We start from the raw sequence: 57,207 nt of genomic DNA on the forward strand, positions 1-57,207 counted from the left end.
CCGACCCGGGCGGTCAGAAGAACACCGAGCGGCGTTGCACCAGCAGTTTGTACAGCGTGTGCTGAACGGTCTCGCGGACCTCGTCGGTGAGGTTGAAGAGCAGCATCGGGTCGTCCGCCGCCTCCGGCGGATAGCTGTCGGTCGGGATCGGCTCGCCGAACTGGATGGTCCACTTCGTCGGCAGCGGCACCGCGCCCAGCGGCCCCAGCCAGGGGAAGGTCGGCGTGATCGGCACATAGGGCAGGCCCAGCAGCCGGGCCAGCGTCCTGGCGTTGCCGATCATCGGGTAGATCTCCTCCGCGCCCACGATCGAGCAGGGCACGATCGGGACCCCGGCCCGCAGCGCCGAGGAGACGAAGCCGCCGCGGCCGAAGCGCTGCAGCTTGTAGCGGTCGGCGAAGGGCTTGCCGATGCCCTTGAAGCCCTCCGGCCAGACGCCGACGATCTCGCCCAGCTCCAGCAGCCGCTGTGCGTCCTCGTTGCAGGCCAGGGTGTGCCCGGCCTTGCGGGCCAGCTCATTGACGCCCGGGAGCACGAACACCAGGTCGGCGGCGAGCATCCGCAGGTGACGCTGGGTCGGGGTGTGGTCGTGGATGGCGACCTGGGTCATCAGCGCGTCCAGCGGCAGCACCCCGGAGTGGTTGGCGACGACCAGCGCACCGCCCTTCTCGGGCAGGTTCTCGGCGCCGCGCACCTCCAGCCGGAAGTACTTCTCCGCCAGCGGGCGCACCGCGGTGAGCAGCACCTTGTCGGTGAGCTCGGCGTCGAAACCGAACTCGTCGACCTCGTACTCCCCGGTGATCCTGCGGCGCAGGAAGCCCAGGCCGCCGGCGGCCCGCTCCTCCCAGCCCCGGCCGAGCAGCCGTTGGGCGACACCGCCGAGCGGCCCGGCCAGCGCGTGGCCGACCGCATCGGCCACCACGTCCGCGACCCCGCGTCCGTCGGGCTCGGCGGGCACGTCGGGTTCCGGCGCAGGCGCCGGCCCGGGTTCGGGCGCCGCCGCGAACTCCGGTGCCGCCACCGGCTCCGGGCCGCGCCGGGACTCCGGCCGAGACCCCGCGCGGGCCTCCGGCTGGTCCTCCGCGTGGGGCTCCGCCTCCGCCAGGACCGCCGGGTCCGGCAGCTCCTCGGTGCGCCGCTGCGCCGCGCGTCCGCCGCGGGCGGGGCGCCGGCTGCCGCGTCCGGTGCCGATGGGGATGACCTTGGCCCGCACCTCACCGTCGCCGTCGGTCCCGCGCACCGCGCCGGCCTGCTCCCTCGCCGAGCTCATCGCCTCTTCCCTCCGCCGTTCGGCAGCTCGGTGACCCGCAGCTGCGCGGCCACCTTGGACGTCCAACCGGCCACCTGCTCCGCGCGGAGCAGCCCCGGCCTGCCGCTCCGGGCCAGATCGGCCAGGGCCTGCTCGGTGGTGTACGCGGGGTGGTACCCGAAAGTCTCCCGGAGCTGGGTGGTGTCGACCACCCTTCCGTGGGTGAGCAGTCGCATCTGCTCGGGCGAGAAGTCCAGCAGCCGGGTCTGACGGGCCATCCCGGCCATCCAGCTGACGGCCGGCAGGAGCATCGGCACGGTGGGCCTGCCGAGCCTCCGGGCCGCCTGGGAGAGCACCATCACGCCCTCGCCGGCGACATTGAAGGTGCCCGCATTGGTGGTGCCGCGCCGGGGTTCCACCGAGGCCAGCCGCAGCACCTCCACCGCGTCGTCCTCGTGGACGAACTGCAGCCTGGGGTCGTAGCCGAGCACGGTCGGCAGTACCGGCAGCGAGAAGTAGTCGGCGAGCGGGGTGTCCGCGTGCGGGCCGACGATGTTGGCGAACCGGAGCACGCACACCGCGACGTCGGGGCGGCGCCGGGCGAAGCCGCGGACATAGCCCTCGACCTCGACGGCGTCCTTGGCGAAACCGCCGCTGGGCAGCACCTTGGGCTGCATCCGCTCGCTGAACACCGCGGGGTCGCGCGGCGCGGAGCCGTACACGCTGGTGGTCGACTTCACCACCAGCCGCTGCACCCCGGCCGCCTTCTGCGCGGCGGCGAGCAGCTGCATGGTGCCGATGACGTTGGTCTCCTTGACCGTCGACCTGCTGGTCGAACCCAGGGCGGTGGTGCTGACGTTGAGGTGCACCACGGTGTCCACGCCGTGCCTGGCGATCACCCCGGCCACGGCCGGGCGGCGGATGTCGGCGCGGACGAAGAGGTACTCGGCGAGGGCCGCGAGGCCGTCCGGGTCGCTGGTCCCGTCGAGGTCGTGCGCGGACGGCTGCAGATCGACGCCGACCACCAGGTCCACGTCCGGCTGTCGGCGGATCGCCTGGACGTACCGGCTACCCAGGTGCCGGGCCACTCCGGTGACGAGCACGACCTTTCCCAACGGACAGTCCCTTCCCGCCTCGGCGCGGAGGTCCCCCGACCTCTCCCTGTGGAGACTACCCGGCGCCTGTTACTGGGCAATGTCGACCTGCCGCCCCCGAACACACTGCTGCCCGCCCCGACGGAGTCGGAACGGGCAGCAGTGGAAGTCTCGGGGACTTACTTCTTGTTGCGACGCTGAACGCGAGTGCGCTTGAGAAGCTTGCGGTGCTTCTTCTTGGCCATACGCTTGCGACGCTTCTTGATGACGGAGCCCATAAAATCCCTCACTCACTGGACAAAACCCGCCGGGGCGGGCTGGACATGCCCGCGGAGCGGGACCTGGGTCCAAACGACTGACGTAAGCCACCAGCGTACCGAAACCTCGCCTCAGGACGTAATCCGGCACCCGGACAGCGGTCCGGCCAGGGGCAGGGGCCCCTGGCCGGACCGTCGTTGGCGCTGCGCTCTCGCTTCTGGCTGTGCCTCTGTGCTTCTGGTCCTTGCTTCTGGCTGTGCTCCGGCCCGACGACCGGCTCGCTCCTACGCGGTCTCCCGTCCCACGTAGGACTCGCGAAGGTAGTCGTGGACCGCCTGCTCCGGAACCCGGAAGGAGCGGCCTACGCGGATCGCAGGCAGCTCGCTGCTGTGCACCAGGCGGTACACGGTCATCTTCGACACTCGCATCACCGAGGCGACTTCCGCCACGGTGAGGAAGTTGACCTCGTTCAGAGGCCGCTCTCCAGACGCCATGACAACACCGACCCTTATCCGTGTGACGGGCACCGGCTTCCCCTCCGGTGACTCCAGCCAGCACACGCGTATACCCAGAGTAGGTGCGGGTGGTACCAGTGGGAAGAGGGGGGAGGGGCCCGAGATTACCGAGACATACCAGCCTGTTGCAGTACGTAGGCACTCAGCAGTTCGTAGCACTCGGGTCGTACCCCGTCGTCGAGCGGAACCGCGGCCGCGACCATCCCCTCGGCCTCGGCCACGAACACCCCCGGGTCGTTGGAGTCGGCGAGACCGATCGCGGTGACCCCGAGCCGGCCGGCTCCGCAGGCCCAGCCGTGGTCGCCGATGACCAGCTCAGGACGGGGGTGACCGGCCTCCGCCAGCGCGGCCAGGGCGATCCTGACCGGCTGCGGCGAGTGGGTGTGGACGGGGTCGGAGAGGCCGCCCCGGGCGGGGGCGCCGCCGGTGGCGGGCACTGCCGCGGAGGACGGCGCTCCACTCGGGGGTGCTCCTTCATACACCCTCACGACTCCCACGCGCTGCACGTAGTCGAGAGAGCAGGAGCGCGCGCCGTGGAGCGAATGCATCAAGAAGTCGCTTCCGTGCGCCGGAGTGACGACGGCGCATCCAGCGGCTTCCAGCGCGTCCCCGAGCGCCGAGTGGAATCCGACGAGCTGCCCGGGATGCCCGGTGCCCATCAGTACCGTGCCGCCGCGCCCGGCGGTGCGGGCCACCACTCCGGCGACGGCGTCCAGGGCGTCGATGGTCAGCTGCGGGTCGATGGTGTCCTGGCCCTGCCGGTGGTCCTGGTCGGGCGAGACCCCGGCCCGACGGGCCATCAGCGCCAGCACGTCGTCCTGGGTCCACTCGCCCTCGGGGTCGAGTCCCAGCAGTACCCCGGGATCACGGCGGGCGAACTGGGCGTACTTGCTGAGGTTGTTCTCGCGGGGCGTGGCGACCTGCCCGGCGATCCGGCTTTCCAGCAGATGGGCGTAGAGCTCCTCGGCTTTGATCACGGACCCAGTGTTCCAGCGGGGGCCGGTCGATGACAGACCCTCATGGCCTGGGCGGAGAGGTCATGGCCGGGGCGGAGAGGTCATGGCCGGGGCGGAGAGGTCAGGGCCGGGGCGGAGAGGTCAGGGCAGCAGGCCGTGGTGCGGGAAGACCGCCCTGCGGGTCGCCAGCACGGCCTGGTCCAGGCGGTCGGCCGGGTCGTAGCCGCCGTCGAAGTCCTTCCAGCCGGCCGGCATGCCGTCGGTCATCCGGAGCGGGGCGTGCTGCCGGGCGAGACGCATCACGTCGGCGCGCCAGTCCTCCGGGGTCTCCTGCTCCGGCGGGATGGGACGGCCGGCCGCGATGGCCACCAGATGGGTCCAGGTCCGCGGGACGACGTCGGCAACCGCGTACCCGCCGCCGCCCAGCGCCAGCCAGCGCCCCTCCGCGTACTCGTCGGCGTATCCGGCCAGGGCCTCCGCCACCACGCGCTGCGCGTCCAGGCTGACCGCCAGATGCGCCAGCGGGTCCTCCAGATGGGTGTCCGCGCCGTGCTGGCTGACCAGCACCTGCGGCCGGAAGGCGGCGAGCAGTTCCGGCACCACGGCGTGGAAGGCCCGCAGCCACCCGGCGTCCCCGGTCCCGGCCGGCAGCGGGAGGTTGACGGCGGTGCCCTCGGCTGCCGGGCCGCCGGTCTCCTCGGCCCAGCCGGTCTGCGGGAACAGCGTGCGCGGATGCTCGTGCAGCGAGATGGTCAGCACCCGCGGGTCGTTCCAGAACGCCTGCTGCACGCCGTCGCCGTGGTGCACGTCGACGTCCACATAGGCGACCCGCTCGGCGCCGAGCTCCAGCAGCCGGGCGACGGCGAGGGCGGCGTCGTTGTAGACGCAGAAGCCCCAGGCCTTGCCCGCCATCGCGTGGTGCAGTCCGCCCGCGAAGTTGACGGCCCGCCCGCCACCCGCCGCCGCCCTTGACCGAGGCGCTCCGCGCCGCACCTCCTGACTGCCACCCCAGGCGGCCTCGGCGCCCGCCACCGACTGGCCGGCGATCAGCGCGGAGGCCTCGTGCATGGCCGCGAAGGCCGGGTTGTCCTCGGTGCCGAGGCCCCGCTCCAGGTCCGGCAACCCGGTCTCGGCGACCCTGCGGACCGCGGCGATGTAGCCGGGGTCGTGCACCAGCGCGAGGGTCGAGTCCCCGGCGGCGGGGGCCGAGCGCACCGTGACGCCGGGCAGCCGGTCCAGGCCGAACGCCCGGACCAGCGACATCGTCAGCGCCAGCCGCACCGGGTCCATGGGGTGGCCGGGACCGAAGTCGTAGCGGGTGACGTCGTCGTCCCAGAACAGGGTCAGCGGGTGCGGAGGGCGGCTCATACCGCCACGCTATCGGCCTCCGCCGGCTGTACGGACGGTGCCCCGAACGACTTGGCGACCAGCAGGATGAGCAGCACCAGCACCATCGGCACCAGCATCGCCCAGCGGTAGTCCAGTGCGACCGCGATGCCGCCGACCAGCGGGGAGCCGACCAGGAAGCCCGCATAGTTGAAGATGTTGATCCGGGCCACGGCCGCGTCCGAGGCGCCCGGGAACAGCCGCCCGCCGGCCGCGAAGACCTGCGGCACCACCACGCTGACGCCCAGTCCGACCACGGCGAAGGCCACCACGGCGGTCCACTGCTCGGGGGCGACGGAGACCAGGCCGAAGCCCACCGCGCAGACGATCGCGCCGAGGCTCACCGTGCGGACGCTGCCCCAGCGCTGCACCCGGCCGTCGCCGAGCACCCGGCCGAGCAGCATCACCACCATGTAGGCGGCGTACGGGATCGCGTACATGTGCTTGGAGGTGTGCAGCAGGTCCTGCATGTACTTGGCGCTCCAGTTGGAGACCGTCGCGTCGGCGATGTAGGCCACGCACATGGCCAGGCAGAGCGGCAGCAGCGGCTTCCAGGGGATCGAGCGGGCAGCCGCCGCGGCGGCCTCCTCCACGGCGTGGCCGAGCTCCTGCGGCCCGGCGTACCAGACGCCGGCGACCAGTACGACCGGGATCGCCACGGCGGTGGTCGTCCCGAACAGCGAGAGCTGGGTGAAGCCGGTGGCGGCGAGCAGGGCGCCGATGATGCCGCCCAGGCTGAAGGAGGCGTAGAAGCCCTGCATGATGCTGCGCCCGTAGCGGTGCTGCAGCGCCACCGCGGACATCGCCTGGCTGGCGTCCAGGCCGCCGACCATCAGCCCGAACGCCGCCAGGGCGACGGCCGCCTCGGCCATGCTGTCGCCCGCGCCGACGCCCAGCAGGGTCAGGCACAGCAGCGGCTGGACGATCCGCAGCACCGCCCGCGGGGAGGTCCGCTTGACCACCCACTCCATGGAGATGGAGCCCACCCCGGCCAGGACCGGCACCGCCGCGAGGAACACCGGCAGCAGGCCGTCGCTGATCCCGTACTGCGTCTGGATCGAGGGGATGCGGGTGACCAGCAGCGCGAACACGGTTCCCTGGACCAGATAACTCGCCAGCAGGGCGACCCGGGCACGGCTCAGCCCCGTATGCACCTCCGTTGTCCCAGCTGACGACATGTGTCGCACCCCTACTACTCGCGAGTACTCGAACGATTGGCGCGAGCGTACGGACTCCCTTCCGGTTCCGGAACCCCTTCCCGTCAAAAGATCGCAAGCCGCAACCAGGCGTCGCTCCCGCTCCGTGCCCCGATCGTTACCTACGGTGATAGCACGACCGTAGAAAGAGGATCACTTGAGCACCCGCGACCGGCTCCTCTCCCCGCTGCTGGCCCAGCTGCGCGGCACCACCGCCGTGGACCCGGTGCCGCAGGCCCTGGTCACGGCCTTCACTGCGGACCGTCTCGACCCGGAGCTGTTCAGTCCCGAACTGCTCCGGCGGGTGCCGCTGGAGCGGCTGCAGGCAACGGTCGACGCCCTCCGGGAGCGCCACGGCGAGGTGCGCACCGTGCGGCGGCAGCGCGAGCTCTACCTGGTCCAGTTCGCCCGCGGCGCGGAACCGGTCTGGGCCCAGAGCACCCCGTCCGGCCGGCTGACCTCCCTGGTGACCGGCCCCGGCGCCGTCGCCGCGCGGCGCGTGCCCGCGCAAACCCGCGTTGCGGCAACCATGGGCATCCAGGGTCTTCGGGTGCGGCTTGTAGATGGCTTGTCGCGCAGTTCTGCGCGGCCCTATGGGGCTGCGACTGAGCCAGTTGCAATTGCTGGGGGCGCGGGGAACTGCGCGACAAGCCAGGCAGGCGCCGCACCCGCAACCCCACAGCCTCCCCCCGCCCGGACCGGCGCCACCGCCGTAGGTGGTTCCCCCGCGGCGCAGGCGACCGCAAAGCTGGTCGCGGCGTACTTCGCGGCAGTCCTCGCCGCCGCCGTCCTGCCGTTCGTGAGCGCCACCGCCACCGGCTGGCTGCTGCTCACCGCGGCCACCCCCGCCCTGGCCTGGTACGCCCTGCGTACCGGCCCCACCCACGCGCTCCCGCCGTGGTTCCGCGCGCTCCCCGTCGCCGCCGTGGGCCTCGCGGTCCTCGCCGGACTCCGCGCGCTCCCCGCCCTCGGGCCCGGCCTCCCCTGGGGCGTCCCCGGCCTGCCCGAGCTGCTGGTCTTCGCGGCGGTGCTGGCCCTGGCGGGCTGGACCCGCTACCGCAGCCGTCCGATCCACCCCTCCCCCAGCGCGCACCCGCTGACCCTCGGGTCCCCGCTGCGCGGCGGCTGCTTCGCCGTGGTCGAGGGCGGCGGCCCCGCGGTCAACCGCTACGCCCAGGAGTCGCTGGCCACCGGCGCGGGGCGGCACCGCCGCCACGCCGTCGACCTGGTCCAGCTCGGCGACGGACCGCAGTGGCGCGGCCGCCGCGCCCTCGGCCTGGCCCCGGCCGGCAACGAGCGGTACGCGATCTTCGGCCACCCGGTGCTCAGCCCCTGCGCCGGCGTGGTGGTCACCGCGGTGGACGGGCTGCCGGACCACGCGCCGCAGGTCCTGGCCATGGACCATCCCGAGGGCAACCACATCGCCATCGACACCGGACGCGCCCTGGTCGTGCTCTCCCGGCTGCGCCAGGACAGCATCCGGGTCCGCCGCGGCCAGCACGTCACCGCGGGCGCACCGGTCGCCGCCGTCGGCAACTCCGGCGACGGCGCCGAACCGTCCCTGCAGCTGCGCGCGGAGACCCGCACCTCGCACCCCACCCCGGGCAGCGGCGCGGGACTGCCGTTCCGGTTCAACGAGCTGCGGGGCCTCCCGCTCCGGGGCCGCCGCTTCCGGCTCCCGGACTGATCGGCGCTACGCGAGCCCGATCAGCTCCGCGACCTCGCCCGTGTCCGCGTACAGCCCGGTCGCGTCCGCCAGCCGGGCCGCAGGCGTCAGCGCGGTGTGGCCGTAGACGTCCATGCCCGCGGCCCGCGCCGCGGCGACGCCGAGCGGGCTGTCCTCCAGCACCACGCAGCGCTCCGGGGCGACCCCCATGGTCGCGGCGGCATGCAGGAAGAGGTCGGGGGCGGGCTTGCCCCGGCCCACGTCCTGGGCGCTGAACAGCTGCTCCTCGGCGAAGAACCCGGACAGGCCGGTCTTCGTCAGCGCCGTCCGGATCCAGGAGTGGTGCGCCGAGGAGGCCACGCAGTAGCGCACCCCGGACTCCTGCACCCGCTTCAGCAGCTCGGCCGCGCCCGGCACCGGCGTCAGCCGCTGCTGGAACGCCGCGAAGACCCGGGCGTGGAAGTCCTCGTCGAAGCCGTCGGGCAGCCGCGCGCCGTCGTACCGCTCGGCGATCACGTCATGGACGGTGTGGGCCGCCGCGCCCATGAAGTCCCGGTAGGAGTCCTCGACCGTGGTCGGGAAGCCCAGCTCGGTGAGGTGGTCGGCGAGCAGCCGGTTGGAGATCGGCTCGCTGTCCACCAGCACACCGTCGTTGTCGAAGATCACCAGGTCGTAGCGCATCCGCCCAGCCTAGGGCCTGGCCCCGACGGGCCCGGCGGGCCTCACTTCCCGCCGGAGGCCAGCTCCCGCGAGCGGTCCCGGGCCGCCTCCAGGGCGGCCAGCAGCGCCGCCCTGACCCCGTGCTTCTCCAGCTCGCGGATGGCGGAGATGGTGGTGCCGGCCGGGGAGGTGACCGCCTCGCGGAGCTTCACCGGGTGCTCGCCGGAGTCCCGCAGCATCACCGAGGCGCCCACCGCGGCCTGCACGATCATGTCGGCGGCCACCGCCCGCGGCAGCCCCAGCAGGATTCCGGCGTCCGTCATCGCCTCGACCAGGAAGTAGAAGTACGCGGGCCCGGAGCCGGAGAGCGCGGTGGCCGCGTCCTGCTGGGACTCGGGCACCCGCAGGGTCTTGCCGACCGGCTTGAAGATCTCCTCGGTACGGAGCAGGTGTTCCTCCCCCGCGTGCGACCCCGCCGAGATCACGCTCATCGCCTCGTCGACCAGCACCGGCGTGTTGGTCATCACCCGCACCACCGGCGTGCCCGGCGCCAGCCGCTGCTCGAACCAGGCGGTCGGCACTCCGGCCGCGCCGGAGATCACCAGCCGGTCGGCGCCGACGTGGGGGGCCAGCTCCTCCAGCAGCGTGCCCATGTCCTGCGGCTTCACGGTGAGGATCAGCGTGTCGGCGGCCTTGGCCGCCTCCTCGTTGGTGACCGCCTCCACCCCGTAGCGCTCGCGCAGCTCCGCGGCGCGCTCCGGACGACGGGCGGTGACCAGCACGTCCGCCGCGGGCTTGCCGGCCCGCAGCAGCCCGGAGACCAGGGCCTCGCCGATCTTTCCGGTGCCGAGGACGGCGACTCGCTGCGACATGGGGGACCTCCTGCGGAACGTGCCGACGGTGCTGCGCACATCCTCGCACCGGTGACCCGGACCGGGCCGGACCGTCCGTCAGGCGGTCAGCGGTGGCGGCGCTGTCAGCGGTGCCCCAGCGAACGCAGGAAGAAGGCCAGGTTGGCCGGCCGCTCCGCCAGCCGCCGCATGAAGTAGCCGTACCAGTCGTCCCCGTACGGGACGTACACCCGCACCGTCTCGCCGGCCGCCGCGAGCCTGCGCTGCTCCTCGGAGCGGATCCCGTAGAGCATCTGGAACTCGTAGCTCCGCTGCGGCCGTCCGGCCCGTACCGCCAGCGCGCCGGCCACGGCGATCAGCCGGGGGTCGTGGGTGGCGACCATGGGGTAGCCGTGACCCTCCATCAGCAGCCGCAGGCAGCGCACATAGCAGCGGTCCACCTCGGCCTTGTCCTGGAAGGCGATCCCGGGCGGCTCGGCATAGGCGCCCTTGACCAGCCGGACCCTGGAGCCCTCGCGGAGCAGCTCCCGGCAGTCGGCCTCGGTGCGGCGCAGGCACGACTGCAGCACCACCCCGGTCGCCGGGAAGTCGACGCGCAGCGCGGCCGCGGCGGCGAGGGTGTCGTCGGTGGTGCCGTGGCCCTCCATGTCCAGGGTCACCGCGGTACCGGCGGCAGCGGCCGCCTCGCAGACCGCCCTGGCCCGCCCCAGCGCGGCCCGCGGGCCGCCGGTCCCGAGGCCCGAACCGAGCGCCGAGAGCTTCACCGAGACCTCGGCCCGGCCCGCCGTCCCGGCCGCGTCCAGCCGGGCCAGCAGCGCGCAGTACTCGTCCCGCACGGCGTCCGCCCTGGCCTCGTCCGCGGTGTCCTCGCCGAGGTGGTCGACGCTGGCGTGCAGCCCGCGCACGATCAGCTGGTCGACGACGCGCAGGGCGTCCTCTCGGTCCTCCCCGGCGATGAAGCGCCGCACCAGGGGCCAGCCCAGCGGGGCGGCCACCACGGCCCTGCGGGCGGCCGGACTGCGGGCCGCGGCCAGCAGCAACTGACGGGTACTCCAATGCCCCGGGAGGCGACCCTCCGTACCCCCGCGTGAGCCCGCGGCCGGTGACGTCCGACGCGCGGGCAGCGCGAGGAGAAGCCGTGTGAACATCCCCTCACAGTAGGTCACGTCCCCGTTCCGAGCAGGGGAGCCATCCGGGGAAACTCAGGGTCGACCCCTATGGCTTTCGGACCCGCGGAAGCGCACCGTTGAGGCATGAGTAGCAGTGATGTCACATCCCGCGAATCGAGCCAGCTCGCCGTCGCCTCGGCCACGCACGGGCCCTGGCGCACCGCGGGCGTCGTCGGCGTGGTCGGCGGCGCCGCGACCTTCGGCCTGGAGCTCATCAGCCTGCACTGGTCCCTGGGCATGCTCGCCTGGCCGGCCAGCGTCACCCTGTTCCTGTTCTTCCTGGTCGGCGGCGGCGGATCGATGCTGAGCAGCAAGGGCGACCGCCGCCTGCGCCGCTGGGCGGCGGAGCACCCCTGGCAGACCGCCGCGGTCCCGGCCGTCGGCCTCTTCGTCACCAACACGATCACCCAGTACGTGCTGAGCAGCGACGGCGTCTTCTTCAGCATCTTCACCGCCCTGTGGCACGCGGCGATCCTGGGCGCGATCGTCGGCGTCGTCGGCGCGGTCGCCGGCGCCCGTCGCAGCAGCGGCGGCAGCAGCAGCTACTGATCCACCGCCCACTGATCCGCGGTCAGCGCTGCTTGCGCCGCCCGCCCCCGCCGCCCGCCGCGGCGGGGGTGCGGCGGCGGGCGTGGGCGGCGACGGCGAGCTCGTAGCGGGAGCGCTTCTCGGCCTCGCCCGGGGCCTCCAGCAGGCTGCGCAGGAAGTACGCGGCCAGCATGCCGACGAAGCCGATCAGCAGCATCGGGCCGACCGACTTCTCGTCCGCCATCCAGCCGCTGAGCGACGCGCGGCCCTTGCTGAGCAGGGCCCAGGTGCGGATCGCGGACACGCAGGTGCAGATCGCCACGGCGACCACCAGCAGCGCGTTTACCAGCGACCCGGCCTCGGAGACGAACACGCCCTGCACCGCCAGGCGCAGCAGCAGCGCGCCCGCGCAGGCGGCGACCAGCGCGCCGAGACTCACCCCGACCCGGCGCAGCCAGTAGCCGGTGTCATGGGTGACCCACCCGGTGCCGAAGAACCGGATCGGGTCGGGCTGGGGTGCTGGGCGCTCTGCTTTCTCGGACACAGCACCGATTATGCGCCGCCCTGCTGCCGGGAAGGTTCAGCCCAGCCGGGAGACGTCCCGCACCGCGCCCTTGTCGGCGCTGGTCGCCATCGCCGCGTAGGCGCGCAGCGCAGCCGAGACCTTGCGCACGCGGGTCTTCGGCCGGTAGCCGGTGCCGGCCTCCAGCGCGGTACGGCGCGCGGCCAGGTCCTGGTCCGACACCTCCAGCCGGATCGTGCGGGCCGGGATGTCGATGGTGATCAGGTCGCCGTCCTCGACCAGCGCGATGGTGCCGCCGGAGGCCGCCTCGGGCGAGACATGGCCGATGGACAGGCCGGAGGTGCCGCCGGAGAAGCGTCCGTCGGTGACCAGCGCGCAGGCCTTGCCCAGGCCCCGGCCCTTCAGGAACGAGGTCGGGTAGAGCATCTCCTGCATGCCGGGTCCGCCCTTGGGGCCCTCGTAGCGGATGACGACGACGTCGCCCTCCTTGACCCGCTTGGTGAGGATCGCGTCCACCGCGTCCTCCTGGGACTCGACCACCACGGCCGGGCCGGAGAAGCGCCAGATCGACTCGTCGACACCGGCGGTCTTCACCACGCAGCCGTCCACGGCCAGGTTGCCGTAGAGGATGGCCAGGCCGCCCTCGGTGGAGTAGGCGTGCTCGACGTCGCGGATGCAGCCACCGGCCGCGTCGGTGTCCAGCGTGTCCCAGCGCTCGGACTGCGAGAAGGCGCTCGCCGAGCGCACGCACCCGGGCGCGGCGTGGAACAGCTCCACCGCCTTCGGCGACGGCGAGCCGCCGCGGATGTCCCACTGCTTCAGCCAGTCCGCCATCGAGGCGCTGTGCACGGTGTGCACGTCCTCGTTCAGCAGACCGCCCCGGTACAGCTCGCCGAGGATCGCCGGGATGCCGCCGGCCCGGTGCACGTCCTCCATGTAGTACGAGCCGTTGGGCGCGACCTTGGACAGGCAGGGCAGCCGGCGCGACAGCGCGTCGATGTCCGCCATGTCGAAGTCCAGGCCGGCCTCCTGCGCGGCGGCCAGCAGGTGCAGGATCGTGTTGGTGGACCCGCCCATGGCGATGTCCAGCGCGACGGCGTTCTCGAACGCGGCCCGGGAGGCCACGCTGCGCGGCAGCACCGACTCGTCGTTCTGGTGGTAGTAGCGGTTGGTGATCTCCACGACGGTCCGGCCGGCGTCCTCGTAGAGGGCCTTGCGGGCGGTGTGGGTGGCCAGCACCGAGCCGTTGCCGGGCAGCGACAGGCCGATCGCCTCGGTCAGGCAGTTCATCGAGTTGGCGGTGAACATGCCCGAGCACGACCCGCAGGTCGGACAGGCGTTCTCCTCGATCCGGGCGATGTCCTCGTCCGAGACGTTCTCGTTGACCGCGTCCGAGATGGCGTTGACCAGGTCCAGCTTGCGGACGGTGCCGTCGACCAGGGTCGCCTTGCCGGCCTCCATCGGGCCGCCGGAGACAAACACCACCGGGATGTTCAGCCGCAGCGCGGCCATCAGCATCCCCGGGGTGATCTTGTCGCAGTTGGAGATGCAGATCAGCGCGTCCGCGCAGTGCGCCTCGACCATGTACTCGACCGAGTCGGCGATCAGGTCGCGGGAGGGCAGCGAGTACAGCATCCCGGCGTGGCCCATCGCGATGCCGTCGTCCACGGCGATGGTGTTGAACTCCCGCGGGATGCCGCCGGCCTGCTTGATCGCCTCGGAGACGATCCGCCCGACCGGCTGGAGGTGGGTGTGCCCGGGCACGAACTCGGTGAAGCTGTTCGCCACCGCGATGATCGGCTTGCCGAAGTCCTCGCGGGCCACACCGGCGGCCCGGAGGAGCGCTCGGGCGCCGGCCATGTTGCGCCCGTGGGTGACCGTACGAGACCTCAGCTCCGGCACTGTGCTCATCTCCTGCGTCGATCGTCTGTGACAGACGAGCCTACGCTTGCTGCCCGCCCCTCGGACACTCTGTCCGGAATGCGGTACGCCACAGCACTACCTGACGACCACCCCGACCGTCAGGTCCAGCTGGAAGTCCTCCACCACCTCGCCGTCCGGGAAGACCCGCAGCAGCTCCTCGCGTTCCGCCGCCATCAGCTCGGCCCGCCGGGCCGGCTCCAGCACCGCGACGTAGGAGCGCGAGCCGAGGTCGGCGAGGGACTGGTCCAGCGGGATGCGGCGGCTCCAGTGCAGCAGGGCCCGGCGGGGGTCCAGGCCGTGCCGCCCCAGCTCCGGGGCGCTCTCGTCGACGGCGCTGTAGCCGTGGTACTGCGGGCAGGCTGCGATCATGCGCCGCTCCTGCTCCAGCGGCCAGACGGCGGAGCGGTCCTTGATGTTCCAGAACAGCGCGATCGCGCCGCCGGGCCGCAGCACCCGGGCGGCCTCCGGCACCGACCGCTCCGGCGTGGTCCAGTGGAAGGCCTGGCCGTAGGTGACGAAGTCGGCGCAGTCGGCCGCGAAGGGCAGGTGGTCGCCGTCGCCGCGGACCAGCGGGACGTCCGGGGTAGTGGCGCGGAGCTGCTCGGCCATGCCCGGGGTGGGTTCGACCGCGACCACCTCGGCGCCGCGTTCGCGCAGCCGGCGGGTGGCCTTGCCGGTGCCCGCGCCGACGTCCAGGACCCTGGCCCCGCGCAGCGGGCGGCCGGCCAGTTCCTCGATCGCGTCGAACAGGGCGTCCGGGTAGCCGGGGCGGGCCGCGTCGTACTGGGCGGCGACCGCGCCGAAGGACGAGGCCAGGGCGGTTCCGTGGAGCGAGGTCATCGGGGGCTTCCTCCTGGTCTTGCTGCGGTGGCAGGCCGTGCTGCGGTGGCAGGCCGTGCTGCGGCGTCAGGTCCTGCCGCCGTGGCCGCGGCCAGGTGGAGCCTGGTGAAGGCCAGTGCCTCCGCCAGGTCGGCCTCGCGTTCGACGGGGCCGGGCGAGCGGCGGGTGTTGACCTCCAACACCACGTGGCCGTCGAAGCCGCTGCGGGCCAGCCCCTCCAGGAGTTCGGCGCAGGGCTGGGTGCCGCGGCCCGGGATCAGGTGCTCGTCCTTGGCGGAACCGGAGCCGTCGGCGAGGTGGACATGGGCCAGCCGGTCGCCCATCCGCCCGACCATGGCCAGGGCGTCGGTGCGGGAGGTGGCCACATGGGAGAGGTCGACGGTGAAGTGGCGGTAGTCCTCGGTGGTGGGGTCCCAGTCCGGCGCGTAGGCGGCGACCTCGCGGTCCCGGTAGCGCCAGGGGTACATGTTCTCCACCGCGAAGCGGACGTCCGTCTCCCCCGCCATCTGCCAGACACCCTGGACGAAGTCCCTGGCGTACTGCCGCTGCCAGCGGAACGGCGGGTGCACCACGACGGTGGAGGCCCCGAGCTTCTCGGCCGCCGCGCGGGCCCGGACCAGTTTGGTCCACGGGTCGGTGCCCCAGACCCGCTGGGTGATCAGCAGGCAGGGGGCGTGCACGGCCAGGATCGGCACCGCGTGGTAGTCGGAGAGCCGGCGCAGCGCCTCGATGTCCTGGCTGACCGGGTCGGTCCACACCATCACCTCGACGCCGTCGTAGCCGAGCCGGCCGGCGATCTCGAAGGCGGCCGCGGTGTTCTCGGGGTAGACGGAGGCGGTGGACAGCGCGACCTTGGCGTCCGGGACCACTACCGGGGCGCTGAGGGCGCGGGCGGACGGGGGCACGGCCAGGGCGCGCGGGGTGACCGAGAGCGCCGGCGCGGGCCGCGGGGGCTGCTGGGCGGCCGCCCTGCCGGGGCTGACCGCCTTCTTCGGGGCGGCCGACTTCTTGGCGGCGACCTTCTTGGCCACCGCCTTCTTGCCGGTGCCCGCGGCCTTCTTCACCACCGCCTTCTTGACCGCCACGGCCTTCTTGACGGCACCGGTCTTCTTCGCCCGGGTGGCCCTGGCCGCCGCGGGCTGGTCCGGCGTCGAAGTGTCGTCCGTTGGTTCCGCCACGGGAGACAGCGTATGCGGCTCCGCAACCCCAGGGGACGGTGCCTCACCACCGGCGACCTCATCCGGACAGGTGTACGAAGTATCGGACTGCCGGGCTCCCGCTACTGCTCGCCGGACATCTGGTCCAGCCTCCGCAGGATCAGCCCCTCCCGGAGCGCCCAGGGGCAGATGTCCAGTTCGTCCACCCCGAAAAGGTCCATCGCGCCGTCCGCCACCAGCGCCCCGGCCAGCAGCTGCCGCGCCCGGCCCTCCGAAACGCCCGGGAGCAGCGCCCGCTGACCCGCCGTCATGGCCGCCAGCCGGGGCACCCAGGCCGAGAGCGAGCCCCGGGTGAGCTTGCGCGGCAGATAGGGGCCGTCGGCCTCGCGGGCCGCGCCGGTACTCCAACTCTTCGGGGGGCGACCCCCCGTACCCCCGCGTGACCCCCCGGCGGCGGGTGCCGAGCCGACCGGCCCCGCATCGCGCAACGAGGTGATCCTGGCCAGTTGCTTGAAGGTCTTGGACGTCCCCACGAAGCGGTCCGGCGCGCCCAGCCGGACCACCTCGGCCACGGTCCTGGCGATCTCCGCGCGCACATGGCGGCGCAGCGACCGCACGTCCTCGGCCTCCGGCGGGTCGCCGGGCAGCCACCCCACGGTGAGCCGGCCCGCGCCCAGCGGCAGCGAGACCGCCGCGTCGGGCTGCTGGTCCATCCCGCAGGCGATCTCCAGCGAGCCGCCGCCGATGTCCAGCAGCAGCAGCCGTCCCGCCGACCAGCCGTACCAGCGGCGGGCGGCCAGGAAGGTCAGCCGGGCCTCGTCGCCGCCGGAGAGCACCTGCAGCTCGACCCCGGTCTCCCGCTGGACCCGCTTGAGCACCTCCTCGCCGTTGACGGCCTCGCGGACGGCGGAGGTGGCGAAGGGCAGGACCTCCTCGACGCCCTTGTCCTCGGCGACCCGCATGGAGGAGGCGACCATCCCGACCAGGCGCTCCACACCCTCGTCACCGATGGCGCCGCCGTCGTCCAGCAGTTCGGCCAGCCGCAGCTCGATCTTGTGCGAGTAGGCGGGCACCGGTGCAGCACCGGGGTGCGCGTCCACCACCAGGAAGTGGACGGTGTTGGATCCCACATCGAGTACGCCGAGTCGCATAATGCGCCACGGTACGCGACCCCGGGAGGGCCATCATCCCAGGGCCGGGAGTGCGCCCCCGCCCGTCCGTGCGCTCCCCCGCCGCCGGAACCGCCGGCCCTGCCCGGTACGTTCACCGGTGGACCGATCCGTCCCCCGAGGAGATCCGCCGTGGCCCTGCAACTCCAGATCGTCGGCAACGCCATGCAGATGGCCGTCGTCCAGCTCCAACCCGGACAGACGGTCTACTGCGAGGCCGGAAAGTTCCTGTTCAAGACGGTGAACGTGAGCATGGACACCCGGATCTCCGCCCCCAACGGCAACCAGCAGGGCGGCGGCGGCCAGGGCGGCGGTGGGGGCATGGGCGGCATGCTGCGCCAGGCCATGGGCACCGCGATGCAGGCCGGCCAGCGGATGCTGGCGGGCGAGAGCATCGCGTTCCAGTACTTCACCGCCCAGGGCGGCGAGGGCACGCTGGGCTTCGCGGGGACGCTCCCCGGTGAGATGCGGGCACTGGAGATCACCCCGGGGCGGGCCTGGATGGCCGAGAAGGACGCCTTCGTGGCCGCCGAGTCGGGGGTGAACTTCGGCATCGCCTTCTCCGGGTTGCGCACCGGGATGTCCGGTGGCGAGGGCTTCATCCTGGAGAAGTTCACCGGCCAGGGCACCGTGGTCATCGCCGGCGCCGGCAACTTCATCGACCTGGACCTCGCCGACTTCGGCGGCAGGCTCCAGGTCGACACCGGCTGCATCGTCGCCTTCGAGGAGGGCGTGCGGTACGGGGTCGAGCGGGTGGGCCGGATGAACCGCCAGGGTGTGATGAACGCGATGTTCGGCGGCGAGGGCCTGTCGCTGGCCACGCTGGAGGGCAACGGCAAGGTGATCCTGCAGTCGATGACGCTGGAGGGCCTGGCCAACGCGCTGCGGAAGGCCCAGGGCGGGGACAAGCAGGGCGCGACCGGCGGACTGTTCTCCACCAACGTGCAGTAGCGGCGCACGGGCCGCGGGCGACGTCCGGAGCGGCTCCGCCCACCGGCCGGGCGCAGGCGCCGGAGCAGCGCCGACGCCGTAGGGTTGGCAGGGTGCCAGCCGTAGACGTGACAATCACCGATCGCAAGGCAGTCGAGAAGGCTGCGAAGAAGGCCGCGGCCGCCGCGCGCAAGCGCGAGGTGCCGCTGGACTTCGCCCGGGCCTGGGTCGAGTTCGCCGACCCGGACGACGCGGAGCAGGTCTTCCGCTGCGACCTGACCTGGCTGACCTCCCGTTGGACCTGCGTCTTCGGCCGCGGCTGCCACGGCATCCGGCCCGGCCGCGCCAGCGACGGCTGCTGCACCCTGGGGGCGCACTGGTCGGACGAGGACGACCAGCAGCGGGTGCTCGGCCACGCGGCCCGGCTCACCCCCGAGACCTGGCAGTTCCACAGCAAGGGCACCGGCGCCAAGGGCATCAGCGAGCCCGACGAGGACGGCGACCTGCGCACCCGCCGGGTGGACGGCGCCTGCATCTTCCTCAACCGCCCCGGATTCCCCGGCGGCGAGGGGTGCGCCCTGCACACCCTGGCTCTGAGCGAGGGCAGGGAGCCGCTGGAGACCAAGCCCGACGTCTGCTGGCAGCTTCCGGTGCGCCGCACCTACGACTGGATCGACCGGCCGGACGAAACCCGCTACCTCCAGGTCACCATCGGCGAGTACGACCGCAGGGGGTGGGGCCCCGGCGGCCACGACCTCCAGTGGTGGTGCACCGGCAGCCCGGACGCCCATGTCGGCCCGGACCCGGTCTATGTCAGCTACCGGCCCGAACTGGTCGAGCTGATGGGCCCGGGCGGCTACGCCGTCCTGGTCGAACTGTGCGAACGTCGACTGGCCGCCCCGGGCGAGCCGGTGGCACCGCACCCGGCGGACCAGGGGCTCTCCACCGGGGCCTGACCCGGGGTCAGCCGCGGGGTGCCGGCGAGGCGCTGCCCGACGGGGGCGCCGACGACGGCGCGCTCCCGGACGGGGATCCGGAGGCCGAGGACGAGCCGGACGGCGGCGGAGTGCTGGGAGGCGCGGAGCTCGTGGGCGGTGCGGTGGTGGGGGCGCCGGTCGGGGGTGCGCTGCTCGGCGGGGCGGTGGTGGGCGGGGCCGTGGTCGGCGGGGGGCTCGTGGTCGGACCGCCGCTGCCGTTACCTGTGCCGCTGCCGTTGCCTGTGCCGCTGCCGGAGGACGTCGGGGGCGGCGTCGGCTTGCCCCGGAGGCCGCCGCCCACCCCCGTGCCCGGGCCGTGCAGGGTCACCACGGAGCCCGAGGGCGTGATCGCGACGAAGGCCGTCCACGGGCCCTCCGGCAGCGCCGCGCGGTCCACGGTGACCACCAGGGTGAGCCGCTCCCCCGGCTGGAGCGTCCCGGCGTCCCGACTCAGCCGCAGCCAGGCCGCCGCCGTGGCGGCCTGCCAGGCCACCGGCGTACCACCGCTGTTGACCAGGGTGACCACGGTACGGCCGTTGAGCTCGCCGGCGCTGACGTCCAGCCGGGTCGGCGCCGGCGCCAGCAGCGCGGGGGCCACCGGCGGGGCGACCGCGGGGAACCCGGACCGATCGGACGAGCCGGGCAGCGGGCTGCCGGACACCGCGACGGTCAGGTCGGCCGTCCGCGCCCGCTCCGGCACCGCGGCGCCGGACCAGGCGCCGCCGGACGCCGACGGCGCTCCTGACGGACCGTCGGTCGCCACCGGCGCCGGGTCCACCTGCACCGAGGAGACCGGGTCCTCCGGCAGCGCGGTGCTCTGGTGCGAGGTCCACAGCGCCACCACCGGGGCGGCGACCACCAGGGCGATGACCGAACCGGCCACCGCACGCTGCCGCAGCATCCCGGCCCGCTCGGCCGCGGCGGTGCGGTGGATCGGGAAGCCGCGCCGGTCGAAGCGCAGCTCGCGCTCGGCGCTCGGGGCACCGCCACGCGCCGATGCGGCGCCCGCGGCCGGGCCCACGCCCAGCGAGGCGAAGAAGCGGTCCCCCGCTGACGCCTTGCGGGCCTCCCGCGGCGCCTCCACCAGCACCAGCGCACCCGGCGCGCGGAACGTCCCGGGCCAGGGCCCGGCCGCCGCGGCGCGCTCGGCCGTGCCCCGGCAGGTCGGGCAGTCGTCCACATGGTGGACCAACTCGCCGCGCAGCGCGGCGCTCAGCACCGGACCGCGCCCCCGGCCCAGCACGGACAGCTCCGGGCAGTCCGCCGCGGCCAGCACCGCCAGCGCCGCCGCGGTCCGCTCCAGCTCGCAGACCGCCTGCGCCAGCAGCACCCCGGCCTGGTCGGCGCGCAGGTCCAGCACCGCCGCCAGCTCGGTGGTGGCCAGGCCGTGCCGGCCGACCAGCTCCAGCGCCTCCCGCTGGGCCGGGGCCACCCCGGCCGCCTCCGGCCAGGCCAACTGCTCCAGCCGGGCGTGCTCGGCGCTGTGCCGGCCCATCGGACGACGCGTCAGCGCACGCACCGGCTCGGCCTCCATCCGCACCAGGCAGACATGCCGGGCCAGCGCGTACAGCCAGGCCCGCAGCTGCTCCGGGCGGCGCAGCCGACGCCGGTGCCGCGCGGACAGCTGCCGCAGCTCGCGCACCGCGGCGACGGCCTCCTCCTGGTCGCAGAGCACGGACAGGCAGTAGGTGAACAGGGCGTCGCCGAGCTGCTCCCACTCCTCTTCCAGGGCGCGGGCGCCGGGTGCCCGCGCTCCCGGCTCCGCTGATCGGCCGGCTGATCGGACCGGGGGCCGGGGTACGGCTCTGGCCTGCGCGTCGGTGGTCACTCCACCGACGGTAGGCCGCACCCGCACGGTCGGTGGGCGGATGGCCCGGCTATAGCTCTTTCGAGTGACCAGCGCTCCTTCGGGGCGGCCTGCTGTGATCCCGGGGGCCTCCCGTGGTTGTCGGTGCCGGGCTGTAGCGTTCGGGGCATGGCAGCCCGAACCACCTCCACGAAGGCCCCGCGCTCCTCGTACCGCTGTACGGAGTGCGGCAACACCCCGCCCAAATGGACCGGCCGCTGCACCGAGTGCAACGCCTGGGGAACCATCGAGGAGTACGGCGCCCCCGCCGTCCGCACCACCGCCGCCGGGCCGGTCAGCACGGCCGCGCGGCCGATCGGGCAGGTGGACGCCACGGTGGCCGCCTCCCGGCCCACCGGCATCGGCGAGTTGGACCGGGTGCTCGGCGGCGGCCTGGTCCCCGGCGCGGTCGCGCTGCTGGCCGGCGAGCCCGGCGTGGGCAAGTCCACGCTGCTGCTGGACGTGGCCGCCAAGGCGGCCAGTGACGCGCACCGCACCCTCTACATCACCGCCGAGGAGTCGACCAGCCAGGTCCGGCTGCGGGCCGACCGGATCGGCGCGCTCTCCCCGCACCTGTACCTCGCCGCCGAGACCGATCTGGCGGCCGTCCTCGGCCACATCGAGCAGGTGCAGCCCTCGCTGCTGATCCTGGACTCGGTGCAGACCGTCGCCTCCGCCCAGCTGGAGAGCGCGCCGGGCGGTCCCGCGCAGATCCGCGAGGTGACCGCGGCGCTGATCCGGGTCTCCAAGTCGCGCGCCATGTCGACCCTGCTGGTCGGCCATGTCACCAAGGACGGCTCGATCGCCGGCCCCCGGCTGCTGGAGCACCTGGTGGACGTGGTGCTGCACTTCGAGGGCGACCGGCATGCGCGGCTGCGGATCATCCGCGGCGTCAAGAACCGCTACGGGGCCACCGACGAGGTCGGCTGCTTCGAGCTGCACGACGCCGGGATCTCCGGCGTCGCCGACCCGTCCGGACTCTTCCTGACCAAGCGGGACAGACCCGTGCCCGGGACCTGTCTGACCGTCACCCTGGAGGGGCGGCGCCCGCTGGTCGCCGAGGTGCAGGCGCTGATGGTCGACTCCCAGATCCCCTCGCCCCGGCGGACCACCTCGGGGCTGGAGTCGCCCCGGATCGCGATGGTGCTGGCCGTGGTCGAGCGGCACGGGGGCGTGCGCCTGGGCAAGCTCGACATCTACACCGCGACGGTGGGCGGGGTGAAGCTGACCGAGCCGGCGGCGGACCTGGCCATCGCCCTCTCGGTGGCCAGCTCGGCGGCGGACACGCCGCTGCCGGCCAACCTGGTCGCGATCGGCGAGGTCGGGCTGGCGGGGGAGGTCCGCCGGGTGACCGGCGTGGAACGCAGGCTCGCCGAGGCGGCCCGCCTCGGATTCACGCACGCGCTGGTTCCGCCGGATCCCGGGAAGGTGCCCAAGGGGATGCGGGTCACCGAGGTCGCGACCATCGGTGAAGCGTTGGTGGCGATTCCCGGGCGGCGTCGTGCTGCACGTCCAGCGGAGGGTGTTACGCAGTAACCGGTTGCTGTTCGCGCAGTTCCCCGCGCCCCTGGCCGCTTGCAACCGGGCGGGTTGCAGACCCATGGGGGCCGGGGAACTGCGCGACAAGCCATCGCTGACGGTGACTCCTCCGCCGACGGCAGCCATGGCTCCGGGGGGCTCGGCCCGATAACCAGACACGACGCGCCGTGGCCGACGGTAAACTCATGAGCGCACACCGCACCCCACCGGAGGAGTCGTCCCGTGGCAGCCAACGACCGGGCGGATCGCTCCTCCCGCGAGGAGGCCCTTCTGCGGGCCTCACTGAGCGCCGTAGCACCAGGCACGCCCCTGCGCGACGGCCTGGAACGCGTGCTGCGCGGCCGTACGGGCGGGTTGATCGTCCTCGGCTTCGACAAGACCGTCGAGGCCCTCAGCACCGGCGGTTTCGTCCTCGACGTGGAGTTCTCCGCGACGCGCCTGCGCGAGCTCTGCAAGCTCGACGGCGCGGTGGTGCTGGACAAGGACATCACCAGGATCGTCCGCGCCGGGGTCCAACTCGTACCCGACGCCGACATCCCCACCGAGGAGACCGGCACCCGGCACCGCACCGCCGAGCGGGTCAACAAGCAGACCGGCTACCCGGTCGTCTCGGTCAGCCAGTCGATGCGCCTGATCGCCCTGTATGTGAACGGCGCGCGCCGGGTCATCGAGGACTCCGCCGCGATCCTCTCCCGCGCCAACCAGGCGCTGGCCACCCTGGAGCGCTACAAGCTGCGCCTGGACGAGGTGGCCGGGACGCTCTCCGCGCTGGAGATCGAGGACCTGGTGACGGTCCGTGATGTGACCGCGGTCGCCCAGCGGCTGGAGATGGTCCGTCTGATCAACCGTGAGATCGCCGGCTATGTGATCGAGCTGGGCACCGACGGCCGGCTGCTGTCGCTCCAGCTGGACGAGTTGATCGCGGGGGTCGAGCCGGAGCGCGAGCTGGTCGCCCGGGACTACTTCCCGGAGCGCGCCGCCAAGCGCGGCCGCTCCGTCCAGGACGTGCTCACCGATCTGGAGGGGCTGACCCACAGCGATCTGCTGGACCTGCAGACGGTCGCCAAGGCGCTCGGCTACCCGGGCACCCCGGAGGCGCTGGACGCCGCCGTGAGCCCGCGCGGCTACCGGCTGCTGGCGAAGGTGCCGCGGCTGCCCAACACCGTCATCGAGCGGCTGGTCGAGCACTTCGGCGGACTGCAGAAGCTGCTCGCCGCCAGCATCGACGACCTGCAGACCGTCGAGGGGGTCGGCGAGTCGCGGGCCCGCTCGGTGCGTGAGGGGCTGTCGCGACTGGCCGAGTCCTCGATCCTGGAGCGCTACGTCTGACCGGGGAGCCCGCCGGACGTGGAACGCGGGTCAGCTGCCGAACGGGGCGAGCTTGAACTGGTGCGAGGGCTGGACCGTCACTCCGGCGATGCCGACCCTGGCCACATAGGTCCCGGCGCCCACCGCGCCGCCGCCGGCGCCCGGGGTGCAGCCCGGGGTCGAGGTGATCCTGGACCACTGGAACTGCGCGTCCAGCGGGGTGCCGGAGGCCGGCACGGCGTACCACTGGGCCGAGGTGTCCCGGGGGCAGTCGCCGGAGGACCAGACGTGGTTGTCGCCGTCGCTGCTGATGGTGAGCACGGCCGACTTGGCGCCGAGGTCGACCCGGCAGGCCGCGCCGCTGGTGTCGGTGATGGCCAGCTGGAAGGTCGGCCACTGCGAGGAGCTGTAGGACTGCTCGGTGCTGGTCAGCGAGAGTTCCACGTCGGCCGCCGCGCACACCGGCAGGTTCATGGTGCCGCCCGCGTTCGGCGGGGTGCTGGTTCCTCCGCTGCCGCCGCTGCCTCCCCCGGAACCGCTGCCGCCGCCGGTGCTGCCGGACGAGCCGCCGGAGCTGCTGCTCCCGCCGGTGGTGCCGGAGCCGCCGGTGGTGCCGGAGCCGCCGCCCGAGGCGCCGCCGGTGACCGTCACCACGGTGCCGCCGTTGGTCCCGGCCGGGGCGCTGGACGAGGCGCCGCCCGACGGGCTGGGGCTCTTGCTGCCGCTGCCGGAGCTGGTGCCGCCGCCGGTGGAGGTCGTGCCGTCGTTGGACCCGCCGGAGCCGGTCGGCCCGGGTGTGATCGACGTCACCGGGTGCGAGGAGGAGGCGCCCGACGTCCCGGGTTTCTTCCCGCCCCCGCCGGGCAGCAACAGCCAGAGCAGCAGCACCAGTACGGCGAGGGCGACAATGAGCACGACCAGGCGCCGACGCCAGTAGATGGAGGACGGCAGCGGTCCGACGGGATTGCGCAGAGAAGGCACGAGCAAACCTTACGAGAGATCAACCCCCGCTCAGAGCAACACCGCCGTACCTGGGGCCCCTTCTTTCACATCATCGTCCTGATGGTCCGTTCGGATGGTTTCGCACGTCCGTTCCGGTTACCTCACCGTGACCGGGTGTGTGCGAGGATCGACGGCGCTATGCACGCCGATACCGAGACCCTCCGCCTGCACCGGGCCGTCCTCGCCTGGTACGCCGCCCACGCCCGTGAACTCCCCTGGCGGGAGCCGTCCGCGGGGCCCTGGGCGGTGATGGTCAGTGAGTTCATGCTGCAGCAGACCCCGGTGAAGCGGGTACTGCCCATGTACGAGGCCTGGATGGAGCGTTGGCCGACCCCGGCCGACCTCGCCGCGGCACCGTCCGGCGAGGCGGTACGGGCCTGGGGCCGCCTCGGCTATCCGCGGCGGGCGCTGCGGCTGCACGCGGCGGCGACGGCGGTCACCGAGCAGCACGGCGGGAAGGTGCCGGTCGACCACGCGGCGCTGCTGGCGCTGCCCGGCGTCGGCGAGTACACCGCTGCCGCGGTGGCCTCGTTCGCCCACCGGCAGCGGCACGCGGTGCTGGACACCAATGTCCGCCGGGTGTTCGCGCGGCTGGTCGACGGACGCGAGTACCCTCCGACCGCGACCACCGCGGCGGAGCGGCGCACCGCGACCGAGCTGCTGCCGGACGACCCGGAGACGGCGGCGGTCTGGGCGGTGGCGGTGATGGAGCTGGGCGCGCTGGTGTGCACGGCACGGGCCCCCGACTGCGGGGGGTGCCCGGTGGCGCGGGAGTGCGCGTGGCGGGCGGCGGGGTACCCGGCCCATGACGGGCCGGCCCGGAAGGGGCAGACCTACGCGGGAACGGACCGGCAGGCGCGGGGCAAGCTGCTCGCAGTGCTGCGGGAGGCCCATGAGGCGGTCCCGCAGAGCGCTTTGGACGCCGTCTGGGGGGATTCCGTCCAGCGGGGGCGGGCGTTGGACGGGTTGGTGGCGGACGGGCTGGTGGAGCCGGTCGCCCCGGGGGTCTACCGACTCCCCGGCTGAGCGGCTCTGCGTCGGCGGATGGCCTGTCGCGCAGTTCCCCGCGCCCCTATGGGTCTGCAACCGGCCCAGTTGCAACCAGCCAGGGGCGCGGGGAACTGCGTGAACAACCATGGACCTTGCCGCAGTCGGCCTCAGACCTCCACGGCCACCTGGGATTCCGCTTCCGAGGGCTTGGGAGTGGCGCGGAGCGGAACCTCCTGCAGGAAGACGGCGACAGCGATCCCAAGCACGCTGATGACCGCGCCCCAGAGGAAAATGCTGTGCACGCCGTTGGAGACCGCCTGGTCATAGGCCTCCCGGACCGGGGTCGGCAGACGGCTGAGCATGCCCGGGGTGAGTTGCGCGTGGCCCGCGATCGCCTGGCTGCCGTCGGGGCCGAGCCTGGAGGTCATGGTGTCGGTGACCCGGGAGCTGAACAGGGCGCCGAAGAGGGAGACGCCGAAGGAGCCGCCGATGGTGCGGAAGAAGGTGGAGCTGCTGGAGGCCACGCCGATGTCCCGGAGGGCCACGCTGTTCTGCGCGACCAGCATGGTGATCTGCATCAGGAAGCCCATCCCGGCGCCCAGCACGACCATGAACAACCCGGAGGTGAACCGGGTGGTGTGGGCGTCCAGCCGGGACAGCAGCAGCATGCCGGCCGTCATCACCAGGGTCCCGATGACGGGGTAGATCTTGTAGCGGCCGGTGCGGGTGACGGCCTGTCCGACGACCAGGGAGACGACCAGCATGCCGAGCATCATCGGCATCAGCAGCAGTCCGGAGTTGGTCGCCGAGGCCCCCTGCACGCTCTGCTGGTACAGCGGCAGGAAGGTGATCGCGCCGAACATGACGAAGCCGACCACGAAGCCCAGCGCGCAGATCAGGCTGAAGTTGCGGCTGCGGAAGACGTGCAGCGGCAGCACCGGCTCCTCGCCGCGGGCCGCCACCCGCTGCTCCACCCGGAGGAACCCGGCCAGCGAGACCGCCGCCAGCACCAGCATCCCGGCGACCTGCCAGGAGCCCCAGGCGTAGCTCTGGCCGCCCCAGGTGGTGACCAGGACCAGCGCCACGATGCCGACCGTGAGCAGCCCCGCGCCCAGGTAGTCGATGCGGGCGGTGGAGCGGATCTTCGGCAGGTGCAGGGTGATCGCGATGACGATCAGCGCCAGTGCGCCCAGCGGCAGGTTGATGTAGAAGATCCAGTGCCAGCTGAGGTGGTCGGTGATGGTGCCGCCGACCAGCGGTCCGCCGATCATCGCCACGGCCATCACGGCCGCGAACATGCCCTGGTACTTGCCGCGTTCGCGCGGCGGCACCAGTGCACCCATGATCGACATCACGCCGACGATCAGGCCGCCGGCGCCCAGCCCCTGCACGGCGCGGAAGACGATCAGTTCGTTCATGTTCTGCGAGAGCCCGGACAGCGCCGAGCCGACCAGGAAGATCACGATCGAGGCCATGAAGATGCCCTTGCGGCCGTAGAGGTCGCCGAGCTTGCCCCAGATCGGGGTGGAGGCCGTGGTCGCCAGGATGTAGGAGGTGACCACCCAGGAGAGGTGGTTGACGCCGCCCAGGTCGCCGACGATGGTGGGCATCGCGGTGCCCACGATCATGTTGTCCAGCATCGCAAGCAGCATCGCGATCAGCAGTCCGCTGAGCACGATCCGGATCTCCCGCGGGGTGCGGACGACCTGCGCGTCCGGATCGGGGGTGGGCTCCGGGTTCGGGTCGGCGTCGGCCTGGTCCCCCTGCTGTGGAATCTGGTCCTGAGCCATCCTTCTGCCTCCCGGTGCACGGACTTACCTGCCGACCGGCTAGTACCCTCGACAGCCGCACGGTAAGCTCACTTGGTGGAGGCCGTCAACCCACTTTTCGCCACCCCTGGCGGGACCTGCGCGAACGGCCGCTAACCTACGCGCAGAAGCACGGCACCCCTCCCTCACCGGACAGGCAATCAGGCGGAGCGATGACCACCCAGACACCTCGCGGGGACACCCGGGCGCGAATCCTCGACGTCGCCCTGGAGCTGTTCGCCGAGCACGGGTACGAGAAGACCTCACTGCGCGAGATCGCCGACCGCCTGGGCGTCACCAAGGCGGCGCTGTACTACCACTTCCGGACCAAGGAGGACATCCTCTCCGGGATCGTGGACACCATGAGCGCCCCCATCGAGGCCACCATCGCGTGGGGCCGGGACCAGCCGTACAGCCCCGCGCTGCGGGAGGAGATCATCCGCCGCTTCACCGAGGGCATGCAGTCGCGGCAGCCGCTGCTGCGGTTCTTCCACGAGAACCAGCCGACCATCCGCGAGCTGAAGGTCGGCAACCGCTTCAAGGACCTGATGTTCGCGCTCACCCAGCTGATGCTGGGCCCCGAGCCGACCTTCGAGGACCGGCTGCGCGCCTCGATCTCGCTGATGTCCGTCAATGTCGCCCAGTTCGTCGGCGAGGCCTGCGCCCAGGATCCGGAGGCGTCCGTCGGACTGCCGGACGCGGAGGGGCGCCGCGAGATCGCGCTGCGGGTGGCACTGGACGTCGCCGACCGGATCGGCCGACCGGGAGCGGCCTGAGCACCGGTCAGAAGTCGCCGACGCCCTTCGCCCGCAGGTACGCCAGCGGGTCGACGTCCGCGCCGTAGACGTCGCTGGTGCGGATCTCGAAGTGCAGATGCGGTCCGGTGGAGTTGCCGGTACTGCCGGACAGCCCGAGCCTGTCGCCGGCCCGGACCTGCTGACCGGCCGTCACCTCGAAGGCCGACAGGTGCGCGTAGAGCGCGTAGCGGCCGTCGGAGAGCCGCACCACCACGGTGTTGCCGTAGCTGGTCCGCCGGCCGGCCGAGACCACGGTGCCGTCGCCGACCGCGACCACGGCGGTGCCGCTGTCGACGGCGAAGTCGGTGCCGGTGTGGTACCCGGCTGCGTACTGGCTGTCGGCGACGCCGTAGGCCTCGCTCAACGACGCGCCGGGAACAGGAGCCGACCACTGCGCCCGCCCTGGAGCGGCGACTGCCGCGGCCTGCTTCACCGTGGCGGCGTACTTCCTGGCGGCGGCCCGGTCGCTGGAGACCCGCCCGGCCGACGTCTTCGCGCCGCTCTGCGCCGTCCGGGTCGCGGCCGCGGCGGCCGTCTGCCGGCCGGCACCCGACGCCACGGTCGCCATGGCGGGCCCCCCGATCGCCGCCAGGGCCAGCGCGCCGGTCGTGGCCAGCGCCATCAGGGCCGCACGGCCGCGCGCATGCCGACGGTGGTGGGCATGCCGACGGCCGTGCGCATGCCGACGGTGGTGGGCGTGCCGACCGCTGCGGGCGTGCCTAGCATGGGCGCTGTGCATCAGGGGTTCGACCTCGTCCTGTCTCGGACCGTCTCAGCGGCAGTTCCGGGCGCCGGCCGGGGAGGGCTCCCTTATTCCGGACCAGTAGGAGATTAGGGGACTTCTGCCTCGATACGCTGAATTGCCACTGATGCCGCTTGTGTCCGGTTACGTCGTTGACCACTACTCCGGCCGGGATCACCGGGCCGCCACCGTGAGAAGGGCCACAGACCCCCGGGGCCGCGTTCCACCGGCATCCCGGCTGTGCCAGTCTCGGAGCCCTTATCCGGCACCGTGCACCTGCTCCCTCCCCTCAGACAGGAGCGCCACCGTGACCCTCCAGCTCAAGCCCGGGACTTCCTGGGACGACACCTACGCCCGCTGCCTGGCCGCCGCGCCCGAGGCGTTCACCCCCGACCGGCTGCTGAACCTGGTCCGCGGCGACTGGCACGCCGTCGGCACCCCCGGCGAGCACACCACCCCGTTGGACGGCACCCCGATCCCCGGACCGCCGCGGGTCGGCGTCGAGGAGGCGGCGGCCGCCGTCGACTTCGCCGTCGCCGAGCACCGCGGCTGGTCGGCGACCCCGCTGGACGAGCGCAGGGCCAGGGTGCTGGCCGCCGTCGAGGCGCTGGCCGGGCAGCGCGACCTGCTGGCCATGCTGCTGGTCTGGGAGATCGGCAAGCCCTGGCGGCCGGCCTGCGCCGATGTGGACCGTGCGCTGGACGGGGTGCGCTGGTACCTGGAGCACATCGAGCGTCAGCTCGGTGCGCGGGCCGCGTTGCCGGGTCCGGTCTCCAACATCGCCAGCTGGAACTACCCGATGAGCGTCCAGGTGCACGCCGAGCTGGTGCAGCTGCTGGCCGGGAACGCGGTGATCGCCAAGACGCCGTCCCAGGGCGGCTTCCACTGCCTCACGCTGGCGCACGCGCTGATGCGCCGCGCCGGTCTGCCGGTCACCCTGCTCTCCGGCACGGGTGCGAAGATCGCCGACTCGCTGATCCGCTCCCCCGGCCTGGGCGCGCTCGCCTTCGTCGGCGGCCGGGCCAACGGCCGCCGCGCCGCCACCTCCCTGGCAGACCTGAACCGGCGCCACTTCCTGGAGCAGGAGGGCCTCAACACCTGGGGTGTCTGGGACTACAGCGACTGGCCGGCCCTGGCCGCACATCTGCGCAAGGGCTTCGAGTACGCCAAGCAGCGCTGCACCGCCTATCCGCGCTACGTGGTGCAGCGCAGGCTCTTCCCGGGGTTCCTGGAGACCTATCTGACCGTCCTCGGCAATCTGCGCTTCGGCCACCCGCTGGCCGTCGCCGACCCCGGGGCGGCGCTGCCCGAGCTGGACTTCGGCCCGGTGATCCACGCCGCCAAGGCCGCCGAGCTGACCCGGCACTTCGACGACGCGGTGGTCGCCCGCGCCGTCCCGCTGCACCGGGGGTCGCTGGCCGACGGCAGCTTCCTGCCCGGCCAGGACCTGGGCGCCTACATCGCCCCGGCGAGCGTGCTCGACCCGCCGCCCAACTGGGCGCTGCACCACTCCGAGCCGTTCGGGCCGCTGGACTCGGTGGTGCTGGTGGACACCGAGTCGGAGCTGCTGGCCGCGATGAACGCCGGCAACGGATCGCTGGTCGCCAGCATCGCCACCGACGACGCCGACTTCGCCGCCAGGATCGCCCCGGACCTGCTGGCCTTCAAGGTCGGCATCAACAAGCCGCGCTCACGCGGGGACCGCGAGGAGGTCTTCGGCGGCCTGGGCGCCTCGTGGAAGGGCGCGTTCGTCGGCGGCGACCTGCTGGTCCAGGCGGTCAGCCACGGCCCCGAGGGCGACGAGGAGAAGCTCTACGGCAACTTCCCCGACTACTCGCTCTACCCGGCCAGATGATCAGCCTGCTTTCTGTCCCATCCGCCTGTTGACCCGTCAGTAACTTCGTGTGACGCTCCTCAATGTGCCCTGCACCACCCGGCAACGCACAGGACGAGGAGCGCCTCGATGTCGACCCACCCCCTCTACACCGTCCCGGTCGCCGAAGGAACCTGGACCGTCCCCGCGTCCGGCGCGGCCCGGTTCAACTGGGAGTACGACGACGGCCGGGACCGCTTGCTCGCCCTGTACCAGAAGGGCAAGGACAAGCAGTGGGACGCGGTCAAGCGGATCGACTGGTCCCTGGAGGTCGACCCCTACGACCCGCTGGGGCTGCCGGACGAGGCCATGGCCATCCACGGCACCAAGTACTGGGACAGGTTCAGCTCCAAGGAGCGGGCCGACCTGCGCCGGCACTACGCCTCCTGGCAGTTCAGCCAGTTCCTGCACGGTGAGCAGGGCGCGATGGTCTGCGCGGCCCGGATCGTCGAGTCGGTCCCCGACCTGGACGCCAAGTTCTACTCGGCGACGCAGACCATGGACGAGGCCCGGCACGCCGAGCTCTACTCCCGCTTCCTGCACGAGAAGATGGGGATGCTCTACCCGATCAACGACAACCTCCAGGCGCTGCTCGGCGACACCCTGCGCGACTCCCGCTGGGACATGCCCTACCTCGGCATGCAGGTGCTGATCGAGGGCCTGGCGCTGGCCGCCTTCGGGCTGCTCCGGGACACGACCACCAAGCCGCTGCCCAAGCAGCTGCTGGCGTACGTGATGCAGGACGAGGCCCGGCATGTGGCGTTCGGGCGGATGGCGCTGCGCGACTACTACGCCGGCCTGTCCGCGGCGGAGCTGGCCGAGCGCGAGGAGTTCGTGATCGAGGGCTGCTACCTGATGCGGGACCGGCTGCGGGGGGTCGAGGTGCTGACCAACTTCGGCATCCCGCTGAAGGACGCCGAGGACATCAGCGAGCAGAGCGAGTACCTGCAGTTCTTCCGCAAACTGCTGTTCTCCCGGATCGTGCCCTGCGTCAAGGACATCGGGCTGTGGGGGCCGCGGCTGCAGCAGGCCTACGTCGACATGGGCGTGCTGGAGCTGGGCGACTCCAACCTGGACCTGCTGATGCGGCAGGACGAGGAGATCGCCGAGAAGCTGGACGCCGAGCGCTTCGCCGCCGAGGAGGCGGCCCGGGTGTCGGAGGTCGAGGAGGCGATAGCCGAGGGCGCGGTCGAGGCCGCCGGCAACAGCTCCTGACCGATCATCAGACCGGCACCAAGTTATCCACAGGGCGGATGTGCGGATCACCGCCGCACCCGGCACGCTCGACCCATGACTCATTCCGCAGCGGTGCAGGCGCACCGCACCCTCGATGTCGTCGCCCGCCGCCAGGGAGGCGTGGTGCTGGCCCGGCAGGCCCTGGAGGCAGGGCTGCCCAGGGACCAGATCCGCTCCCTGGTCCGGCAGGGCCGCTGGGCGGCGATGCACCACGGGGTGTACCTGACCACCCCGCCCACGGCGCGCGGCCCCGGCGGCCGGCCGCCGCTGCTGGCCCGGGCCTGGGCGGCCCATCTGCGCTGCGGGCCCACCAGCGTGGTCGGCCTCGGGGCGGCGGCCCGGCTGCTGCGGCTGCGCGGGCTGGCGTCCGAGCCGCCGCATGTCGACGTCTATCTCCCACGCGGCCGCCATCCCCGTCCCGACCTGCGGTTACGGCTGCACCTGGCGGCACTGGGCCCGGGTGAGGTGGTGCAGCGCCGCGGGCTGCCGCTGACCTCAGTGCCGCGCACCCTGGCCGACCTGCTGCTGCGGCTGCCCGAGGAGCAGGGGCTCGGCCTGCTGGACTCGGCGCTGCACCAGGGCCTGCTCACCGACCTCGGCGCGGTCGACCGGGCGCTGCGCTACCGGCCGCGGGCCGATCCGGCCCGCACGCTGCTGCCGCTGGCGGACGGAAGGGCCGCGGCCCCGCTGGAGTCCGCCGTACGGCTGGACTGCGTCCGCGGTGGGGTCGCCCCGGACCAGCTCCAGGTGGCCCGGTCGGCGTTCTGCTGGCACCGCGGGCTGCGCCGCCCGCTGCTCGGCGAGGTCTGCGGCCGACGTGACGGGCCGGCCCGCTCGCACCGCGACGGCCGACCGCTGCTCCGCTTCACCTGGGCGGACGTCGCCGAACCCGGGGGCGCGGCCGCGCTGGTGCGCGCGGCGCTGGACGAGCTGCGGGTCAGCCGGGGTCCCGGTCCCCCGGGTCCCCCTGCGCAGGCGGCACCGGATCCGCGCCCGGACCAACGCGCGGATCCACCTCCGGCGCCGGGGCCGGCTTCCGCCGACCGAACCAGCCCGCCACCGCGGCTGCGACCAGATCGGCCACCATCGTCAGCACCCTGGAGACCAGGGCCAGCGCCGTGGCCCGACCCACGTCCATGACCGGGGAGAGCATCGCGACCAGGATCACCTCGCGCACCCCGGCCCCGGCCGGGGCGAAGATGACCAGGAAGCCCGCGCTCCAGGCGAAGGCGAATCCGCCGACGGCGGGTGCCAGCGACTTCACCATGGGCGCGCCCATGCCCACCGCCAGGATCCAGATCTGCAGCCCGGTCAGCGCCCAGTACAACAGCGACCAGCACAGCGACAGGGCGACGGTCCGGCCGGAGACCCGGTGCTCCAGGGCCGGGCGGCGGGCCAGCCTGAGCAGCCGGTCCAGCAGCGGGTTGAGCAGCCGGGGGTGCAGCGCGGCCAGGATCACCGGGACGGCCAGGAACGCCCAGCCGTAGCCGCCGGTCGATCCGCCCTGCAGGAAGGGCAGCGCGCAGGCCGTGCAGAGCAGCCCGCTGGCGAGGGAGACCAGCATCGCGAGCGCGGCCGAACTCGCCGAGCGGCGCGGCGGGATCCGGTACGCCCGGCCGAGGTCCATCTGCGCCACCACGGACCACACCGAACCCGGGAGGTACTTGCCGAGCTGGCCCACGAAGAACACCTGCGACGCCCCGCGCAGCGGCGGCCGGGAGCCGAAGCCCGCCAGCAGCGTCCGCCAGGCCTGCATGCTCGTCAGCGACGCCAGCAGCAGGGCGGCGAGCGCTCCGGCCAGAGCCGCCCAGCCGAGTTGCGACAGCCCGGACTTGACCTCGCCCCAGCGCGAGGCCAGCGCGTAGCCGCCGAGCCCGACCGCCGCCAGCACGAAGACCACCCGGACGACCCGGCCCATCGGACCCTTGTTCATGACGCCCCGCAGCCGTCCGACCCAGCCCGTCCGAACCCCGCTGTCCGGAGTGCGGGTGCGCTGGGACAGGTCGCGCTCAGCTTCGTTGACTGCGGGGTCGGGCATGCGGGGAGCATAACCGTCGGAGCTGTGGCCGGGCCCGACCGCCGGCCCACGCGCTCCCGTGCCCGGGGACCGGGGTGGACGCGGGTGCGGATGCGGCACCGGTTCGGCTCCGTCCCGGCGACGGTCAGGCCTGTGCGGTCGCGGTGGCGCTGCGGCGGGCGCGGACGACCAGTCCGGTGCCCTTCTCCGGGAACGCCCGCTGGAGCAGTCGGAACGGGTCGGTGCCCAGCCGGATGGCCGCGCCGCGCAGCCGGCCGCTCGGCTGGAACAGCCGGCCGGAGCCTGCGGTGCGCTCCTCGATCGAGGTGTCCGCGGCGCGGGCCAGCCGGCGCCTGCCGATGGCGTTGCGGATGCCCTCGAGGACGAAGCCCAGCCCCGCGCCGCAGTGCAGCACCTCGACGTCCTCGAACCCGGCGCTGTGCAGCAGCCCGGTCAGGCCGGCCGGGTCGTAGCGGCGGAAGTGCCCCACCAGCTCGTCCCAGGCGCCGAACCGGTCCTGGTAGGCCGGCACCGACAGCAGCAGCCACCCGCCGGGCTTCACCTTCTCGGCGAACTCCGCCAGCGCCGCCTTGTCGTCCTCCAGGTGCTCCAGCACCTCGAAGGCGCACACCATGCCGAACTGCTGGTCGCCCAGCTCCTTGGCCATCAGGTTCTTCACCCGGCCCCGGCCGACCGCGGCCACCCGCCCGCTGGCCACGCTGTACGAGGTCTCGTCCGGCTCGATCCCCAGGTAGTCGTCGTAGCGCAGCGCGAGCCGCGCTCCCACGGCGCCCTGCCCGCAACCGATCTCCAGGACGTCGGTCACCCCGTCGGGCAGCAGCCGGGAGATCGCGTCGTACCTGAGCCAGGTGTTCGGCATCAGCGGTGCGACCGCGTCCATGACCGGCGCCGATCCCGGACGGTCTCCCGTCGTCCTGGCGTCCATAGCAACCCCTCAAGCGCTGACATCAAGTCGACCGCGGTCACTCTAGCCCGTTCGGAACGGCCGCTGCGAGTGTCGAATTGCCATACGGAGGCTGAACTTCCGGTCCCGCCTCGGCCGTGCCGCCGGGTGCCCTACTGTTCGTCCCATGCGCGTTCTGGTCTTCGGCACCTATGACACGTCCTCGCACCCCCGGGTCGGCATCATCGCCGACGGGCTGCGCTCCCACGGCATGGACGTGCAGGAGTGCAACGTCCCGCTGGGCCTGGACACCGCGGGCCGGGTGGCCATGCTGGCCCAGCCCTGGCGGGTGCCGCTGCTGCTGCTCCGGCTGGCCTCGCGCTGGTGGCGGCTGGCCCGGACGGCGCGGCGGATGCCGCGGCCGGACGTGGTGCTGGTCGGCTACCTCGGCCACTTCGACGTGCGGCTGGCCCGGCTGCTGTTCCGGCGCACCCCGATCGTGCTGGACCACCTGATCAGCGCCGGCGACACGGCCCGGGACCGCAGGCTGTCCGGCGGCGGCCTCAAGCAGGTGCTGCTGCAGGCCATCGACTCGGGCGCGCTGAAGGCCGCCACGGTGGTCGTGGTGGACACCGAGGAGCACCGGCAGGCGCTGCCCGAGGCCGACCGGGAGCGCGCCCTGGTGGTCCCGGTCGGCGCGCCCGACTACTGGTTCGAGGCGGGCGCCGCGGCCGCCGCGGCCCGCGACGCGGAGAACGCCCGGAACGCCCGGAACGCCGGAACGGTCGCAGACGCCGCCCCCGCCCCGCTGAGCGCGGTCTTCTACGGCCTGTTCACCCCGCTGCAGGGCGCCGCGGTCATCACCGCGGCCCTGGCCGACCTGGACGGCGTGCCGGTCGAGCTGACGATGATCGGGCACGGCCAGGACTCCGAGGCGGCCCGCGGCGCCGCACCGGCCGACGCCTCTGTCCGCTGGCTGGACTGGGTGCCAGCCGCCGAACTGCCCGCCGTGGTGGCCGCCCACGACGTCTGCCTGGGCATCTTCGGCACCGGCCCCAAGGCGCTGCGGGTGGTCCCCAACAAGGTCTTCCAGGGTGCCGCGGCCGGCTGCGCGCTGATCACCTCCGACACCGAGCCGCAGCGGCGCGAGCTGGGCGCCGCTGCGCTGCTGGTGCCGCCGGGCGACCCGGAGGCGCTGGCCGCGGCGCTGCGCGGGCTCGCCGAGGACCGGGCGGAGCTGGACCGGATGAAGCAGGCGGCCCGCTCCGCGGCCGAGGACCGCTTCGGCCCGGCGGAAGTGGTCCAGCCCTTGGTGGACCTGCTCACCAAGGGCTGAACCAGCGGGCTGAACGCGAGAGCTGAACCCCGGTCAGTCCTGCCTGGACCGCACGATCAGGTCGGCCAGCAGCGCCAGCGAGGCGATCAGCAGGCCGGTGATGAAGATCAGCACCGTGTTGACGGCGAACCGCACCGGGTGCTCGACCATGTCGTACACCCCCTTGGCGAGGCCGATGCCGATCAGCCACAGGGCGAGCGGCATCAGCACCTTGAGCGGGTTGAAGTACATCACCATGCGCAGGACTTGGAGGATGTACCGGTAGGCGTCCTTGACGAACCTGAACTTGGACTTGCCCGCCCTTTTGGCGTAGTCGATCGGCAGGTAGCTGATGTCGTGCTGATTCGAAAGGAATGCCAGGGTGATCGTTGTGACGCAGGAGAAACCGGGCGGCAGCAGTCGAAGATACGGAAGCGCAATCTCCCGTCGCATTGCTCGCAACCCGGAGTTAAGGTCCGGGATACGTTGGCCGGCCAGTTTTTCGGCGATCTTCCTGACAACCCATTTGGCGGGTACGCGGAGAATCTTGTGCGAGCCCTCCTCGGAGGTGCGGGCGCCGACGACCTGGTCGATACTGCCGTCCTCGTCGAGCATCCGGACCAGCTCCGGGATGCGCTCGTTGGGGTAGGTCATGTCCGCGTCGGTCCAGACCACGATCTCGCCCCGGGCCATCTGCGAGCCGATCCGGCGCACGGTCCCGGCCCCGCCGTTGCGGCGGAACGCGATCGCCCGCACGTTCGGAAACTCCAGCTCTGCCTGCTGGATCACCTTGAGGGTGCCGTCCGTGGAGCAGTCGTCGACGGCCAGCAGCTCGTAGGTGTAGCCCGACTCGTCCATCGCCTGGCTGATCCGCGTCAGCTCCAGCAGGAGGTGGGGTTCCTCGTTGTAGCAGGGCAGGACGATAGAGACGTGCGGCCGGTCGGAGGCGTCCGCCTGGTCGGCGTGGTCGGCCTCGGCGGCCTTGACGGCCTCCGGCTCGGCCTCCTCGAAGGAGCGGCCGGGATCGGTGAGCATCACGCTGGGTATTCCTCTCGGGGGCCCCCGGCCCGAATACGCTCGGAGGCGAAGATTAAGGAGTGCCATGCATCCCCCCGGACAGCAGCCCATACGCTATCCAGCGGCGGTGGGGTTTGGCTATCCTCTCATTTTTCCGTGGTGATCGACTTCACGGCCATTCCTGTGAATCAATTGTGGGGACCCCTCACGGGACTCCGGCAGACGTCTCCCCTAAGCTCACCCCTATCCTCTGGAAGCCAGTGCCGCCGGCACCCTCCCGACCGCGACGTACCTGCCTGGGACAACGATGCTTCGACGCCGTAATCCGCCACGCCCGCTGAGCGTGCTGGCAGTGCTCGCCGCTGTGCTCTTCGCCCTCTGGGGCATCGGGGGTCAGCTGGCCGGCAACTCGACGCTGACCGCGACCGACGAGATGGTCGCCTCCAGTCCCTGGTCCGACGCCGGGCTCACCGGGCCGCCCACGCACAACTGGCTGCTGGACGACACCTACACCTCCGAGCTGCCCTCGACCATCCTGTTCAAGCAGGAGCTGGCCAACGGCGAGGGCACCGGCTGGAACCCCTACGAGGCCGGTGGCACCAACCTCGGCAATGTCCCCAACCAGGCCCTGCTGTCGCCGCTGACCATCCCGTACTACCTGCTGCCGACCTGGATCGCCCCCGCCTACGGGCGGCTGTTGGAGATCGTCTGCGCCGTCGCGGGAAGTTTCCTGTTCCTGCGCAGGCTCCGGGTCTCCCCCGCCGCCGCGGTCACCGGCGGCCTGGTGTTCGCCGGCAGCGCCTTCATGGTGTCCTGGGTGGGCTTCCCGCAGACCAGGGTGGCGGCCTTCATCCCGGTGCTCTTCTGGACCCTGGAACGGCTGATCCAGGAGCGCAGGGTGCGCGATGCGGCCCTGGTCGCGGTGCCCGTCGCCTCACTGCTGCTGGGCGGCTTCCCCTCGGTGACGTCCTACGCGCTGCTGACCGCCGGCGTGTACACCCTGGTCCGGCTGCTCGCCGAGTACAGGTCCACGCCGCGGCGGCTGCTCCTCACCGCGCTCGGCGCGCTGGGCGGGACGGCGGCCGGCGCCGGCCTGGCGATGTTCCAGATGGTGGGCTTCCTCTACTTCTACCCGACCTGGCTGGTCGAGGGGCGTGAGCAGACGCCGCAGATGCACCTGGCCGCCGTCAACCTGCTGGAGTCGTTCAGCCCCTGGGTCTTCGGCACCGCCAACGCCACCCAGCTGCCGATGTTCATCCTGCAGCCCAACCTCGTCGAGGCCATGTCGTACATCAGCGCCGCCGCGGTGGTGCTGGTCCTCGTCGCCTTCGCCATGCCGCGCCGGGGCCGGGCGCTGCTGCCGCGCGGCACCTGGGCGCTGCTGTTCGCGCTGTCCGCGGGCTGGGGCGTGCTGATCTACGTCGGCGGCGCGCCGCTGGAGCTGGTGCAGCGGATGCCGGTGGCGCGTGCCCTGTTCGCCGCCAACTTCATCGGCCGGGCCCGCAGCGTCCTCGACTTCCTGCTCGCCGTCCTCGCCGCGGTCGGCTTCGACCTGCTGCTGCGCCGCCGGTCCGAGCTGCCCCGGCTGACCGGCCGGGCGGCGCTGCTCCGGCACTGGCCCTACGTGCTGGGCGCGGGCCTGCTGGCGGCGGGTGCCGTCCTGGTGGTCCTCGGCCACCATGACGTGGCGGCCACCGGGGACAAGGTGTCCAAGGACGCCTTCACGCACCATCTGCTGATCGGCGCGCTGATGCTGGTGGCCGCCGGCGCCTGCGCCCTGGTGCTGCGGCTGGTACGGCGGCCCGACCCGCTGTCAGGCGGCAGGCCGCCGCTGCGCGTCCTGCGCTTCGCCGCCGCGGCCGCGCTTCCGCTGCTGGTGGCCGCCCAGGGCGGGGCCTACATGTCGGCGTACTACGCCAAGTCCAGCACCAAGGCCTTCTACCCGGAGACCGACACCCACCAGTACCTGGCTGCCAACCTGGGCGGCCAGCGGTTCGCCAGTTCGATGACAGGCATGGTGTTCGGCACCAACGCCGCCTACGACCTGCGCTCGGTCAACGGCCACACCTTCATCAACGCCGCCTTCGCCCCGCTGGTCCAGCAGATCCCCGACGACCCGATCTTCTTCGAGACCTACATCGACTTCCAGGGCACCCACGACCAGGCGGTCAGCCCGGTGCTGGACCTGCTGGGCACCAAGTACTTCGTGACCGCCCCGAGCGACCCCGTGCTCGGCAACGAGGTGGACGTCGCCACCGACGGGACCACGACCACGCTCCAGCCCGGCACCACGGTCACCGTCCCGGTCCCCGGGACCGGTCCGCTGCGCGGCGTCGGCGTGTGGCCGACCGACGTGCCGGTGGTCGACAAGGACTCCACCCTCGAAGTAGTGATCAAGGACGCCTCCGGCAGGACGGTCTCCAGCAGCAGCCGGCTCATCAACACCATGACCCAGAACATCCTGTTCAGCGTCCCGGTCGCCGCGGACACCGTGGCCGCCGGCACCGTCCTGACCGCCAGCCTCACCGTGCACGGGTCGACCCCGCTCACCGTCGGCGCCGACCGGGGCGCACTCGCCCTCTCCACCATCCGGAGCGAGGACGACGGACTGCGGCTGGTCCGCGTCCAGGACTCCGCGATCTACCTGCGGCTGAACGCCCAGCCGCGGATCCGCTGGGCGTCCACCGCCACGGTCGTCCCGGACCAGGAGACGCGACTGGCGCTGCTCTCCTCGGGCACCGTCGGCGCGGACCAGGTCGTGCTCGACTCCCCCGGTCCGGCCGCCTCCGGGCAGCCCGCGAGCGTGGACGTCACCCACGACGGCACCGACACGGTCACCACCGAGGTCGACGCCAAGGGCGCCGGCTACCTCGTGGTCGCCGACGCCGACCAGTCCGGCTGGGTCGCGACGGTGGACGGCAGGTCCGCCGCCCTGCTCCCGGCCGACCAGGGCCTGGTGACGGTGGCCGTGCCGGCCGGGAAGCACACCGTCACCGTGCGCCTGGCGCCGCCGCACGCCACCCTCGGCAACGCCGTCAGCATCGCCACCGCCGTCCTGCTGCTGCTGGCCGTGGGCGCCGAGGCCTGGTGGCTGCGCCGCCGCCGGAACGCCTGAGGCCGCCGCCGGGCCGCCGGGGGCGGGGTGAGCTGCCCGAACTGCTGACGGGGGACGCGGACCTGTCGTACCGTCGGATCTCCAGCTCACGCCGCCCCCGGGGGATCCGTGTCCGACTTCAGCGAGATCGAACTCGCCACCGCAGTCCGCGCCATCCGTGAACAACTGGTCCAGGCCGCCCGGGACGGGGCCGACTCCCCGATCCGCTTCGAGGTAGGACCGGTGCAGATGGACTTCGCGGTGGAGCTGCGCCGGGAGGCCGGTGCCAGCGGCGGGGTGAAGGCCTGGGTGCTCAGCGCCGGGGCCGAGGCCAAGGCCTCCCGGGGCAGCACCCACCGGGTGTCCTTCACCCTCACGCCCAAGGACGCGACCACGGGCGGGCCGGTCGAGGTCGGCGAACCGCGGCCCGGCGGCACCTCGCGGTTCGGCGCCGGCGGCTGAGATGGCGACACACCCGCAGCGGGAGCGGATAGCCGCGGTCCAGGGTGCGGGCCAGGGCACGGGCTACCTGCTCACGCCCTGGCTGGTGCTGACGGCAGCACACCTCGTCGACGACGAGGCGCCGACCACCGTGGTCGTCCCCGACGGCACCGGTCCGCAGCGCTGCGCCACCGTGTGGAGCCGCTACGACGAGCAGTGCGACGCGGCCCTGCTGGTGTCCGCGCGGGAGCTGGTCCCGCCGGACGCCTTCCGGGAGTTCAGCACCCTGGTCTGGGGCCGGGTCGAGGACCTGGCCCCGATCCCCGGGGCGCAGGCCGTCGGCTACCCCCACGTCCAGCGCGACGCCCACGGCGAGCTGGACGCGGAGCAGCTGGTGGGCACGCTCAAGCCGGGGTCCGGCCTGCTGCGGCACCGCCAGGTGCTGGACAGCCTGCACGGAGCGCCCACCGGGCGGGCCGACGGCGGCTCACCCTGGGCCGGCTTCTCCGGGGCGGCCGTCTTCGCCGAGAACCGCCTGGTCGGCGTGGTCCGCGCGGACCCGGCCCAGTGGCGGCACGGACGCCTGGAGCTCACCCCGGCTGCGGCCGTCCTCGACTCGCCCTCGTTCAAGTCCACCTGCGACCGCAACAACCTGGTCCTGGCCTGGGCGGACATCCGGCGCCCCGTCGACGACTTCGAGGAACGCCTCCGGGCCTTCGTGGTCAAGCAGTCCAGCACCCTGCACATCATCGGCCTGAGCCGGGGCGGCGACGACGAGGACTTCTGGCCGCTGGACACCAGCTACCTCAGCCTGGAGCTGCTCGGCTCCCCCGCCGAGGGGCCCGACGACCAGGGACCGCTGGCCCAGCGGGCCGAGCACGCCCTGGCCGGGCACCGCCGGGTACTGGTCCGCGGCGCGGCCGGCTCCGGCAAGACCACCCTGCTGCAGTGGCTGGCCACCAGTGCCGCCCGGCGCGAACTGCCGCCCTCGCTGGCCGAGTCGGACGACTGCGTACCGCTGCTGATCCGACTCCGCGCGGTGGCCCGGCGCGATGAGCTCCCCGGCCCGGAGGAGTTCCTGGCCGCCGTCGCCAAACCGCTCAGCGGCAGCGCCGGCGCGGCCGGCTGGGTCACCGCGCAACTCGCCGCCGGACGCATCCTGCTGCTGGTGGACGGGGTGGACGAGGTCCCCGAGGCGGACCGGGCCCGGACCCGCCGCTGGCTGCTCGACCTGCTGGACGCCTACCCCGACTGCCGCTACGTGGTCACCACCCGCCCCGCCGCCGTCCGCGAGGGCTGGCTCACCCAGGCGGGCTTCACCGAGCTGGAACTGCTGCCGATGGGCCGCGACGACGTCTCCGCCTTCATCGGCAAGTGGCACAGCGCCGCCGGGGACGACCCCCGGCTCCAGGACTGGTGCGAGACGCTGCGCTCCGCCGTGGTCACCAAGCAGGACCTGGGCCGGCTCGCCGACAGCCCGCTGATGTGCGCGCTGATCTGCGCGCTCAACCGGGACCGCAACGGCTACCTCCCCGAGGGCCGGATGGAGCTCTACGCCGCCGCCCTGGAGATGCTGCTGGTCCGCCGCGACCGCGAGCGCGGCATCCTGGGCCAGGACGGCTTGCGGCTGACGGTCGATCAGCAGGTGCAGCTGCTGCAGCGGTTGGCCTACTGGCTGGCCAGGAACGGAGCCGTGGAGATCGAGCGCGGGCTGGCCGTCCGCAAGCTGGAGGAGGTCCTCCCGGCCATGCCGGCCATCACCGTCGACGCCGAGGCGGTGCTGCACCACCTGCTGGTCCGCAGCGGACTGCTGCAGACGCCGACGGCCGAGAGCGTCTGCTTCGTGCACCGCACCTTCCAGGACTACCTGGCCGCCAAGGCCGCGGTCGAGGACGAGGACTTCGGCCTGCTGGTCGGCAACGCCCACGACGACCAGTGGCACGACGTGATCCGGATGGCGGTCGGCCACGGCCGCCCGCGCGAGCGGGCCAGGCTGCTGCGCGACCTGCTGCGCAAGGCCGACGCCGACGACGACCTCGGGCTCTGCCTGCTCGCGGCCAGCTGCCTCGAACACGCGACCGAACTCGAACCGGCCGTCCGGCAGGAGGTCACCGAGCGCACCGCCCCGCTCATCCCGCCCCGCGACAGCGAGGCCGCCCGGGACCTGGCCACCATCGGTCCGCTGATCCTCGGACTGCTGCCCGGCCCGGAGGGCCTGGACGCCAGGACCGCCTACTCCGTGGCGGTCGCCGCCACCACCGTCGCCACCAGCCAGGCCATCCCGCTGATCGCCCGGTTCGCCGACCACCCCTCGACCACCGTGCGCGGCCAGCTCACCTTCGCCTGGGGCCGCTTCGACACCCGGGAGTACGGCGAGCGGGTCATCGCCAAGCTGACCTACCACGACAGCTTCCGATTCGTCGTCAGATCCCGGGAGCAGCTGGAGTTCCTGCTGACCCTGGGCCATCGGCCGAACATCGAGTGCGCCGGACCGCTGACCATGGACGACCTGGCCCTGCTCCCGCCCGGGCTGGACCACCTGCGGCTGCACGACATCCCCAACCCGATCGACGTCGACGCGGTGCTGCGCCGCACCGGGGCCCGCAACTTCTGGCTCAGCGACTGCAGTTCCCCGATCGACCTCGGCCCGATCCCCCGCCACCCGGTGGAGGAGCTGTACCTGCACACCAACACCGAGCTGCGGAACGCCGACGCCCTGGCCACCGCCGCAACCGTCCGGGAACTGGGCATCGTCAGCGAGACCCCGATCCCCGGCCTGGCCCTGCCGCCCGGTCTGACCCGTCTCCACATCGGCCGCTACGAGACCGGCCCCGGCTTCTGGGAGCAGCTGGGCTCCGTCGCCGGACTGCGCCACCTGGCCTTCGACGCGTCCCGCACCGGCGAGCACCAACGGGAGCCGCTGCAGGACCTGGGAGGGCTGCGCCGGCTCCGGATCACCCACGAGGACCTCGCCACCCTGCCCCGGCAGCGCCCGCTCCCGCAGACCACCGAACTGGAACTGCTGCTCCCGACCGGCCTCGACCACCTCCCCGAGCTCGCCCGGGTCTACCCGGGCCTGCGCCGGCTGTCCCTGGTCCAGGAAGGCCCGGAGCCTCCGGACGAGACCGTGCTCAACGGCGAATTCGGCGAGCTGCACGACTGCCAGGTCGAGATCCAGTGCTACTCGCCCCCGGTACCGCTCTCGATCTTCGGTATCGGCCAGAGCGCCTCCCCCACCGAGGTCCGCCGGTTCACCATCCCCTGAGCCCCGAGCCCTGTGCCCTGTGCCCCGAGCCCTGCGCCCAGAGCCCCGGGCCCACCGGCGGCGCCGGCCGACAGCCACAAGGCAGGGGCCCGGCCCCCTCTCGGGGAACCGGGCCCTGCCTGCGTTCGGTGCGGATCAGCCCTTGCTGAGGTCCGGGCCGCTGGCGGCGACCGGCGGGGCGTCGGCCACCGGGACCTTGTCGGCGCCGGTGAAGGTGAACTTGGCGTTCTTGCCCTCACCCTCGACGTCGACCAGGACGATGTGGCCGGAGCGCAGCTCGCCGAAGAGGATCTTCTCCGAGAGCACGTCCTCGATCTCGCGCTGGATGGTGCGGCGCAGCGGGCGGGCGCCCAGGATCGGGTCGTAGCCGCGCTTGGCCAGCAAGGACTTGGCGGCGGGGGTCAGTTCCAGACCCATGTCGCGGTCCTGCAGCCGGCCGTCCACCTTGGCGGCCATGAGGTCGACGATCTGGATGATGTCTTCCTCGGACAGCTGGTGGAACACCACGATGTCGTCGACGCGGTTGAGGAACTCGGGGCGGAAGTGCTGCTTGAGCTCCTCGCCGACCTTGTTCTTCATCCGCTCGTACCCGGTGGAGATGTCGCCCTGGGCGGCGAAGCCCAGGTTGAACCCCTTGGAGATGTCCCGGGTGCCGAGGTTGGTGGTCATGATGATGACCGTGTTCTTGAAGTCGACCACCCGGCCCTGGCTGTCGGTCAGGCGACCGTCCTCCAGGATCTGCAGCAGCGAGTTGAAGATGTCCGGGTGGGCCTTCTCGACCTCGTCGAAGAGGACCACCGAGAACGGCTTGCGCCGCACCTTCTCGGTCAGCTGGCCGCCCTCCTCGTACCCGACGTAGCCGGGAGGCGAGCCGAACAGCCGCGAGACGGTGTGCTTCTCGCTGAACTCGGACATGTCGAGCTGGATCAGCGCGTCCTCGTCGCCGAAGAGGAACTCGGCGAGGGTCTTGCTGAGCTCGGTCTTACCGACGCCGGACGGGCCGGCGAAGATGAACGAGCCGCCGGGGCGCTTGGGGTCCTTGAGGCCCGCACGGGTGCGCCGGATGGCCTGGGAGAGCGCCTTGATGGCGTCCTTCTGGCCGATGACGCGCTTGTGCAGCTCGTCCTCCATGCGCAGCAGCCGGGAGGACTCCTCCTCGGTGAGCTTGAAGACCGGGATGCCGGTGGCCGTCGCCAGCACCTCGGCGATCAGCTCCTCGTCCACCTCGGCGACGACGTCCATGTCGCCGGCCTTCCACTCCTTCTCCCGCTTGGCCTTGGCCTGCAGGAGCTGCTTCTCCGAGTCGCGGAGCGAGGCGGCCTTCTCGAAGTCCTGCGCGTCGATCGCGGACTCCTTGTCCCGACGGACGCCGGCGATCTTCTCGTCGAACTCGCGCAGGTCCGGCGGCGCGGTCATGCGGCGGATGCGCATGCGCGAGCCGGCCTCGTCGATGAGGTCGATGGCCTTGTCCGGCAGGAAGCGGTCCGAGATGTAGCGGTCCGCCAGGGTCGCCGCCGCGACCAGGGCCGCGTCGGTGATGGAGACCCGGTGGTGCGCCTCGTAGCGGTCGCGGAGGCCCTTGAGGATCTCGATGGTGTGCTTGAGCGAGGGCTCGGCGACCTGGATCGGCTGGAAGCGGCGCTCCAGCGCGGCGTCCTTCTCCAGGTGCTTGCGGTACTCGTCCAGCGTGGTGGCGCCGATGGTCTGCAGCTCACCGCGGGCCAGCATCGGCTTGAGGATCGAGGCGGCGTCGATCGCGCCCTCGGCGGCGCCCGCACCCACCAGGGTGTGGATCTCGTCGATGAACAGGATGATGTCGCCGCGGGTGCGGATCTCCTTGAGCACCTTCTTCAGGCGCTCCTCGAAGTCGCCGCGGTAGCGGGAGCCGGCGACCAGGGCGCCCAGGTCCAGCGTGTAGAGCTGCTTGTCCTTGATCGTCTCGGGCACCTCGCCCTTGACGATCGCCTGGGCCAGGCCCTCCACGACGGCGGTCTTGCCGACGCCGGGCTCGCCGATCAGCACCGGATTGTTCTTGGTGCGGCGGGACAGCACCTGCATGACCCGCTCGATCTCCTTCTCGCGCCCGATCACCGGGTCGAGCTTGGACTCGCGGGCAGCCTGGGTGAGGTTGCGCCCGAACTGGTCCAGGACCAGCGAGGTCGAGGGGGTGCCCTCGGTCGGGCCGCCGGCCGTGGCCGACTCCTTGTTGCCGCCCGAGTAGCCGGACAGCAGCTGGATGACCTGTTGCCGGACCCGGTTCAGGTCGGCGCCGAGCTTCACGAGGACCTGGGCGGCGACGCCCTCGCCCTCGCGGATGAGGCCGAGCAGGATGTGCTCGGTCCCGATGTAGTTGTGGCCGAGCTGGAGGGCCTCGCGGAGCGACAGCTCCAGGACCTTCTTCGCCCGAGGAGTGAAGGGGATGTGGCCGGACGGGGCCTGCTGCCCCTGTCCGATGATCTCCTCAACCTGCTGGCGGACCGCCTCGAGCGAAATCCCGAGGCTCTCCAGGGCCTTAGCGGCGACACCCTCACCCTCGTGGATCAAGCCCAGGAGGATGTGCTCGGTGCCGATGTAGTTGTGGTTGAGCATCCGGGCTTCTTCCTGAGCCAGGACGACAACCCGCCGCGCGCGGTCGGTGAACCTCTCGAACATCGTTAATCGCTCCTCAGAGCGGTCGGGCAGTGAGGGGTCGGTCCCCTCCCTGTCCTTCCGCATGCTAGTCCCGGAGGCCGGAACAGCTCACTTCAACCGCCGACACCCCACCGTCCCGCAATGCTCGCGACGGCGGACAATGACTCCAACCGAATGCTGCGGGATGGTGTTCCCGCAGGCCAGGCAGATCCACCCGGAAACGCTACGCCGACGGCGAACGCTTCCCCCGACACGCCGCGAGGATTCGGGCGCACAGTCCTCACATGGGCATTCATACCCGCGGTGCACCCAGGTCCATACCGACTTTCCCGCATCAGGTGTTCGCCTACCGAGAAGTCGGACGATCGGTGCGGGCCGGATGCGTGACAGCGGGCAGCGGAAGGGACCCCCAGCGTAACCGGAGCCGGCTGTCGCGAGTTGGGCAGGATGTGACCACCCATCAGCACGACGCCGTGGAGGCCCCGCTGGACGCGGGGCTGGCCGCGCTCGCGCAGCTGCGCAGGCGTGGACGGCCCTGCGGCCAGGTCGCCGTGGAGGGCGACCGGCTGCTGCTGCGGCTGGCCCCCGGCAGCGCCGAGGACGTCCCCGAACTGCTGCAGTGGCTGGGCTGGGGACACCTGGACGGGGTGCTGCGCACCCGCCCCATGCCGCTGGTGCCCCACCAGGCCCGCCACGGGGCCGCTGACGCCCTCGCGGAGCACCAGCTGCCGCAGACCCTGGACACCCTCGCGGACGCCTGCGTACGGGCCCTCCTGGAGGGCGGCGTCCGCTGACGCCCGACCTCCGGCCGGTACGGCCCCGTACAGCCTCGTACCGGGCGCGCGAAGTCGCCGGCCGTCAGCCGTTGGCCTTCTCGTACGCCTCGCGGACCGTGCTCGGCACCCGGCCGCGGTCGTTGACCTCGTGGCCGTTCTCCTTGGCCCAGGCACGGATCTTGGCCGTGTCCGGGTTCCCGCCCACCGGACGCGGCGAACGGCCGCGGCCGCGGCCGCCGCTGACGGCACCGCGCCCGCTCTGCTTGCGGCCCTTGTCTGTGTACGGCGCCAGCAGCTCGCGGAGCTTGCCGGCGTTCGTGTGCGTGAGATCGATCTCGTAGGCAACCCCGTCGAGAGCAAACGTCACCGTCTCGTCCGCCTCGCCGCCCTCGAGATCATCGACAAGAAGGACCTGGACCTTCTGCGCCACGGGCTTCCCTTTCCTCAAAAGCATGGATTACTTGTAGGAAAGGAAACCCTCTTTCCGGCGAAAATTCAAACCCTCTGCCCGAAGTGCTGTCCGGCAACGCTTCCGAACCCGCCCGAACCCGGCTCGACGGACCCGGGTCAGAGGTGCAAGAGCATCCGTGTGTTGCCCAAGGTGTTGGGTTTGACGCGTTCCAGATCCAGGAACTCCGCAACACCTTCGTCGTAGCTTCGCAGGAGCTCCTCGTACACATCGGCGTCGACCGGAGTCGACCCGATCTCGACGAAGCCGTGTTTGGCGAAGAAGTCCACTTCGAACGTCAGACAGAAAATGCGGCGCACCCCGATCCAGCGCGCGGTCTGCGTCAACTTCTCCAGAAGCCGGTGCCCGATGCCGGTGCCGCGGCAGGAGGGGTCCACCGCCAGGGTGCGCACCTCGGCGAGATCCTCCCACATCACATGCAGTGCGCCGCACGCCACCACCTCGGCGTTGTCGTCCCGCTCGGCCACCCAGAACTCCTGCACCGACTCGAACAGGGTGACGGTGGGCTTGTTCAGCAGGATCCGTTCGCGCGCGTAGCCGTCCACCAGCCTGCGGATGGCCGGTACATCGCTGGTCCGCGCGCGGCGGATCGTGAGCTCCATGGAAGGACGCTATCGTGCCGACGGATCCCCGGTCCCACCGGTGCTTTCCGGAAGCGGCGCCTCGGGAGCCGCTTCGGCCGGCGGCGGGGCGGCGACCCGCAATGCGTCGCGCAAGGCGTCCTGTTGTTCGGGCGACATCATGCCGAAGAAGTGGACCAGGGCCGCGGCCGGGTTGTCACTGGTCGCCCAAGCGTCGTTCATCAGCGCCGCGGTATAGGCCTCGCGGGAGGACACCGGCTCATATCGGAAGGCACGGCCGTCCTGTTCCCTGCGGAGCCAGCCCTTCTGGAACAACTTGTCCATCACGGTCATCACCGTGGTGTAGGCGAGCTCACGTTCCCGCAGCAGATCCTCGAGAACCTCGCGAACCGTCACCGGGCGGTTCCACTGCCATACCCGGGTCATCACCTCGTTCTCGAGTTCACCGAGTTGGCGCACCATCGCCGTTCTCTCCCCCTGAGCACACATGGCACAGCACATATCGCCTTTGCCGGACATAGGCATTGTGCAGGTTCCGGCCGTGAATGGGGGCCGTTCCGGTACTGCGATTCTTACCTTCGGTTCCGGACATCAGTCCTTGGCGAGGCGCGGACCCGGGGTGGCCGCCACGGTGATCGCCTCGGCCACGGCGTCCTCCTTGGCCGCATTGGCCCCGCCCTGGTTACGGAACAGGGTGCGGATCATCAGGCTGAAGGCGATGCACATCACGACGGGGGGCGTCAGTGCCTCGATGTACTGCATGGTTCCGGACCGCCTCTGGGCATGGGGAATGACTTGCCGGGGAAAAGGCTAACCCCGGCCCCCGCAGGCGGCGGGGACCGGGGTCACTGCTGTCGGGGGCGGCTCAGCCCTGGGTGTCCGGCTTCACCAGCGGGAAGAGCACCGTCTCCCGGATGTTCTTGCCGGTGAGCAGCATGATCAGCCGGTCCACGCCCATCCCGAGCCCGCCGGTGGGCGGCATCGCGTACTCCAGCGCCCGCAGGAAGTCCTCGTCCAGTTGCATGGCGTCGACGTCGCCGCCCGCCGCCAGCAGCGACTGGGCGGTCAGCCGGGCCCGCTGCTCGACCGGGTCGACCAGCTCGGAGTAGCCCGTGCCGATCTCGGTGCCGAAGATCATCAGGTCCCACTTCTCGGCGACCCCCGGGTTGCTCCGGTGCTGCCGGGTCAGCGGCGAGACCTCGGTGGGGTAGTCGCGGATGAAGGTCGGCTTCACCGCCGCCTCCTCCAGCAGCCGCTCGACCATCTCCAGCACGATCTGGCCGTGCCCCCACTGCTTCTCGTAGGGCACGCCGGCCGCGTCGGCCAGCTTGCGCAGCTCCTCGACGGTGGTGTCCGGGGTGATCTCGGTGCCCAGCTGCTCGGAGATGCCGCCGTAGACGGTGATCTCGGCCCAGGGCTCGGCCAGGTCGATCTCGTGCTCCACGCCGTGCGGGTCCACGCCGCGGATCACCGTGGTGCCCAGGGCGTCCCGGGCGGCGTTGACGATCGTCGCCCGGATCATCTCGGCCTGGGTGTCGTAGTCCCCGTAGGCCTCGTACGACTCCAGCATGGTGAACTCGGGGTTGTGCGTGGAGTCCGCGCCCTCGTTGCGGAAGTTGCGGTTGATCTCGAAGATCTTCTCCGCGCCGCCGACCGCGAGCCGCTTGAGGTAGAGCTCCGGGGCGATCCGCATGAAGAGGTCGATGTCGTACGCGTTGATGTGGGTCTTGAACGGACGCGCGTTGGCGCCGCCGTGGACCGGCTGCATCATCGGGGTCTCGACCTCGGTGAAGCCGCGCTCCTCATAGGTGCGGCGGATCGAGCGGACCACCTTGCTGCGCAGGTACAGCATCTCCCGCGCGGCCGGGTTGACGATCAGGTCCACATAGCGCTGGCGCACCCGGGCCTCGGGGTCGGTCAGGCCCTTGTGCTTGTCCGGCAGCGGGCGCAGGCACTTGGCGGTGATCGCCCAGTTGTCGACCATGATCGAGAGCTCGCCGCGCTTGGAGGTGATGACCTCGCCCTCGACGCCGACGTGGTCGCCGAGGTCGACGTCGGACTTCCACGCCGCCAGGCTCTCCGCGCCGAGCCGGTCCAGCGAAAGCATCACCTGGAGGTCGGCGGTGCCGTCGCGCAGGGTGGCGAAGCACAGCTTGCCGCCGGTACGGCTGAGCACGACCCGGCCGGCCACGCCGGCGCGGTCACCGGTGGCGTGGTCGGCCTCCAGGTCGGGGTAGGCGGCGCGCAGGTCGGCCAGCGTGGTCGTACGCGGGAAGCCGACCGGGTACGGGTCGATGCCGGCGGCGCGCAGGCGCTCCAGCTTCTCGCGGCGTACCCGCATCTGCTCGGGAAGGTCGTCGGACGCAGGTACGGGGTTCTGATCAGTCACGGTGCAAGGGTATCGAGCACACAGCAGTGCCCCGCCACCCGTTTGAAGGGCGGCGGGGCGTTGAACGGTCCCGGCGGGCTTTCGGGGCGGCCTCAGCCGGTACCCGTGGCCAGCTCGGAGCCGGGAGCCGGCGACTGCGGTTTGCGGACCCCGCGGGGGAAGAGGTCGGCCGGGGTCGGCACCGGGCGGACGGCGGGGCGGGCCTTCTTCTTCTGCTGCTGCTCCTTCTCCTCGTCCGGCTCGACGGGGGCCTCGTCGGGGCGGCCTTTGCTGGGAAGGGAGGGGGTGTCGGACGAAGCCATGGGGATGTGACCTCCACGTCGGTTCGGCAGGGAGAGCTGGGCTCCCCCCGGGCTGCTCCAGATTTCCGGGGTGCGACCCCCCGTACCCCCGCGCGGACGCGGCGTGCGCGCCGGACGGGCGAACTCGGTCACCGTGCCGCCGGCGCCCAGTTGGGGCGGCCTCGTCGCGGCCTCCAGCCTGCGCCGCACGGCGGCTTCGGCGAGCTCGCCGCAGCGGGCGCGCAGGGCGAGCCTGCGGGTGCGCTCGGCCGTGGCGCAGGGCTGCGCGGTCAGCGAGCGCAGCGCGGCGAGGTCGTCGGCCTCGGGCTGGTAGCCGTCGGCGACCGCCTCGTCCAGCCGCTCCAGGTAGCCGCCCGCGCTGCCCGGCAGGGCCTGCCGGTAGCGGGCCAGGTCGGCCAGCGCGAAGGCGCGCATCCGGCCCGCCTCGTGGACGGCCTCGTCGATGGCCTCGGTGAGCCGCAGGACGTCCTGGACGTCCGCGGCCCAGCCCAGCGGTTGCGGGGAACGGGCCGGGAGCAGGGCGGGCGAGGTGGCATGAGTGGGTGTCAGACTCGGTGGGTTCAAGACCTGGGCGAGGGCGCGCCGCAGCACCCGCAGCTCGTCCGCACTGAAGGCCATACCGCCGCGAGTCCCGTGAGGCGTAGGCATGTGTCGACACTATGCCCGCCGTGACCAATTTGTGATTATCGACGCGCAGGGGGTTCCGACGGATTTACAGGTGCGGGCCGTAGATGGTTGGTCGCGCAGTTCCCCACGCCCCTACCGAGTGCAACCGGGCCAGTTGCAGACCCCCGGGGGTGCGAGGAGCTGCGCGACCAGCCATGCACAATCCGCACCTGAAAACTGCCCCTACCCCGCGGTGTTGCGCTCGTACACCAGCCGGAGCCCGATCAGCGTCAGCCACGGCTCGTGCACGTCGATGGAGCTCGCCTCCCCCAGGACCAGCGGGGCGAGCCCCCCGGTGGCGATCACCTGGACGTCGTCCGGATCGGTGGACAGCTCCGCCGCCATCCGGTTGACCACCCCGTCCACCTGTCCGGCGAAGCCGTAGAGGATGCCGGACTGCATGCACTCCACGGTGTTCTTGCCGATGACGTTCCGCGGCCGAATGATCTCGATCTTCGGCAGTTTCGCGCCGCGCAGTCCCAGCGCCTCCACCGAGATCTCGATCCCCGGCGCGATCGCCCCGCCGACGTAGTCCCCCCGCTCGTTGACGGCGTCGAACGTCGTCGCCGTGCCGAAGTCCACCACGATGCAGGGGCCCCCGTAGAGGTGCTTGGCCGCGAGGGTGTTCACGATGCGGTCCGCGCCCACCTCCTTGGGATTGTCGGTGAGCACGTGCACGCCGGTCTTGACGCCCGGCTCCACCAGCACCGCCGGGACGTCCCCGTAGTAGCGGCGGGTCACCTCGCGCAGCTCGTGCAGCACCGAGGGGACGGTGGAGCAGATCGCCAGGCCGTCCACGGTGTCCTCGCCCAGCGCGGGGTGCGCCCCCATCAGCCCCTGCATCAGCACCGCCGTCTCGTCGGCGGTCCGGCGGGGGTCGGTGGACACCCGCCAGTGCTCCACGATCTCCTCGCCGTCGAACAGGCCGAGGACGGTGTGGGTGTTGCCGACGTCGATGGTGAGCAGCATGGGGGCGCCGTTCCTAGATGGGTGAGTGGCCGGTCGGGGGACTATCCGCGCAGGTCCAGGCCGATGTCAAGGATGGGCGAGGAGTGGGTCAGCGCGCCCACCGCCAGGTAGTCCACGCCGGTCTCGCCGACGGCGCGGGCGTTGTCCAGGGTCAGCCCGCCGGAGGACTCCAGCTTGGCCCGCCCGGCCACCAGCGCGACGGCCTCGCGCAGCTCCGGGACGGTGAAGTTGTCCAGCAGGATCAGGTCCGCCCCGGCGTCCAGCACCGGCTGGATCTGGTCCAGCCGGTCCACCTCGACCTCGACGGCCAGGTCCGGGAAGGCGTCGCGGACGGCCTTGAACGCCTCGGCGACTCCGCCGGCGGCGATCACGTGGTTGTCCTTGACCAGCGCCGCGTCCGACAGCGCCATCCGGTGGTTGGTGCCGCCGCCCGCCCGCACCGCGTACTTCTGCAGCGCGCGCAGCCCCGGCGTGGTCTTGCGGGTGTCCCGGACCACCGCGCCGGTGCCCTCCAGGGCGTCGGCCCAGGCCCGGGTCGCGGTGGCGATGCCGGAGAGGTGGCACAGCAGGTTGAGCGCGCTGCGCTCGGCGGTGAGCAGGTCGCGGGTCCGGGTGGTGACGCTGAGCAGCACCTGCCCGGCCTCGACCCGGTCGCCGTCCTCGGCGTGCCGCTCGACGCTGAACTCCTCCTCGGCGACCAGCGAGAGCACCGCCTCGGCGATCCGCAGCCCGGCGACCACGCCGGCCTCGCGGGCGGTGAAGTCGGCGGTGGCGACGGCGGCCTCGGGGACGGTGGCGACCGAGGTCACGTCCTCGCCGCCGGCCAGGTCCTCGGCCAGCGCCAGGGTGGCGATGTCCTCGACCTCGACCGGGTCCAGGCCGGCCTCCTCCAGCAGCGCGGCCAGCGCCGGGTCCAGGCCGGTGACGTACTCCTCGCCGCAGGCGCAGCCGTCACCGCATCCGCCGCCCTCGCCCTCGACGAGTTGGAGCTCCGGATGGTCGTGGTCGTGGTCGTGCGCGGTCACTGCTGCTCCTCGGTGGTGGTCAGAACGCCGTCCTGCTGACGGCTGATGAGGTGGCGCTGCCAACCGGCATCGTCGCGGTCGGGGAAGTCCTCGCGCCAGTGGCAGCCGCGGGTCTCCTCGCGCAGCCGGGCGGCGGCGGCGAGGGCGGCGGCGACCAGGTGCAGATTGGTCGCCTCCCAGGTCTCGACCTGCGGGGCCTCGCCCTTGCCGGTGACCGCGCTGCTCTGCGGGTCGGCGGTCAGCGCCGCCAGCCCCTCGGCGGCCTCGGCCATGCTCGCGGCACTGCGCAGCACGCCCACGCCCCGGGTCATCAGCCGCTGGATGTCGGCCCGCGCCTCAGGGGCGAGCAGCGGGACCCGGTCGACCTCGCGCGAGGTGTCCTCGTGACGCGGCGTCAGCTTGCCTGCCGCGTCGCGGTCCAGGATGTCGGCGGCGATGCGCTCGGCGAAGACCAGGCCCTCCAGCAGCGAGTTGGAGGCCAGCCGGTTGGCGCCGTGGACGCCGGTGCAGGCGACCTCGCCGCAGGCGTAGAGGCCGGAGACGCTGGTGTGGCCGCGCAGGTCGGTGCGGACGCCGCCGGAGGCGTAGTGGGCGGCGGGGGCGACCGGTATCAGCTGGGTCACCGGGTCGATGCCGTGCGAGCGGCAGGAGGCCAGGATGGTCGGGAACCGCTCCTCCCACATCCGCGCGCCGAAGTGCCGTCCGTCCAGGTACATGTGCTCGGCGCCGGTCTCGCGCATCCGCCGCATGATGCCCTTGGCGACGATGTCGCGCGGCGCCAGCTCGGCCAGCTCGTGCTGCCCCACCATGAACCGCACCTCGTCGGCGTCGACCAGGTGCGCCCCCTCGCCGCGGACCGCCTCGGAGATCAGCGGCTGCTGGCCCTCGGCGTCCGGGCCGAGCCACAGCACGGTCGGGTGGAACTGGACGAACTCCAGGTCGGTGACCTCGGCCCCGGCCCGCAGCGCCAGGGCGACGCCGTCGCCGGTGGAGACGGCGGGGTTGGTGGTGGCCGAGAAGACCTGGCCCATGCCGCCGGTGGCCAGCACCACCGCGCGGGCGTGCAGCGCGCCGACGCCGTCCCGCTGGCCCTCGCCCATCACGTGCAGGGTCAGCCCGGCGGTACGGCCCTTGGCGTCGGTGAGCAGGTCCAGCACCAGGGCGTGCTCGATCACCTCGATATGAGGATCCGCCTGCACGGCCTCGACCAGCGCTCGGGAGATCTCGGCGCCGGTGGCGTCGCCGCCGGCGTGGGCGATCCGGCGGCGGTGGTGGCCGCCCTCGCGGGTGAGCAGGATCCGGCCGTCGGCGTCCTTGTCGAAGGCTGCGCCGGTCTCGATCAGCCGCCGGACGGCCGCCGGGCCCTCGGTGACCAGGACCCGGACCGCCTCCTCGTCGCACAGGCCGGCCCCGGCGACCAGGGTGTCGTCCAGGTGCTGCTCGGGGGAGTCGCCCTCGCCGAGGGCGGCGGCGATGCCGCCCTGGGCCCAGCGGGTGGAGCCGTCGTCCAGCACGGCCTTGGTGACGACCATGACCTTCAGCCCGGCGGCGCGCAGCCGCAGGGCCGTGGTCAGTCCGGCGACCCCGGAGCCGACCACGACCACGTCGGTGGCGGTGGTCCAGCCGGGGGCCGGGGCGGCGAGGCGCGTACTGGATCGGGTGGTCACCGGGGTCATGCTTCGCTCCGTGCGGGCACAGGGGTGCTGTGGGCAGCACCGTCGACGTCACGGTACGCCTGGTCGGGAATCGCACGGGAATCCGCGTACCCCGGGACCAGCCCGCTGCCCGCCGGGGCGTGGGCGGCGTCCGACCCGAGATGGGTGACCCGGTTGTCGCCGTCCACGAAGACGACGCGCGGCTGGTAGGCGCGGGCCTCGGCGTCGGTCAGCTGGGCGTAGGCGATCAGGATCACCAGGTCGCCGGGGTGGACCAGCCGGGCGGCGGCGCCGTTGACGCCGATGATGCCGGTGCCGCGCTCCCCCGCGATGGTGTAGGTCTCCAGCCGGTTGCCGTTGTCGATGTCGACGATGTGGACCAGCTCGCCGGGGAGCAGGTCGGCGGCGTCCAGCAGGTCCTGATCGACCGTCACCGAGCCGACGTAGTGCAGGTCGGCCTGGGTGACGGTGGCTCGGTGGATCTTGGACTTCAGCATGGTGCGGAACATGGTCACGTCTCCTGTGGTGAGTACATGCCGGGGCAGTGCGGGTTGTCGGGTGCGGGCTGTCGGGTGCGGGTTGTCGGGTGCGGGCTGGCGGGTGCGGGCTGTCGGATTGGCGCTATTGGAAGAAGATCCGGACGTTGTCGATCAGTCGGGTGGTGCCCACCTTCGCGGCGACGGCCAGCAGCGTCTCGCCGCGGAAGTCCTCGCGGTCGACCTCGGTGAAGTCGGACGGGTCGATCAGGGCGAGGTAGTCGGCCGACAGCGCCGGGTACTGCGCGAGCACGCCCTGCGCCGCCGCGCGGACCGCCGCCGGGCCCTGCTTGCGGGCGGCGTGCCCGGCGAACAGGATCTGCGACAGCGCCAGCGCCTGCACCCGGTCCTCGGCCGACAGGAAGCGGTTGCGGCTGGACAGCGCCAGCCCGTCCGGCTCCCGGACGGTGGGGACGCCGACGATCTCGACCGGGAAGTTGAGGTCCTTGACCATCCGGAGGACCAGGGCGAGCTGCTGCCCGTCCTTCTCGCCGAAGAAGGCCGTGTCGGGCGCGGTGAGATGGAGCATCTTGGCGACCACGGTGAGCATGCCGTCGAAGTGGCCCGGCCGCGAGGCGCCCTCGAAGCCCTCCCCCATCGGGCCGGCCGCGAGCCGCAGCTGCGGTGCGCCGCCGGGGTAGACCTCCTCCACCGGGGGCGCGAACACCACGCTCGCGCCGGCCTCGGCGGCGATCTCCAGGTCCGCGTCCAGGGTGCGCGGGTAGCGGTCCAGGTCCTCGCCGGGCCCGAACTGCAGCGGGTTGACGAACACGGTCACGATCACCGCACCGTCCGGACCCACCCGCTTGCGCGCCGCCCTGACCAGCGCCGCATGGCCCTCGTGCAGCGCGCCCATGGTCATCACCACGGCCCGCCGGGCGCCCGGGGCCGCCTCACGCAGCTCCTTCGCCGTCCGCACCAGCTCGGTCACTCGTCCTCCTCGGCCAGGACGTCCAGCAGCGCCTCG

Annotated in this window: 50 protein-coding genes and 1 pseudogene (1 of these 51 cut by a window edge); 16 read left to right on the forward strand and 35 right to left on the reverse strand. The window is 72.5% G+C overall.

The window, feature by feature from the left end; genetic code table 11:
* Positions 1–13: 13 nt before the first annotated feature.
* The 7 genes from TR46_RS08845 to TR46_RS08870 all read right to left on the reverse strand — a co-directional run bounded on the left by TR46_RS08845 (position 14) and on the right by TR46_RS08870 (position 6,612).
* Positions 14–1,270 (reverse strand): lysophospholipid acyltransferase family protein, encoded by a 1,257-nt coding sequence (locus TR46_RS08845; RefSeq protein WP_439654349.1) that lies wholly within the window; start codon positions 1,268–1,270, stop codon positions 14–16.
* The gene (locus tag TR46_RS08850; protein WP_042396404.1) at positions 1,267–2,364 is read right to left on the reverse strand and encodes an NAD-dependent epimerase/dehydratase family protein; all 1,098 of its coding nucleotides are present in this window, start codon (positions 2,362–2,364) and stop codon (positions 1,267–1,269) included. Before TR46_RS08850 ends, TR46_RS08845 begins: the two co-directional genes overlap by 4 nt.
* A gap of 158 nt (positions 2,365–2,522) precedes the next feature.
* Positions 2,523–2,621: a 30S ribosomal protein bS22 gene (locus TR46_RS39220; protein WP_003948845.1), complete on the reverse strand. Its 99-nt coding sequence runs from the start codon at positions 2,619–2,621 to the stop codon at positions 2,523–2,525.
* A 264-nt stretch (positions 2,622–2,885) separates the two neighbouring features.
* Positions 2,886–3,095, reverse strand: a complete 210-nt coding sequence (locus tag TR46_RS08855; protein ID WP_030261033.1) for a helix-turn-helix domain-containing protein — start codon at positions 3,093–3,095, stop codon at positions 2,886–2,888.
* Between the two features lie 125 nt (positions 3,096–3,220).
* Complete coding sequence (locus TR46_RS08860; RefSeq protein WP_042396406.1) at positions 3,221–4,093, reverse strand: phosphatase; 873 nt, start codon at positions 4,091–4,093, stop codon at positions 3,221–3,223.
* Between the two features lie 120 nt (positions 4,094–4,213).
* Positions 4,214–5,440 (reverse strand): acetoin utilization protein AcuC, encoded by a 1,227-nt coding sequence (locus TR46_RS08865; protein ID WP_042396408.1) that lies wholly within the window; start codon positions 5,438–5,440, stop codon positions 4,214–4,216.
* Complete coding sequence (locus TR46_RS08870; protein ID WP_236655258.1) at positions 5,437–6,612, reverse strand: MFS transporter; 1,176 nt, start codon at positions 6,610–6,612, stop codon at positions 5,437–5,439. Before TR46_RS08870 ends, TR46_RS08865 begins: the two co-directional genes overlap by 4 nt.
* A 199-nt stretch (positions 6,613–6,811) precedes the next feature.
* Here TR46_RS08870 and TR46_RS37750 point away from each other — a divergent pair, with 199 nt between their 5' ends.
* The gene (locus tag TR46_RS37750; RefSeq protein ID WP_052432641.1) at positions 6,812–8,341 is read left to right on the forward strand and encodes a M23 family metallopeptidase; all 1,530 of its coding nucleotides are present in this window, start codon (positions 6,812–6,814) and stop codon (positions 8,339–8,341) included.
* 6 nt (positions 8,342–8,347) lie between these two features.
* Here TR46_RS37750 and TR46_RS08880 read toward each other — a convergent pair whose 3' ends face one another.
* The 3 genes from TR46_RS08880 to TR46_RS08890 all read right to left on the reverse strand — a co-directional run bounded on the left by TR46_RS08880 (position 8,348) and on the right by TR46_RS08890 (position 10,871).
* On the reverse strand, positions 8,348–9,001 hold the full coding sequence (locus TR46_RS08880) for an HAD family hydrolase (protein ID WP_042396413.1): 654 nt from the start codon (positions 8,999–9,001) through the stop codon (positions 8,348–8,350).
* 41 nt (positions 9,002–9,042) lie between these two features.
* Positions 9,043–9,852, reverse strand: a complete 810-nt coding sequence (gene proC / locus TR46_RS08885; RefSeq protein WP_042396415.1) for a pyrroline-5-carboxylate reductase — start codon at positions 9,850–9,852, stop codon at positions 9,043–9,045.
* 104 nt (positions 9,853–9,956) lie between these two features.
* On the reverse strand, positions 9,957–10,871 hold the full coding sequence (locus tag TR46_RS08890) for a proline dehydrogenase family protein (RefSeq protein WP_042396417.1): 915 nt from the start codon (positions 10,869–10,871) through the stop codon (positions 9,957–9,959).
* Positions 10,872–11,084: 213 nt separating this feature from the next.
* Here TR46_RS08890 and TR46_RS08895 point away from each other — a divergent pair, with 213 nt between their 5' ends.
* Complete coding sequence (locus tag TR46_RS08895) at positions 11,085–11,549, forward strand: hypothetical protein (protein WP_042396419.1); 465 nt, start codon at positions 11,085–11,087, stop codon at positions 11,547–11,549.
* Positions 11,550–11,571: 22 nt separating this feature from the next.
* Here TR46_RS08895 and TR46_RS08900 read toward each other — a convergent pair whose 3' ends face one another.
* From TR46_RS08900 to TR46_RS08920, 5 genes are all read right to left on the reverse strand, one after another.
* On the reverse strand, positions 11,572–12,072 hold the full coding sequence (locus tag TR46_RS08900) for a hypothetical protein (protein WP_052432642.1): 501 nt from the start codon (positions 12,070–12,072) through the stop codon (positions 11,572–11,574).
* A gap of 36 nt (positions 12,073–12,108) precedes the next feature.
* On the reverse strand, positions 12,109–13,953 hold the full coding sequence (ilvD, locus tag TR46_RS08905; protein ID WP_042396421.1) for a dihydroxy-acid dehydratase: 1,845 nt from the start codon (positions 13,951–13,953) through the stop codon (positions 12,109–12,111).
* 96 nt (positions 13,954–14,049) lie between these two features.
* Positions 14,050–14,814, reverse strand: a complete 765-nt coding sequence (locus tag TR46_RS08910) for a class I SAM-dependent methyltransferase (RefSeq protein WP_042396422.1) — start codon at positions 14,812–14,814, stop codon at positions 14,050–14,052.
* A complete protein-coding gene (locus TR46_RS08915) occupies positions 14,811–15,719 on the reverse strand; it encodes a sugar phosphate isomerase/epimerase family protein (protein ID WP_042396550.1) in 909 nt (302 codons plus the stop codon). Before TR46_RS08915 ends, TR46_RS08910 begins: the two co-directional genes overlap by 4 nt.
* Before the next feature lie 374 nt (positions 15,720–16,093).
* Positions 16,094–17,122 (reverse strand): Ppx/GppA family phosphatase, encoded by a 1,029-nt coding sequence (locus TR46_RS08920; RefSeq protein WP_042396424.1) that lies wholly within the window; start codon positions 17,120–17,122, stop codon positions 16,094–16,096.
* A 150-nt stretch (positions 17,123–17,272) separates the two neighbouring features.
* Here TR46_RS08920 and TR46_RS08925 point away from each other — a divergent pair, with 150 nt between their 5' ends.
* Positions 17,273–18,091 (forward strand): AIM24 family protein, encoded by an 819-nt coding sequence (locus TR46_RS08925; protein WP_084718121.1) that lies wholly within the window; start codon positions 17,273–17,275, stop codon positions 18,089–18,091.
* A gap of 113 nt (positions 18,092–18,204) precedes the next feature.
* Complete coding sequence (locus TR46_RS08930; RefSeq protein ID WP_042396559.1) at positions 18,205–19,026, forward strand: DUF3109 family protein; 822 nt, start codon at positions 18,205–18,207, stop codon at positions 19,024–19,026.
* A gap of 7 nt (positions 19,027–19,033) precedes the next feature.
* On the opposite strand, the gene TR46_RS08935 is transcribed toward TR46_RS08930, so the two are convergent.
* Positions 19,034–20,875: an RNA polymerase sigma factor gene (locus TR46_RS08935; protein WP_042396426.1), complete on the reverse strand. Its 1,842-nt coding sequence runs from the start codon at positions 20,873–20,875 to the stop codon at positions 19,034–19,036.
* A 147-nt stretch (positions 20,876–21,022) separates the two neighbouring features.
* Here TR46_RS08935 and radA point away from each other — a divergent pair, with 147 nt between their 5' ends.
* Complete coding sequence (gene radA, locus TR46_RS08940; RefSeq protein WP_042396428.1) at positions 21,023–22,429, forward strand: DNA repair protein RadA; 1,407 nt, start codon at positions 21,023–21,025, stop codon at positions 22,427–22,429.
* Positions 22,430–22,654: 225 nt separating this feature from the next.
* Complete coding sequence (gene disA, locus TR46_RS08945) at positions 22,655–23,761, forward strand: DNA integrity scanning diadenylate cyclase DisA (protein ID WP_042396430.1); 1,107 nt, start codon at positions 22,655–22,657, stop codon at positions 23,759–23,761.
* 30 nt (positions 23,762–23,791) lie between these two features.
* On the opposite strand, the gene TR46_RS40805 is transcribed toward disA, so the two are convergent.
* Positions 23,792–24,721 (reverse strand): hypothetical protein, encoded by a 930-nt coding sequence (locus TR46_RS40805; protein ID WP_052432643.1) that lies wholly within the window; start codon positions 24,719–24,721, stop codon positions 23,792–23,794.
* Positions 24,722–24,880: 159 nt separating this feature from the next.
* On the opposite strand from TR46_RS40805, the gene TR46_RS08955 reads away from it, so the two are divergent.
* Positions 24,881–25,768: an HhH-GPD family protein gene (locus TR46_RS08955; protein WP_042396432.1), complete on the forward strand. Its 888-nt coding sequence runs from the start codon at positions 24,881–24,883 to the stop codon at positions 25,766–25,768.
* A 131-nt stretch (positions 25,769–25,899) separates the two neighbouring features.
* On the opposite strand, the gene TR46_RS08960 is transcribed toward TR46_RS08955, so the two are convergent.
* On the reverse strand, positions 25,900–27,522 hold the full coding sequence (locus TR46_RS08960) for an MDR family MFS transporter (RefSeq protein WP_174505106.1): 1,623 nt from the start codon (positions 27,520–27,522) through the stop codon (positions 25,900–25,902).
* Positions 27,523–27,713: 191 nt separating this feature from the next.
* Between TR46_RS08960 and TR46_RS08965 the strand changes: the two genes are divergently transcribed.
* Entirely contained in the window at positions 27,714–28,316 is a 603-nt protein-coding gene (locus TR46_RS08965; protein WP_042396434.1) for a TetR/AcrR family transcriptional regulator, read from the forward strand.
* 7 nt (positions 28,317–28,323) lie between these two features.
* On the opposite strand, the gene TR46_RS45235 is transcribed toward TR46_RS08965, so the two are convergent.
* Positions 28,324–28,959, reverse strand: a complete 636-nt coding sequence (locus tag TR46_RS45235; protein ID WP_052432644.1) for a M23 family metallopeptidase — start codon at positions 28,957–28,959, stop codon at positions 28,324–28,326.
* A 427-nt stretch (positions 28,960–29,386) separates the two neighbouring features.
* Here TR46_RS45235 and TR46_RS08975 point away from each other — a divergent pair, with 427 nt between their 5' ends.
* From TR46_RS08975 to TR46_RS44070, 3 genes and pseudogenes are all read left to right on the forward strand, one after another.
* The gene (locus TR46_RS08975) at positions 29,387–30,934 is read left to right on the forward strand and encodes an aldehyde dehydrogenase family protein (protein WP_042396436.1); all 1,548 of its coding nucleotides are present in this window, start codon (positions 29,387–29,389) and stop codon (positions 30,932–30,934) included.
* A 108-nt stretch (positions 30,935–31,042) separates the two neighbouring features.
* Entirely contained in the window at positions 31,043–32,167 is a 1,125-nt protein-coding gene (locus tag TR46_RS08980) for a ferritin-like domain-containing protein (protein ID WP_042396438.1), read from the forward strand.
* 75 nt (positions 32,168–32,242) lie between these two features.
* Positions 32,243–32,401, forward strand: a pseudogene (locus TR46_RS44070) (type IV toxin-antitoxin system AbiEi family antitoxin domain-containing protein); the annotation flags it as partial.
* Positions 32,402–33,125: 724 nt separating this feature from the next.
* On the opposite strand, the gene TR46_RS08985 reads toward TR46_RS44070, so the two are convergent.
* Positions 33,126–34,226 (reverse strand): lysylphosphatidylglycerol synthase transmembrane domain-containing protein, encoded by a 1,101-nt coding sequence (locus TR46_RS08985; RefSeq protein ID WP_052432646.1) that lies wholly within the window; start codon positions 34,224–34,226, stop codon positions 33,126–33,128.
* A gap of 124 nt (positions 34,227–34,350) precedes the next feature.
* Positions 34,351–35,151: a class I SAM-dependent methyltransferase gene (locus tag TR46_RS08990; protein ID WP_201776380.1), complete on the reverse strand. Its 801-nt coding sequence runs from the start codon at positions 35,149–35,151 to the stop codon at positions 34,351–34,353.
* Positions 35,152–35,296: 145 nt separating this feature from the next.
* Here TR46_RS08990 and TR46_RS08995 point away from each other — a divergent pair, with 145 nt between their 5' ends.
* Positions 35,297–36,445 (forward strand): glycosyltransferase, encoded by a 1,149-nt coding sequence (locus TR46_RS08995; protein ID WP_042396441.1) that lies wholly within the window; start codon positions 35,297–35,299, stop codon positions 36,443–36,445.
* Positions 36,446–36,478: 33 nt separating this feature from the next.
* On the opposite strand, the gene TR46_RS09000 is transcribed toward TR46_RS08995, so the two are convergent.
* Positions 36,479–37,459, reverse strand: coding sequence for a glycosyltransferase family 2 protein (locus TR46_RS09000; protein ID WP_084718131.1), 981 nt, complete (start codon positions 37,457–37,459; stop codon positions 36,479–36,481).
* Positions 37,460–37,793: 334 nt separating this feature from the next.
* On the opposite strand from TR46_RS09000, the gene TR46_RS09005 reads away from it, so the two are divergent.
* From TR46_RS09005 to TR46_RS37760, 3 genes are all read left to right on the forward strand, one after another.
* A complete protein-coding gene (locus tag TR46_RS09005) occupies positions 37,794–40,556 on the forward strand; it encodes a putative glycosyltransferase family protein (protein WP_152626361.1) in 2,763 nt (920 codons plus the stop codon).
* 108 nt (positions 40,557–40,664) lie between these two features.
* The gene (locus tag TR46_RS09010; protein WP_042396445.1) at positions 40,665–40,997 is read left to right on the forward strand and encodes a trypco2 family protein; all 333 of its coding nucleotides are present in this window, start codon (positions 40,665–40,667) and stop codon (positions 40,995–40,997) included.
* Position 40,998: 1 nt separating this feature from the next.
* A complete protein-coding gene (locus TR46_RS37760) occupies positions 40,999–44,241 on the forward strand; it encodes a serine protease (RefSeq protein WP_052432647.1) in 3,243 nt (1,080 codons plus the stop codon).
* Between the two features lie 135 nt (positions 44,242–44,376).
* On the opposite strand, the gene TR46_RS09025 is transcribed toward TR46_RS37760, so the two are convergent.
* Positions 44,377–46,893, reverse strand: a complete 2,517-nt coding sequence (locus TR46_RS09025) for an ATP-dependent Clp protease ATP-binding subunit (protein ID WP_042396449.1) — start codon at positions 46,891–46,893, stop codon at positions 44,377–44,379.
* Between the two features lie 428 nt (positions 46,894–47,321).
* On the opposite strand from TR46_RS09025, the gene TR46_RS09030 reads away from it, so the two are divergent.
* Positions 47,322–47,666, forward strand: a complete 345-nt coding sequence (locus TR46_RS09030; RefSeq protein WP_052432648.1) for a hypothetical protein — start codon at positions 47,322–47,324, stop codon at positions 47,664–47,666.
* A 64-nt stretch (positions 47,667–47,730) separates the two neighbouring features.
* Here the strand turns inward: TR46_RS09030 and TR46_RS09035 are convergent, their stop codons facing one another.
* The 12 genes from TR46_RS09035 to TR46_RS44075 form a co-directional block, all read right to left on the reverse strand.
* On the reverse strand, positions 47,731–48,078 hold the full coding sequence (locus tag TR46_RS09035; RefSeq protein WP_030254099.1) for a histone-like nucleoid-structuring protein Lsr2: 348 nt from the start codon (positions 48,076–48,078) through the stop codon (positions 47,731–47,733).
* A 137-nt stretch (positions 48,079–48,215) separates the two neighbouring features.
* Positions 48,216–48,719 (reverse strand): amino-acid N-acetyltransferase, encoded by a 504-nt coding sequence (locus TR46_RS09040; protein ID WP_042396453.1) that lies wholly within the window; start codon positions 48,717–48,719, stop codon positions 48,216–48,218.
* A gap of 9 nt (positions 48,720–48,728) precedes the next feature.
* A complete protein-coding gene (locus tag TR46_RS09045; RefSeq protein ID WP_042396455.1) occupies positions 48,729–49,160 on the reverse strand; it encodes a BlaI/MecI/CopY family transcriptional regulator in 432 nt (143 codons plus the stop codon).
* 129 nt (positions 49,161–49,289) lie between these two features.
* On the reverse strand, positions 49,290–49,460 hold the full coding sequence (locus tag TR46_RS43045) for a hypothetical protein (RefSeq protein WP_042396456.1): 171 nt from the start codon (positions 49,458–49,460) through the stop codon (positions 49,290–49,292).
* A 103-nt stretch (positions 49,461–49,563) separates the two neighbouring features.
* Entirely contained in the window at positions 49,564–51,087 is a 1,524-nt protein-coding gene (lysX, locus tag TR46_RS09055) for a bifunctional lysylphosphatidylglycerol synthetase/lysine--tRNA ligase LysX (RefSeq protein ID WP_084718133.1), read from the reverse strand.
* A 92-nt stretch (positions 51,088–51,179) separates the two neighbouring features.
* Positions 51,180–52,037 (reverse strand): hypothetical protein, encoded by an 858-nt coding sequence (locus TR46_RS09060; protein WP_084718135.1) that lies wholly within the window; start codon positions 52,035–52,037, stop codon positions 51,180–51,182.
* A 201-nt stretch (positions 52,038–52,238) separates the two neighbouring features.
* Positions 52,239–53,024, reverse strand: a complete 786-nt coding sequence (locus tag TR46_RS09065; RefSeq protein ID WP_042396462.1) for a type III pantothenate kinase — start codon at positions 53,022–53,024, stop codon at positions 52,239–52,241.
* 41 nt (positions 53,025–53,065) lie between these two features.
* Positions 53,066–54,049, reverse strand: coding sequence for a carboxylating nicotinate-nucleotide diphosphorylase (gene nadC / locus TR46_RS09070; RefSeq protein ID WP_042396464.1), 984 nt, complete (start codon positions 54,047–54,049; stop codon positions 53,066–53,068).
* Positions 54,046–55,725: an L-aspartate oxidase gene (locus TR46_RS09075; RefSeq protein WP_042396466.1), complete on the reverse strand. Its 1,680-nt coding sequence runs from the start codon at positions 55,723–55,725 to the stop codon at positions 54,046–54,048. Before TR46_RS09075 ends, nadC begins: the two co-directional genes overlap by 4 nt.
* A complete protein-coding gene (panD, locus tag TR46_RS09080; protein WP_042396467.1) occupies positions 55,722–56,213 on the reverse strand; it encodes an aspartate 1-decarboxylase in 492 nt (163 codons plus the stop codon). Before panD ends, TR46_RS09075 begins: the two co-directional genes overlap by 4 nt.
* Positions 56,214–56,325: 112 nt before the next feature.
* A complete protein-coding gene (panC, locus tag TR46_RS09085) occupies positions 56,326–57,171 on the reverse strand; it encodes a pantoate--beta-alanine ligase (protein WP_042396468.1) in 846 nt (281 codons plus the stop codon).
* A protein-coding gene (locus TR46_RS44075) for a Rossmann-like and DUF2520 domain-containing protein (RefSeq protein WP_161790104.1) crosses the window boundary here: on the reverse strand, positions 57,168–57,207 show its 3' end. 893 nt of this gene lie beyond the right edge of the window; 40 of the gene's 933 nt are visible here — the last part of the coding sequence; its start codon lies off the right edge, out of view; its stop codon occupies positions 57,168–57,170. Before TR46_RS44075 ends, panC begins: the two co-directional genes overlap by 4 nt.

This window comes from Streptacidiphilus carbonis, assembly GCF_000787775.1.
Lineage (GTDB): Bacteria > Actinomycetota > Actinomycetes > Streptomycetales > Streptomycetaceae > Streptacidiphilus > Streptacidiphilus carbonis.

Coding starts and splice junctions, on each gene's coding strand:
- radA (WP_042396428.1), top strand. CDS start 21,023: ATGGCAGCCCGAACCACCTCCACGAAGGCCCCGCGCTCCTCGTACCGC.
- TR46_RS09040 (WP_042396453.1), bottom strand. CDS start 48,719: ATGGAGCTCACGATCCGCCGCGCGCGGACCAGCGATGTACCGGCCATC.
- TR46_RS08965 (WP_042396434.1), top strand. CDS start 27,714: ATGACCACCCAGACACCTCGCGGGGACACCCGGGCGCGAATCCTCGAC.
- TR46_RS08895 (WP_042396419.1), top strand. CDS start 11,085: ATGAGTAGCAGTGATGTCACATCCCGCGAATCGAGCCAGCTCGCCGTC.
- TR46_RS09045 (WP_042396455.1), bottom strand. CDS start 49,160: ATGGTGCGCCAACTCGGTGAACTCGAGAACGAGGTGATGACCCGGGTA.
- TR46_RS08960 (WP_174505106.1), bottom strand. CDS start 27,522: ATGGCTCAGGACCAGATTCCACAGCAGGGGGACCAGGCCGACGCCGAC.
- TR46_RS09075 (WP_042396466.1), bottom strand. CDS start 55,725: ATGACCCCGGTGACCACCCGATCCAGTACGCGCCTCGCCGCCCCGGCC.
- TR46_RS09025 (WP_042396449.1), bottom strand. CDS start 46,893: ATGTTCGAGAGGTTCACCGACCGCGCGCGGCGGGTTGTCGTCCTGGCT.
- TR46_RS08990 (WP_201776380.1), bottom strand. CDS start 35,151: ATGGACGCCAGGACGACGGGAGACCGTCCGGGATCGGCGCCGGTCATG.
- TR46_RS37760 (WP_052432647.1), top strand. CDS start 40,999: ATGGCGACACACCCGCAGCGGGAGCGGATAGCCGCGGTCCAGGGTGCG.
- TR46_RS39220 (WP_003948845.1), bottom strand. CDS start 2,621: ATGGGCTCCGTCATCAAGAAGCGTCGCAAGCGTATGGCCAAGAAGAAG.
- TR46_RS08910 (WP_042396422.1), bottom strand. CDS start 14,814: ATGACCTCGCTCCACGGAACCGCCCTGGCCTCGTCCTTCGGCGCGGTC.
- TR46_RS08985 (WP_052432646.1), bottom strand. CDS start 34,226: ATGCCCGACCCCGCAGTCAACGAAGCTGAGCGCGACCTGTCCCAGCGC.
- TR46_RS08920 (WP_042396424.1), bottom strand. CDS start 17,122: ATGCGACTCGGCGTACTCGATGTGGGATCCAACACCGTCCACTTCCTG.
- TR46_RS45235 (WP_052432644.1), bottom strand. CDS start 28,959: ATGGCGCTGGCCACGACCGGCGCGCTGGCCCTGGCGGCGATCGGGGGG.
- TR46_RS08995 (WP_042396441.1), top strand. CDS start 35,297: ATGCGCGTTCTGGTCTTCGGCACCTATGACACGTCCTCGCACCCCCGG.
- TR46_RS08980 (WP_042396438.1), top strand. CDS start 31,043: ATGTCGACCCACCCCCTCTACACCGTCCCGGTCGCCGAAGGAACCTGG.
- TR46_RS08865 (WP_042396408.1), bottom strand. CDS start 5,440: ATGAGCCGCCCTCCGCACCCGCTGACCCTGTTCTGGGACGACGACGTC.
- TR46_RS09065 (WP_042396462.1), bottom strand. CDS start 53,024: ATGCTGCTCACCATCGACGTCGGCAACACCCACACCGTCCTCGGCCTG.
- panD (WP_042396467.1), bottom strand. CDS start 56,213: ATGTTCCGCACCATGCTGAAGTCCAAGATCCACCGAGCCACCGTCACC.
- TR46_RS08880 (WP_042396413.1), bottom strand. CDS start 9,001: ATGCGCTACGACCTGGTGATCTTCGACAACGACGGTGTGCTGGTGGAC.
- TR46_RS08845 (WP_439654349.1), bottom strand. CDS start 1,270: ATGAGCTCGGCGAGGGAGCAGGCCGGCGCGGTGCGCGGGACCGACGGC.
- proC (WP_042396415.1), bottom strand. CDS start 9,852: ATGTCGCAGCGAGTCGCCGTCCTCGGCACCGGAAAGATCGGCGAGGCC.
- TR46_RS43045 (WP_042396456.1), bottom strand. CDS start 49,460: ATGCAGTACATCGAGGCACTGACGCCCCCCGTCGTGATGTGCATCGCC.
- TR46_RS09060 (WP_084718135.1), bottom strand. CDS start 52,037: ATGCCTACGCCTCACGGGACTCGCGGCGGTATGGCCTTCAGTGCGGAC.
- TR46_RS08955 (WP_042396432.1), top strand. CDS start 24,881: ATGCACGCCGATACCGAGACCCTCCGCCTGCACCGGGCCGTCCTCGCC.
- TR46_RS09000 (WP_084718131.1), bottom strand. CDS start 37,459: ATGCTCACCGATCCCGGCCGCTCCTTCGAGGAGGCCGAGCCGGAGGCC.
- TR46_RS08855 (WP_030261033.1), bottom strand. CDS start 3,095: ATGGCGTCTGGAGAGCGGCCTCTGAACGAGGTCAACTTCCTCACCGTG.